The organism is Streptomyces tatrensis (assembly GCF_049310065.1).
Taxonomy (GTDB): domain Bacteria; phylum Actinomycetota; class Actinomycetes; order Streptomycetales; family Streptomycetaceae; genus Streptomyces.
The window spans coordinates 1475443-1532028 of the sequence record NZ_JBMDLB010000007.1 but is presented as its reverse complement, the minus strand read 5'-3'; the positions used below and the strand labels follow the sequence as shown (position 1 = coordinate 1532028).

Annotated in this window: 51 protein-coding genes and 1 pseudogene (2 of these 52 cut by a window edge); 32 read left to right on the top strand and 20 right to left on the bottom strand. The window is 71.1% G+C overall.

Translation table 11 applies throughout. The annotated features are described in order from the left end of the window. The 7 genes from ACODT5_RS10730 to ACODT5_RS10700 all read left to right on the top strand — a co-directional run. A protein-coding gene (locus ACODT5_RS10730; protein ID WP_422518946.1) for an MBL fold metallo-hydrolase crosses the window boundary here: on the top strand, positions 1–482 show its 3' portion. Its footprint begins 151 nt before the window's first position; the window shows 482 of its 633 coding nt (coding positions 152–633); its start codon lies beyond the left edge, outside the window; it ends in the stop codon at positions 480–482. Between the two features lie 30 nt (positions 483–512). Further along, positions 513–1292, top strand: coding sequence for an exodeoxyribonuclease III (locus ACODT5_RS10725; RefSeq protein ID WP_422518945.1), 780 nt, complete (start codon positions 513–515; stop codon positions 1290–1292). A 70-nt stretch (positions 1293–1362) separates the two neighbouring features. After that, positions 1363–1803 carry a DUF6278 family protein gene (locus ACODT5_RS10720; RefSeq protein ID WP_422518944.1) on the top strand — a complete coding sequence of 147 codons (441 nt, stop codon included), beginning with the start codon at positions 1363–1365 and terminating at the stop codon, positions 1801–1803. 145 nt (positions 1804–1948) lie between these two features. Continuing rightward, positions 1949–2692 carry an amino acid ABC transporter ATP-binding protein gene (locus ACODT5_RS10715; RefSeq protein WP_422518943.1) on the top strand — a complete coding sequence of 248 codons (744 nt, stop codon included), beginning with the start codon at positions 1949–1951 and terminating at the stop codon, positions 2690–2692. 11 nt (positions 2693–2703) lie between these two features. After that, a complete protein-coding gene (locus tag ACODT5_RS10710) occupies positions 2704–3660 on the top strand; it encodes a glutamate ABC transporter substrate-binding protein (protein WP_422518942.1) in 957 nt (318 codons plus the stop codon). A gap of 17 nt (positions 3661–3677) precedes the next feature. Next, complete coding sequence (locus ACODT5_RS10705) at positions 3678–4322, top strand: amino acid ABC transporter permease (RefSeq protein WP_422518941.1); 645 nt, start codon at positions 3678–3680, stop codon at positions 4320–4322. Further along, positions 4319–5206: an amino acid ABC transporter permease gene (locus tag ACODT5_RS10700; RefSeq protein WP_422518940.1), complete on the top strand. Its 888-nt coding sequence runs from the start codon at positions 4319–4321 to the stop codon at positions 5204–5206. The genes ACODT5_RS10705 and ACODT5_RS10700 overlap by 4 nt, the downstream gene beginning before the upstream one ends. Positions 5207–5256: 50 nt before the next feature. Here the strand turns inward: ACODT5_RS10700 and ACODT5_RS10695 are convergent, their stop codons facing one another. Both ACODT5_RS10695 and ACODT5_RS10690 read right to left on the bottom strand, forming a co-directional pair. Next, positions 5257–6855, bottom strand: coding sequence for a CocE/NonD family hydrolase (locus ACODT5_RS10695; protein WP_422518939.1), 1599 nt, complete (start codon positions 6853–6855; stop codon positions 5257–5259). A 160-nt stretch (positions 6856–7015) separates the two neighbouring features. Continuing rightward, entirely contained in the window at positions 7016–8230 is a 1215-nt protein-coding gene (locus tag ACODT5_RS10690) for a L,D-transpeptidase (RefSeq protein WP_422518938.1), read from the bottom strand. A gap of 230 nt (positions 8231–8460) precedes the next feature. Here ACODT5_RS10690 and ACODT5_RS10685 point away from each other — a divergent pair, with 230 nt between their 5' ends. From ACODT5_RS10685 to ACODT5_RS10660, 6 genes are all read left to right on the top strand, one after another. After that, positions 8461–9636, top strand: coding sequence for a lipid II:glycine glycyltransferase FemX (locus tag ACODT5_RS10685; protein WP_422518937.1), 1176 nt, complete (start codon positions 8461–8463; stop codon positions 9634–9636). Further along, the gene (murJ, locus tag ACODT5_RS10680) at positions 9633–11339 is read left to right on the top strand and encodes a murein biosynthesis integral membrane protein MurJ (protein ID WP_422518936.1); all 1707 of its coding nucleotides are present in this window, start codon (positions 9633–9635) and stop codon (positions 11337–11339) included. Before ACODT5_RS10685 ends, murJ begins: the two co-directional genes overlap by 4 nt. Before the next feature lie 104 nt (positions 11340–11443). Next, positions 11444–12127, top strand: a complete 684-nt coding sequence (locus ACODT5_RS10675) for a response regulator (RefSeq protein WP_422518935.1) — start codon at positions 11444–11446, stop codon at positions 12125–12127. 9 nt (positions 12128–12136) lie between these two features. Then, positions 12137–13585: an ATP-binding protein gene (locus ACODT5_RS10670; RefSeq protein ID WP_422518934.1), complete on the top strand. Its 1449-nt coding sequence runs from the start codon at positions 12137–12139 to the stop codon at positions 13583–13585. Further along, the gene (locus tag ACODT5_RS10665; RefSeq protein ID WP_422518933.1) at positions 13582–14121 is read left to right on the top strand and encodes a hypothetical protein; all 540 of its coding nucleotides are present in this window, start codon (positions 13582–13584) and stop codon (positions 14119–14121) included. Before ACODT5_RS10670 ends, ACODT5_RS10665 begins: the two co-directional genes overlap by 4 nt. A 94-nt stretch (positions 14122–14215) precedes the next feature. After that, positions 14216–15472, top strand: coding sequence for a cytochrome P450 (locus ACODT5_RS10660; protein ID WP_422518932.1), 1257 nt, complete (start codon positions 14216–14218; stop codon positions 15470–15472). Here the strand turns inward: ACODT5_RS10660 and ACODT5_RS10655 are convergent. Then, positions 15432–16160, bottom strand: coding sequence for a hypothetical protein (locus ACODT5_RS10655; protein WP_422518931.1), 729 nt, complete (start codon positions 16158–16160; stop codon positions 15432–15434). The two genes, ACODT5_RS10660 and ACODT5_RS10655, sit on opposite strands and share 41 nt — an antisense overlap. Before the next feature lie 101 nt (positions 16161–16261). Here ACODT5_RS10655 and ggt point away from each other — a divergent pair, with 101 nt between their 5' ends. Beyond that, complete coding sequence (ggt, locus tag ACODT5_RS10650) at positions 16262–18061, top strand: gamma-glutamyltransferase (RefSeq protein WP_422518930.1); 1800 nt, start codon at positions 16262–16264, stop codon at positions 18059–18061. Positions 18062–18085: 24 nt separating this feature from the next. Here the strand turns inward: ggt and map are convergent, their stop codons facing one another. Further along, positions 18086–18853 (bottom strand): type I methionyl aminopeptidase, encoded by a 768-nt coding sequence (gene map, locus ACODT5_RS10645; RefSeq protein ID WP_422518929.1) that lies wholly within the window; start codon positions 18851–18853, stop codon positions 18086–18088. 64 nt (positions 18854–18917) lie between these two features. Here map and ACODT5_RS10640 point away from each other — a divergent pair, with 64 nt between their 5' ends. Together ACODT5_RS10640 and ACODT5_RS10635 are read left to right on the top strand one after the other, a co-directional pair. Then, complete coding sequence (locus ACODT5_RS10640; protein WP_243339177.1) at positions 18918–19169, top strand: helix-turn-helix domain-containing protein; 252 nt, start codon at positions 18918–18920, stop codon at positions 19167–19169. Between the two features lie 143 nt (positions 19170–19312). Then, the gene (locus ACODT5_RS10635) at positions 19313–20530 is read left to right on the top strand and encodes an alginate lyase family protein (RefSeq protein ID WP_422518928.1); all 1218 of its coding nucleotides are present in this window, start codon (positions 19313–19315) and stop codon (positions 20528–20530) included. Between the two features lie 17 nt (positions 20531–20547). Here the strand turns inward: ACODT5_RS10635 and ACODT5_RS10630 are convergent, their stop codons facing one another. Further along, positions 20548–22047: an aminotransferase-like domain-containing protein gene (locus tag ACODT5_RS10630; protein WP_422518927.1), complete on the bottom strand. Its 1500-nt coding sequence runs from the start codon at positions 22045–22047 to the stop codon at positions 20548–20550. Positions 22048–22141: 94 nt separating this feature from the next. On the opposite strand from ACODT5_RS10630, the gene ACODT5_RS10625 reads away from it, so the two are divergent. Continuing rightward, positions 22142–22792, top strand: coding sequence for a LysE family translocator (locus ACODT5_RS10625; protein ID WP_422518926.1), 651 nt, complete (start codon positions 22142–22144; stop codon positions 22790–22792). Between the two features lie 211 nt (positions 22793–23003). Here ACODT5_RS10625 and ACODT5_RS10620 read toward each other — a convergent pair whose 3' ends face one another. Further along, positions 23004–23888, bottom strand: a complete 885-nt coding sequence (locus ACODT5_RS10620; RefSeq protein ID WP_422518925.1) for an MBL fold metallo-hydrolase — start codon at positions 23886–23888, stop codon at positions 23004–23006. A 134-nt stretch (positions 23889–24022) separates the two neighbouring features. Here ACODT5_RS10620 and ACODT5_RS10615 point away from each other — a divergent pair, with 134 nt between their 5' ends. The 8 genes and pseudogenes from ACODT5_RS10615 to ACODT5_RS10580 all read left to right on the top strand — a co-directional run bounded on the left by ACODT5_RS10615 (position 24023) and on the right by ACODT5_RS10580 (position 32683). Then, on the top strand, positions 24023–24451 hold the full coding sequence (locus ACODT5_RS10615; RefSeq protein WP_422518924.1) for a MarR family winged helix-turn-helix transcriptional regulator: 429 nt from the start codon (positions 24023–24025) through the stop codon (positions 24449–24451). Between the two features lie 34 nt (positions 24452–24485). Continuing rightward, positions 24486–24884 (top strand): PPOX class F420-dependent oxidoreductase, encoded by a 399-nt coding sequence (locus ACODT5_RS10610; RefSeq protein ID WP_422518923.1) that lies wholly within the window; start codon positions 24486–24488, stop codon positions 24882–24884. Positions 24885–24929: 45 nt separating this feature from the next. Then, entirely contained in the window at positions 24930–27230 is a 2301-nt protein-coding gene (locus ACODT5_RS10605; RefSeq protein ID WP_422518922.1) for a hypothetical protein, read from the top strand. Between the two features lie 174 nt (positions 27231–27404). Continuing rightward, positions 27405–28247: a nitrilase-related carbon-nitrogen hydrolase gene (locus tag ACODT5_RS10600; RefSeq protein ID WP_389687673.1), complete on the top strand. Its 843-nt coding sequence runs from the start codon at positions 27405–27407 to the stop codon at positions 28245–28247. Further along, positions 28244–29539: an aspartate aminotransferase family protein gene (locus ACODT5_RS10595; protein ID WP_422518921.1), complete on the top strand. Its 1296-nt coding sequence runs from the start codon at positions 28244–28246 to the stop codon at positions 29537–29539. Before ACODT5_RS10600 ends, ACODT5_RS10595 begins: the two co-directional genes overlap by 4 nt. 17 nt (positions 29540–29556) lie before the next feature. After that, positions 29557–30036: pseudogene (locus ACODT5_RS10590) on the top strand (amidohydrolase family protein); the annotation flags it as partial. Positions 30037–30238: 202 nt separating this feature from the next. Next, a complete protein-coding gene (hydA, locus tag ACODT5_RS10585; protein ID WP_422518920.1) occupies positions 30239–31627 on the top strand; it encodes a dihydropyrimidinase in 1389 nt (462 codons plus the stop codon). Positions 31628–31666: 39 nt separating this feature from the next. Next, positions 31667–32683 (top strand): TIGR03842 family LLM class F420-dependent oxidoreductase, encoded by a 1017-nt coding sequence (locus tag ACODT5_RS10580; RefSeq protein ID WP_422518919.1) that lies wholly within the window; start codon positions 31667–31669, stop codon positions 32681–32683. A gap of 76 nt (positions 32684–32759) precedes the next feature. Here the strand turns inward: ACODT5_RS10580 and ACODT5_RS10575 are convergent, their stop codons facing one another. The 4 genes from ACODT5_RS10575 to ACODT5_RS10560 form a co-directional block, all read right to left on the bottom strand. After that, complete coding sequence (locus tag ACODT5_RS10575; protein WP_422518918.1) at positions 32760–33263, bottom strand: hypothetical protein; 504 nt, start codon at positions 33261–33263, stop codon at positions 32760–32762. A gap of 56 nt (positions 33264–33319) precedes the next feature. Further along, positions 33320–34315 (bottom strand): hypothetical protein, encoded by a 996-nt coding sequence (locus ACODT5_RS10570; RefSeq protein WP_422518917.1) that lies wholly within the window; start codon positions 34313–34315, stop codon positions 33320–33322. A gap of 251 nt (positions 34316–34566) precedes the next feature. Further along, positions 34567–37437, bottom strand: a complete 2871-nt coding sequence (locus ACODT5_RS10565) for an ATP-binding protein (protein WP_422518916.1) — start codon at positions 37435–37437, stop codon at positions 34567–34569. Then, positions 37434–38615, bottom strand: coding sequence for a hypothetical protein (locus tag ACODT5_RS10560; protein WP_422518915.1), 1182 nt, complete (start codon positions 38613–38615; stop codon positions 37434–37436). The genes ACODT5_RS10565 and ACODT5_RS10560 overlap by 4 nt, the downstream gene beginning before the upstream one ends. Before the next feature lie 131 nt (positions 38616–38746). Between ACODT5_RS10560 and ACODT5_RS10555 the strand changes: the two genes are divergently transcribed. The 7 genes from ACODT5_RS10555 (at position 38747) to ACODT5_RS10525 (ending at position 46285) form a co-directional block, all read left to right on the top strand. Next, positions 38747–39232, top strand: coding sequence for a hypothetical protein (locus ACODT5_RS10555; RefSeq protein ID WP_422518914.1), 486 nt, complete (start codon positions 38747–38749; stop codon positions 39230–39232). Positions 39233–39258: 26 nt separating this feature from the next. Further along, positions 39259–41043 (top strand): hypothetical protein, encoded by a 1785-nt coding sequence (locus ACODT5_RS10550; RefSeq protein WP_422518913.1) that lies wholly within the window; start codon positions 39259–39261, stop codon positions 41041–41043. Next, the gene (locus ACODT5_RS10545; RefSeq protein ID WP_422518912.1) at positions 41040–41213 is read left to right on the top strand and encodes a hypothetical protein; all 174 of its coding nucleotides are present in this window, start codon (positions 41040–41042) and stop codon (positions 41211–41213) included. The genes ACODT5_RS10550 and ACODT5_RS10545 overlap by 4 nt, the downstream gene beginning before the upstream one ends. Before the next feature lie 4 nt (positions 41214–41217). Beyond that, positions 41218–41778, top strand: coding sequence for a hypothetical protein (locus ACODT5_RS10540; protein ID WP_422518911.1), 561 nt, complete (start codon positions 41218–41220; stop codon positions 41776–41778). A gap of 62 nt (positions 41779–41840) precedes the next feature. Next, the gene (locus ACODT5_RS10535; protein ID WP_422518910.1) at positions 41841–43415 is read left to right on the top strand and encodes an AAA family ATPase; all 1575 of its coding nucleotides are present in this window, start codon (positions 41841–41843) and stop codon (positions 43413–43415) included. A 422-nt stretch (positions 43416–43837) separates the two neighbouring features. Further along, on the top strand, positions 43838–45226 hold the full coding sequence (hydA, locus tag ACODT5_RS10530) for a dihydropyrimidinase (RefSeq protein ID WP_422518909.1): 1389 nt from the start codon (positions 43838–43840) through the stop codon (positions 45224–45226). Positions 45227–45268: 42 nt separating this feature from the next. Further along, positions 45269–46285, top strand: a complete 1017-nt coding sequence (locus ACODT5_RS10525; RefSeq protein WP_422518908.1) for a TIGR03842 family LLM class F420-dependent oxidoreductase — start codon at positions 45269–45271, stop codon at positions 46283–46285. A 16-nt stretch (positions 46286–46301) separates the two neighbouring features. On the opposite strand, the gene ACODT5_RS10520 is transcribed toward ACODT5_RS10525, so the two are convergent. The 10 genes from ACODT5_RS10520 to ACODT5_RS10475 all read right to left on the bottom strand — a co-directional run. Then, a complete protein-coding gene (locus ACODT5_RS10520) occupies positions 46302–46823 on the bottom strand; it encodes an SMI1/KNR4 family protein (RefSeq protein ID WP_422518907.1) in 522 nt (173 codons plus the stop codon). 13 nt (positions 46824–46836) lie between these two features. Then, positions 46837–48282, bottom strand: a complete 1446-nt coding sequence (locus ACODT5_RS10515; RefSeq protein ID WP_422518906.1) for an FAD-dependent monooxygenase — start codon at positions 48280–48282, stop codon at positions 46837–46839. Between the two features lie 91 nt (positions 48283–48373). Continuing rightward, complete coding sequence (locus ACODT5_RS10510) at positions 48374–49546, bottom strand: MAB_1171c family putative transporter (protein WP_422518905.1); 1173 nt, start codon at positions 49544–49546, stop codon at positions 48374–48376. Then, a complete protein-coding gene (locus ACODT5_RS10505; RefSeq protein WP_422518904.1) occupies positions 49543–50121 on the bottom strand; it encodes a toxin-antitoxin system, toxin component in 579 nt (192 codons plus the stop codon). The genes ACODT5_RS10510 and ACODT5_RS10505 overlap by 4 nt, the downstream gene beginning before the upstream one ends. Before the next feature lie 177 nt (positions 50122–50298). Next, positions 50299–51561, bottom strand: coding sequence for an NADH:flavin oxidoreductase/NADH oxidase family protein (locus ACODT5_RS10500; RefSeq protein WP_422518903.1), 1263 nt, complete (start codon positions 51559–51561; stop codon positions 50299–50301). 132 nt (positions 51562–51693) lie between these two features. Beyond that, complete coding sequence (locus ACODT5_RS10495; RefSeq protein WP_422518902.1) at positions 51694–52875, bottom strand: MAB_1171c family putative transporter; 1182 nt, start codon at positions 52873–52875, stop codon at positions 51694–51696. A 40-nt stretch (positions 52876–52915) separates the two neighbouring features. Next, the gene (locus ACODT5_RS10490; protein WP_422518901.1) at positions 52916–54124 is read right to left on the bottom strand and encodes an MAB_1171c family putative transporter; all 1209 of its coding nucleotides are present in this window, start codon (positions 54122–54124) and stop codon (positions 52916–52918) included. Positions 54125–54126: 2 nt separating this feature from the next. Further along, positions 54127–54792 (bottom strand): hypothetical protein, encoded by a 666-nt coding sequence (locus ACODT5_RS10485; protein ID WP_422518900.1) that lies wholly within the window; start codon positions 54790–54792, stop codon positions 54127–54129. 108 nt (positions 54793–54900) lie between these two features. Next, entirely contained in the window at positions 54901–55512 is a 612-nt protein-coding gene (locus tag ACODT5_RS10480) for a hypothetical protein (protein ID WP_422518899.1), read from the bottom strand. 250 nt (positions 55513–55762) lie between these two features. Continuing rightward, positions 55763–56586, bottom strand: partial view of a cation:proton antiporter gene (locus tag ACODT5_RS10475; protein ID WP_422518898.1) — the 3' portion only. The gene runs 457 nt beyond the window's last position; 824 of the gene's 1281 nt are visible here — the last part of the coding sequence; its start codon lies beyond the right edge, outside the window — the gene reads right to left on this strand; the stop codon is at positions 55763–55765.

Sequence of the window (56586 nt, the reverse complement as noted above, 5' to 3'; positions counted from 1 at the left end):
AGGGCCGGCTGCGCGCCGCCCTCGACGCGAACCCGGCGGCCGGGCTGTGGACCCTGCGCAGCGTCGCGGAGAAGCTCGCCCCCGCCTACCCGGGCCGCGTCCACACCGTGGGCCACGGGGACACCTTCACCGCGGCCGGCTTCGACGTGCAGGTGCACGGCGAGCTGCACGCCGTGATCCATCCGGACATTCCGCGGGTCACCAACGTCGGCTACCTGGTCGACGGCTCGCTCTTCCACCCCGGCGACGCGCTGACCGTGCCGGACGCCCCCGTGGACACGCTGATGCTCCCGGTGCACGCCCCCTGGAACAAGATCGCCGAGGTCGTCGACTACGTCCGGGCGGTCAAGCCGCGCGTGGCCATCGACATCCACGACGCCTACCTCGCGGACCTCGCCCGCCCGATCTACGACTCCGCCCTGAACGCCCTCGGCGGCTCCCCGCACACCCGACTCACCGCCGGGGACAGCGCCGAACTGTGACTGTCGGTGCCGGGCGGTAGGTTGGACGGCATGCGTATCGCCACGTTCAACGTCAACTCGATCACCGCCCGGCTGCCGCGCCTGCTGGCCTGGCTGGAGAGCTCCGGCACCGATGTCGTGTGCATCCAGGAGACCAAGTGCTCCGCGGAGCAGTTCCCGTACGAGGAGCTGCGCGCACTGGGCTACGAGTCGGCGGTCAACGCCACCGGCCGGTGGAACGGCGTGGCCCTGCTCTCCAAGGTGGGCCTGGAGGACGTGGTCGTGGGGCTGCCCGGCGGGCCCGACTACGAGGGGGTCCAGGAGCCCCGCGCGATCTCCGCCACCTGCAACGGGGTGCGCGTCTGGTCGGTGTACGTGCCCAACGGGCGCGAGGTCGAGCACGACCACTACGGCTACAAGCTGGACTGGTTCCGCGCCCTGTCCGCAGCCGTCGCCGAAGACGCGGCGGGGGAGCGCCCGTTCGCGGTGCTCGGCGACTTCAATGTGGCCCCGACCGACGAGGACGTCTACGACCCGGCGGTCTTCGAGGGACTCACCCACGTCACCCCCGCCGAGCGGGCCGCCCTGGAGCAGCTGCGCGCGGCCGGGCTCTCCGACGTCTTCCCGCGCGCGCTCAAGTACGACCGGCCGTACACCTTCTGGGACTACCGGATGCTGGCCTTCCCGAAGAACAGGGGCATGCGCATCGACCTGGTCTACGGGAACGAGGCCTTCGCCAAGGCCGTCACCGACTCCTACGTGGACCGCGAGGAGCGCAAGGGCAAGGGCGCCTCCGACCACGCGCCGGTCGTCGTCGACCTGGCGGTCTAGCTCACTCCTATCTGTCACAGTCCGCGCGCGCCCAGTCGCCCGGCCGGGATCCGGGTGTCAGGCTGGCTCTATGAACATCCCTTTCCTGGCCAACTGGATCAATCGACACGAAGCGGAACCGGGTGCGGGACTCGCCGCGGCCCTCGCGGACGATCCCGAGGGCATCAACGAGATGTTCGCGGAATGCGAGATGCTGCGCGCCCACGCGCGCTCGGCCGGGTTCGAACTCGACGAGAGCCCGCGCTCGTTGGAGAAGATCGACCAGCTGATGCCGCGCTGGCGCCGTGATCCGGAGATCACGCCGTGGCTGGGCAACGACGCGGGCTTCTACCTCGGGACCGTGATCGTCCGCTCCGTTCCCGGCGCCGCCTGGCAGGTGTGGCCCAACGGCCAGCCGATGATCCGGCTGGCCTCGGGCCGCGAACTGAACGTGGTCGAGTCGGGGGTGTCCTGGGCGATGACGGGATCCCCCGAGCTCAGCCAGGCCTACGCCGAAGCCTCGGAAGGCTGAGACGGCGCCGGAAGGCCGAGACGGCCACGTAAGGCTGACCTCGCGGGCCTTTATGCGGCTTTTAGGCGTGTCGCGGTGAAGTGCCCTTCCCCGGCTGGATAGTTTGCGCTGACCTCGACACACCGACAAGTGGGCAGGGCAGCGTATGGCCGTCGATCCGTTGATCGAGCTGCGGGACGTCAACAAGCACTTCGGACAACTGCACGTCCTCCAGGACATCAACCTCACCGTCGGCCGCGGGGAGGTGGTGGTGGTCATCGGCCCCTCCGGCTCCGGCAAATCGACCCTGTGCCGGGCGATCAACCGGCTGGAGACCATCGAGTCGGGCACGATCACGCTCGACGGCAAGCCGCTGCCGGCCGAGGGCAAGGAGCTCGCCGCGCTCCGCGCGGACGTGGGGATGGTCTTCCAGTCCTTCAACCTCTTCGCGCACAAGACGGTCCTCGCCAACGTCTCCCTCGCCCAGATCAAGGTCAGGAAGCGCAAGAAGGAGGAGGCGGACAAGCGCTCCCGCGAGCTGCTGGAGCGGGTGGGCCTCGCGGACCAGGCCGAGAAGTTCCCCGCCCAGCTCTCCGGCGGCCAGCAGCAGCGCGTGGCCATCGCCCGGGCGCTGGCCATGAACCCCAAGGCCCTCCTCTTCGACGAGCCCACCTCCGCGCTCGACCCGGAGATGATCAACGAGGTGCTGGAGGTCATGCAGCAGCTCGCCGCGGAGGGCATGACCATGGTCGTGGTCACCCACGAGATGGGCTTCGCCCGCTCCGCCGCCAACCGCGTCGTGTTCATGGCCGACGGGAGGATCGTCGAGGACCGGACCCCGGAGGCCTTCTTCACCGCCCCCGAGAGCGACCGGGCCAAGGACTTCCTCTCCAAGATCCTCAAGCACTGAGGGGCGGCCCGATGAGACAGCTTCCGACGAACGCCCCGCGCATCCGCGCGAACGCCCCGCGCGCCCGGGTCCTGCCCGCCCTCGCCGCCGCCCTCCTCCTGCTGGGCGCCCTCGCCGGCTGCGGGAAGTCCGGCAGCCCGCCGGTCAAGGGCCCGCAGCCCGAGGACCTGCCCGTCTACCAGGTCGCCACCGGCTTCCAGCTGCCGGACTCGCCGACCTGGACGAAGGCCAAGAAGCGCGGCCACCTCGTGGTCGGCGCCAAGGAGGACCAGCCGTACATGGGGGAGAAGGACCCCGCGAGCGGCCGCTACTCCGGCTTCGACATCGAGATCGCCAAGATGATGTCCGCCTCGCTCGGCTTCGACCCCAAGACGATCGAGTTCAAGACCATCGCCTCCGCCAACCGCGAGACGGCCCTGCAGAACGGCCAGATCGACTACTACGTGGGCACCTACACGATCAACGACAACCGCAAGAAGCAGGTCGGCTTCGCCGGCCCCTACTTCCTCGCCGGCCAGTCCCTGCTCGTGCGCAAGGGGGAGACGGACATCAAGGGCCCCGAGGACCTCGACGGCAAGAAGGTCTGCTCGGCCGCCGGCTCCACCCCGTACCAGCGGCTCCAGAAGGAGTTCCCGCGGGCCGTCCTCGTCGCCTACGACACGTACTCGGTCTGCGTGGACAACCTGCTGACCTACCAGGTCGACGCCGTCTCCACCGACGACTCCATCCTCCTCGGCTACGCGGCCAAGGTCCCCGAGGAGCTCAAGGTGGTCGGCAAGCCCTTCTCCGAGGAGCCCTACGGCATCGGCGTGCCGCGCTCCGACAATGCGCTGCGCTTCGCCCTGGACGACGCCCTCGCCGCGAACGAGAAGAACGGCAACTGGAAGAAGGCCTACGAGGCCACGCTCGGCCTCTCCGGCCAGCCCGCGCCCACGCCGCCCGCCATCGACCGCTACCCGGCGAGCTGAGGGGAGAGCGCACCGCCATGGACGTACTCACCGAAAACTTCTCGCTCTACGGGAAGGGCTTCCTCGGCACCGTGGAACTCACGGTCTACGCCTCCCTCCTGGCCCTGGTCCTCGGCTTCCTGATGGCCTCCTTCCGCGTCGCCCCCGTCGGCTCCTTCCGGGTCTTCGGCACCGTCTGGGTGACCATCCTGCGCAACACCCCGCTCACCCTGCTCTTCTTCGCCGTCCTGCTCGGCCTGCCGCGCTTCGGCCTGGTCCTGCCCTTCGAGCTCTTCGCGGTGCTGGCCCTGGGCTGCTACACCTCGGCCTTCATCTGCGAGGCCCTGCGCTCCGGCATCAACACCGTGCCCAAGGGCCAGGGCGAGGCGGCCCGCAGCCTCGGCATGTCCTTCGGGCAGACCCTGGGCGCGGTCGTACTGCCGCAGGCCTTCCGGTCCGTCATCCCGCCCATCGGCTCCACGCTCATCGCGCTCGCCAAGAACTCGGCGATCGCCGGGGCCTTCAGCGTCACCGAGCTGCTGGGCACGTACAAGACCCTCAACGAGCTGGGCTACAGCATCATCTGGACCTTCGTCTGGATCGCGGTGGGCTACCTGATCATCACCCTGTCCATCAGCGCGCTGTTCAACGTGCTCGAGAAGCGCTTCGGAGTCGCCCGATGACCGCGCACGCGCTCCACGGTGACCTGGAGTCCACCGCCCTCTACGACCTGCCGGGCCCGCGCGCCCAGGGCCGCCACTTCTTCTACGGGATCGCCTCGACCGCCGTCATCCTCGGGCTGCTCGGCTGGCTGCTCTACCTGCTCTTCGACACGGACCAGTTCACCGCCGCCAAGTGGAGCCCCTTCACCTACAAGGGCATCCAGGAGTTGCTGCTCAAGGGCCTGTGGAACACCCTCAAGACCTTCGCCTACGCCTCGGTGCTCTCGCTCGCGCTCGGCGCGGTGCTCGCGACGGGCCGGCTCTCGGTCCACCGGCCGGTGCGCTGGCTGTGCACGCTGTGCGTGGAGTTCTTCCGGGCCATGCCGGTGCTGGTGATGATCTTCTTCATCTTCGTCGCGCTCAAGGTCCAGCCGCTGCCCGCGCTGGTCGCCGGACTGACCCTGTACAACGGCTCGGTGCTGGCCGAGGTCTTCCGCACCGGCATCAACTCGGTGGAGAAGGGCCAGCGCGAAGCCGCGTACGCCCTGGGCATGCGCAAGACCCAGGTGATGACCTACGTCCTGGCCCCGCAGGGGGTCCGGGCGATGCTGCCCACGATCATCAGCCAGCTCGTGGTCGCGCTCAAGGACACCTCGCTCGGCTACCTGATCACCTACGAGGAGTTCCTGCACGCGGGCAAGCTGATCGCCTCCAACCTCGACTACGACCTGCCCTTCATCCCCGTCGTGATGATCATCTCGCCGATCTACATCGGGATGTGCATGCTCCTGTCCTGGTTCGCCACCTGGGTGGCCCGGCGCGAGCGGCGCAACCCCAAGACCAAGGCCGTCGACATCGACATCGACGTGGCCGATCCCTCAACGGCGCTGCCGGGCCGGATCTGACCCGGAGGGCGTACCCCCAGAGCCACACCCGGCACGGCAGCAGCCGCGGATCACTGCTCGCGCAGCGGCACCGAGACGTACGAGGGATCGGTGCGGGGCGAGGAGAAGGTCAGCTGCCCGCCGGTCGGGTTGTGCTCGATGTACAGCGGGTCGACGGTGTCGACGACGACCGCGAGGCGGTGCCCGGCCGGCACGTCGTAGGCGGTGGAGAAGAGCTCCAGGTCCACGCCGAAGGACTGCCCGGCCGGCTTTCCGTGGAAGGTGTACGGGGCGTTGCTGATCAGCTTCCCGATGCCGAGCGGGCCCACGTCGTAGAGGTACGCGACGAAGGTGCCGTCGGACTTCGAGGGCGTCACGGTGGTGTGCAGCCTGACCGTGCCGCGGACGCGGCGCTCCTCCTCGTAGCGCGGCGACTGCCAGACGGCGGCGAAGGCGCGGGGGAGCAGCGGGATGGAGGCGGTGGGGGGCGCCTGGGCGATCTGGTCGAGCAGGCTGGAGAGCATGACGATCCCGCCGTTGGCGCCGGAGTCGACGCCGGTGAAGAGGTGCTCGCTGTCGGAGAGCATCAGCTTCTCGGCGCCGCCGGAGCCGACCGACTTCCAGTCGGCGTAGCCCTCGTACCCGCCGTCGCTGCGGGGCTTGATCTGGACGGGGGGCTCGGCGTCGACTCCGTTGGCCGCGCCCTTGAGGTAGCGGTCGAACCAGCGGTGGGCGTTGGTCCAGGTGTCGTTGGGCAGTCCGAGGAGCCCGGTCAGCTCGGCGGTGGCGTGGTCGCCGGGGCGGAACTCCAGGCGCTTGGGACCGGTCAGCTTCTCGAAGAACTTCGCGTACTGGTTGGGCGGGAAGATGGTGTCGCCCCAGGCGTTGCCGAGCATGATCGCGGCGCCGTTGGCGTTGATCGCGTCCACCTTCTCGGCGGCGGAGCGCTTCTTGCCCCACTCGATCATCTGCGGCTCCCGGTCCAGCTTCGAGCCGAGGAAGTCGCCGAGGATCTGCTGGAGTTCGGGGCCGGGGCGCCCGGTGAGGAAGCCGGCGCCACCGAGCAGAGCTGCCGCCTGGAGGTGCTGGGTGCGGCCGGAGTAGATGGACTCGATGAGATCGGCCCAGCCGCTGAGCGCGACCACGGCCTTGATGCGCGGATCGCTCGCGGAGGCCAGCAGGCTGATGCCCGCGCCGTACGAGACCCCGCCCGTGCCGATGTGTGCGGCGTCGGCCTGGGTGTGGGCGAGCGCCCAGTCGATGACGGCGGAGACGTCGGCGACGTCCGCCGGCCCGGCGGTCTCGATCTCGCCGCCGGAGAGCCAGAAGCCGCGGGAGGTGTAACTGACCACCACGTAACCGGAGTCGGCGAGTTTCTTGGCCTGGGCGATGTATTCGATCTGCGGCATGCCCCAGCTGGTCGGCAGCACGATCAGCGGGTACTTCGCGCCGGCCACGGCGCCCGCCGGGGTGAAGACGTTGCCCTTGAGGGTGATGCCGCCGGAGCCGGGGATGTCGTGGAAGGTGATCGCCGACGAGGCTTCCGAGACGGCGGTGGTCGTACGGGCGGGAGCCGCCTGGGCCTGATGGGGGGCCAGGCCCAGGGCGGCTGCTGCCAGTACGGCTGCCATGGCAGTCGCGGTGCTGGTGATGCGGACGGTACGGACCATCGATCGCTCCTCGCGTGTGCCGGGGGTGTCAAAGTGACCCGACGGTAACGGGAGGGGCTTACCGGAAGTAACCCGTGAGTAAGTTACGTGCCGGTAACGATTGAATGATGGTCAACTTCACAGAAGGGGGGGTGTGGAGGGGGGTGTCGCCCTGCCGCGCTCAGCCGACCTGTGGGGTTCCGGCCGTGGCGCTCTTGGTCTGCCACTGCTCCCAGCTGAGGTTCCACTCGCCGTAGCCGTTGCCGAGGTCCGGGTTGCCCTTGGATCCCTGGCCCACGACCTCGAACGGGTCACCCACCTGGGCCGCCGTGAAGAAGGCCTTGGCGTTCTCGTCGCTCATCCCCACGCAGCCGGAACTGGTGTTGGCGCGGCCGAAGTTGGCCGTGTTCCACGGCGCGGCGTGCACGTACATGCCCGACCAGGTCAGCCGGATCGAGTAGTCGACCATCTTGTCGTAGGAGTCGCCCAGGCCCACCGTCTGGGAGTCCATCCGGATGGTGCCCTCCTTCGTCATCATCACCAGCTTCCCGTCCCAGGAGGCCTTCTTGCCGCCGGGCGTGCCCGCCGAGATCGGGATGGTGCTGACGACCTCGCCGTTCTCGGTGACCGTCGCCTTCTTCGTGTCGAGGTTCACCTTCACCTGGCGGTCCTTGCCGATCTTGAACTCGGTCGTGTAGTCCTTGACGAACATCCCGCCCCCGGGGCCGGAGTCGACCCCGTTCAGGTTCATCTGGACCTTCACGTCGGTGCCGGACTTCCAGTACTCCTTGGGCCGCCAGTCGACGCGGTCCTTGCCGGAGTAGTCCGTGATCCAGCCCCACGAGCCCTCGGTGTTGTTCGAGGTGGTGACCTTCAACTGCTTCTCGACCGCGGCCTTGTCCTTCACCGGGTTGTCGAAGACGATCGAGACCGGCATGGCCACGCCCACGGTGCTGCCCTTGGGGATGTTGATCGAGACCTTGTTCACCTTGTCGGGAGCCGAGGTCTTGAACGTCGTCGCGGCGCTCTGGCTGTCCGTGTTCTGGGCCTCGACCTTGTAGTCGGCCGAGGGCAGGGCGTTGCCCTGCGAGGTCCAGGTCTTCCCGTCGGCGGATATCTGCCCGGCCAGCTCACCGCCCTTGGCGTCGGTGACCTTCACCGTCGCGAGCTTGCCCTCGGCGATCGTCACGGTCACCGGCGCCCCCGCCTTCACCTGGCCGCCGGCGAGGTTCACCGAGACCGCCATGGCCGGCTTTTCCTTCATCTCCGCCTTGGCTCCGCCACCCGCGGCGGCGCCACCGCCACCACAAGCCGCCAGTGAGGCGGCCAGCAATGCGGTCCCGGCCGCCACGGCGGTGCGGCTGCGTACAGAGAAGACCCGGCGTGTGCGGCTCAACGAAAACCCCTCCGAAGTAATGATCGTCCGTAAAAGAAGATGCGAACGAAACGACTCTAGGTTGCGGGAGATCAGGAAAACTTCAGGAATTCCTATGTGACATGGACCGCAGCGATACGGTCATCGTCCGGTCACAATCGCCGAACACGGCGGTCACGGGCGCCTGTGAGAGTCCTGTACATCCACCGATTCTCGGACGTACTCAGGACGTACAGGAAGGCCGGTCAGCCGTGTGTGCACTGCTCGTGACCCCCACCCAGCAGCACCAGACCCGAAGCCGGGACAGGGAGCTCGCCGTGCGCCCGCTGTCCGTTGCGGAATATCAGGCATTCCTTGTCCGGCACGGCCGGGCCAGCTTTCTCCAGTACCCGTCCTGGGGCAGCGTAAAGGACCTTTGGCGCTCCGAAAGGGTCGGATGGCACTACCCCGGAGGTGAAATAGAGGGTGCCGGGCTCGTTCTGTACCGGCAATTCCCCGGCACCCGCAAATACTTCGCCTACCTCCCCGAGGGCCCCGTCGCCGACTGGGCCGACCCCGACATCGACCGCTGGCTGACCCCCCTCAAGAACCACCTCAAGGCCTCCGGCGCCTTCGCCGTGCGCATCGGCCCCACCCCCGCCTACCGCCGCTGGGACGCGGCCACCGCCAAGGCGGGCACCGGCCCGGGCCGACAGATCTCCGACGTGCTCGCCACCGAGGTGGACCCGGTCGGAGCCGCGCTCGCCGACCGGCTGCGCACCCGCGGCTGGAAGCGCTGCGGAGGCGAGGACGACGGCGACGCCCAGCCCCGCCACGTCTTCCGCGTACCGCTCGCCGGGCGCACCCTCGACGAACTGTGGTCGGGCCTGAACCAGGAGTGGCGGCGCAATGTGCGCAAGGCCACGAAGGCGGGGGTCGAGACCGTCGTCGGCACTGCCGCCGACCTGCCCGAGTTCTACCGGCTGCTGCGCATCACCGAGGAGCGCGACGGCTTCCGGCTCGGCCGCTCGCCGGCGTACTACCAGCAGCAGTACGAGGTCCTGAACGCGGAAGAGCCCGGCCGCATGCGCCTCTACCTGGGAGTTCACCAGGGCGAGATCCTCGCCGCACACACCATGATCGTGGCCGGCAGCCGGGTCTGGTACCAGACCGGCGCCTCCGCCGACCACCGCCGCGAGGTCCGCCCCAGCAACGCCCTGCAGTGGCGCATGATGTGTGACGCACATGCGCTCGGAGCGGACGAATACGACATGCGCGGGGTACCCTCCACCCTCGACCCCGACGAACGCTCCTTCGGGCTGCTGCGCTGGAAGCTCGGCACCGGCGGACAGGTCGTCGAAACCCTCGGCGAGTGGGAGACCTCCATGGACGGATACGCCAACACGGCCCTCTACAAGGCGTTCCAGGCGTACATGGCCCGCCGGTGACCCTCGCAGACCCCAGAACGGCCGACACCCCGGCCGCGACAGAGCCCGCCGCCGACCGCGCAGCACCGAAGAAGACCTCGGTGCTGCGCAGCGGCGCGCTCATGGCCGCCGGCTCGATCGTCTCCCGCGTCACCGGCTTCGTCCGCTCCGCCGTGATCGTCGCCGCGCTGGGCATCACCCTGCTCGGCGACGGCTACGCGGTCGCCAACACCGTCCCGAACATCCTGTACATCCTGCTCATCGGCGGCGCCCTCAACGCGGTCTTCGTCCCCGAGCTGGTCCGCGCCGCCAAGGAGCACGAGGACGGCGGCGCCGCCTACACCGACCGGCTGCTCACCGTCTGCACGGCCGCGCTGCTGGTCCTCACCGCCGCCGCCGTACTGGCCGCCCCGCTCATCGTCTCGGCGTACACCGGCTACAGCGGCGGCCAGGAGGCCACCACCGTGGCCCTGGCCCGCTACTGCCTCCCGCAGATCCTCTTCTACGGGCTGTTCACCCTACTCGGGCAAGTGCTCAATGCCCGCGGCCGGTTCGGCGCCATGATGTGGACCCCGGTCCTCAACAACCTCGTCGTCATCGCCGTGTTCGGGTTCTTCCTGTACCTCTCCTACGGTGCGGGCGACGGCCTCAGCGCCTCCGAGACCCGGCTGCTGGGCATCGGCACCACCGCCGGCATCGTCGTCCAGGCCCTCGGCCTGATCCCCTCGCTGCGCGCCGCCCGCTTCCGCTGGCGCCCCCGCTTCGACTGGCGCGGCAGCGGCCTGGCCCGCCCCCTGCGCAACGCGGGCTGGCTCGTCCTGCTCGTCCTGACCAACCAGATCGCGTACTGGGTCGTCACCCGGCTCTCCACCGCCACCGGCGAGCACGCCGTCGCCGAGGGCCTCGCGGGCGGCGCCGGCTACACGGCTTACAGCAACGCCTACCTGCTGTGGATGGTCCCGCAGGGCATCATCACCGTCTCCCTCGTCACCGCCCTCATGCCCCGGATGAGCTCCGCCGCCGCCGACGGCGACCTCGCGGCCGTGCGCAAGGACGTCTCCTACGCGCTGCGCTCCTCCGCCGCCCTCGTCGTCCCGGCCGCCGCGCTCCTCGCCGCCCTCGCCCCCTGGGTGATGGGCAGCGTCTTCGAGTACGGGCGCACCGGCCCCGCCGACGTCGCCGTCATGGCCGGCATGCTCGCGGCCTTCGCACCCGGCCTGATCGCCTACTCCGCGCAGTACGTGCTCTCCCGCGGCTTCTACGCCCTCTCCGACACCCGGACCCCCTTTTTCCTCAACCTCACCATCGCCGCCCTCAACGCCGGGCTCTCGGTCACCGCGTACCTGGTGCTGTCGCCGCGCTGGGCCGTCACCGGCATGGCCGCGGCCTGCTCGATCGCCTACACCGCGGGCGCGGTCGTCACCGCGTACGTCCTGTCCCGGCGGCTCGGGCCGCGCACGGGGACCCGTACCCAGCGCAAGAACACCGCCGTACGGACCCACCTGCGGCTCCTCGCCGCCTGCGCCCCGGCGGCCGCCGCCGGGTACGCGGCCGCGCGCTCGGTCGACCGGTTCGGGAACATCGAAGGGCCCCTCGGAAACTTCGCCGGGGTCGCGGCGGGAACCGCGGTGATCGTCCTCGTCGTCCTACTCCTCGCCCGCCCCCTGCGGCTCGCGGAGATCACCGACCTGCTGGACTCCGTACGCCGCAAGACCGGCCGCTAGGACAGGCCCACGGCCTGCCGTCCCGGCCGGACCCGCTGCCGGCCGCCGTACATATCGGCCGAAAGCGGGAGGGGACCGCTCGACGACCCTGGAATACTGACCCGATGCCACGCGTACTGCTGATCGAGGACGACCCTTCCATCAGGGAGGGCGTGGGGCTCGGCCTGCGCCGCAGGGGCCACGACGTGAGCGCCGCCGAGACCGGCGAGGCCGGACTCGAACTCATGGCGAGCTTCCGCCCCGAGCTCGTCCTGCTCGACCTCATGCTGCCCGGCATCAACGGCGTCCAGGTCTGCCGCCGGATCCGCGAGACCAGCCAGGTCCCGATCATCATGCTCACCGCACGCGGGGACGACTTCGACATAGTCGTCGGCCTGGAGGCCGGCGCCGACGACTACATCGTCAAACCCGCCCGCACCGAGGTCATCGAGGCCCGCATCAAGGCCGTGCTGCGCCGCCTCAGCGAGCCCGCCGGCGGCCGCCCCGACGTGGAGTTCCACGGCGAGCTGGCCGTCGACCGCGCCGGGCTCACCGTCGCCAGGAACGGCGAGCGGCTGCCCCTGGCCCCCAGCGAGATCAAACTCCTGCTGCACCTGTCGGCCTCGCCCGAGCAGGTCTTCTCCCGCCAGCAGCTCCTCGAATACGTGTGGGAGCACAGCTACCACGCCGACGCCCGGCTGGTGGACGCCTGTGTGCGCCGCCTGCGCCACAAGATCGAGGACCCCGACGGCGCCCCCCGCTACATACAGACCGTGCGCGGCTTCGGCTACCGCTTCGGCCCGCTGTAAGCGGCGCGCATGAGACGTTTCGCCCCCCTGGGCCTGCGCACCCGGCTGATCGCCGCCTTCCTGCTGGTCGCCGCCATCTGCGCGGTGAGCACGGCCGCGCTCACCTACCAGCAGGCCCGCAACGCGATCCTCAAGCAGAGCCAGGACACCGCCGTCAGCACCCTGCGCGACCTGGTCGACTCCCAGTTCACCCAACTGCCCATGGGGCAGGCGGAACTCCAGCGGCTCGTCGCGGAGCTGGGCAAGCGCGGCCAGCCGCACCCCTGGATCGTCTACGGGGAGTACGGAAAGCTCCGCGCCACCTCGAACCAGGGCGGCTCACCCATCTCCGCCTCCGTCAGCGAACAGCTCCGGGGCCAGGTGAAGGCCCACCCGCACGGGGCCTTCCAGCGCACGAAGGACCGGGGCGGCAACCTCTCCCTGGTCGTCGGCATGCCCGCCGTCTTCAAGTACGACGAGGACTACGAGCCCACCGGCGCCGTCTTCTACGCGGTCGTGCCCCTGGACACCGAGCAGACCACCGTGGAGGCCCTGGTCGCCGCCGCCAGAATGGGCGCCGTACCGGGCCTGGCGATCTCCGTGATCCCCGCCCTGCTCGCCGCGCGCAGCGTCCTGAGGCCCGTACGGGACATGCGCAAGGCCGCCCAGCGGCTGGGCCGCGGCCGGCTCGACACCCGGATCGAGGTGCGCGGAGCCGACGAACTCGCCGGACTCGCCCGCACCTTCAACGAGACGGCCCGCGCCCTCGAACAATCGGTCAGCGAACTCCGGGAGGCCGAGGCCCGCGCCCGCCGCTTCGCCGCCGACGTCTCCCACGAACTGCGCACCCCCCTCGCCGGGATGCTCGCCGTCACCGAGGTCCTCGACGAGGGCGCCGAGGAGCTCGACGCCGACACCGCCAAGGCGCTGCGCCTGATCAGCGCCGAGACCGGGAAGCTCGCGGTGCTCGTCGAGGACCTCATGGAGATCTCCCGCTTCGACGCCCGCGCCGCCGAGCTCAACCTCGACGAGGTCGACGTCGCCGAGACCGTCACCAAGACCCTGGAACGCCGCCACTGGACCGACGGCCGGGTCAGCACCGACCTGCCCCCGGGCGTCCGCGCCCGGCTCGATCCGCGCCGCTTCGACGTGGTCCTCGCCAACCTCGTGGGCAACGCCCTCAAGCACGGCGGCGCCCCCGTACGGGTGCGCGTCCGCACCGAGGCCCGGCCCGAGGGCGAGCGGCTGCTCGTCGAGGTCGCCGACAGCGGGCCCGGCATCGCCCCCGAGGTGCTGCCGCACATCTTCGACCGCTTCTTCAAGGCCGACGCCGCCCGCACCCGCTCCACCGGCAGCGGCCTGGGCCTGGCCATCACCCTGGAGAACGTCCGCCTGCACGGCGGCACCCTGCACGCCGCCAACGGCCCCGGCGGCGGCGCGCTCTTCACCCTCGACATGCCGTTGGAGGCCCGCGTATGACCCGGGTGCGCAGGGCCGTGGCCGCGGCCGCGCTGACCGTCCCCCTGCTGCTCGCCACCGGCTGCGGCATCGCCACCACCGGGGTCGTCGAGAGCGGCAGCGCCGGGACCGTGAAACTGGCCACCGCCCCCGACCCGGGCCTGGTGTACTTCATCGCGCCCGACGGCGCGCTCGTCCCGCTGCCGGTCTCCGACCGGACGCAGCGGCCGGACCTCGGCTTCTCGATCGGGATGCTGCTGGAGGGGCCGAGCGAGGCCGCGCGGGAGGCCGGTCTGACCACCGAGATCCCGGTGCCAGACGCCAAGAGCCCGTTCGGCGCGGACTACATCCGCCCCGCCGTCAAGTCCGACGGTGACGGGAAGACCCTCCGCGTCGTGCTGCCCGTCCCGGTCGGGCCGCTGTCCGGCCCGGCCCGGCGCCAGCTGGCCTGCACGGCTCTGGCTGCGGTGCGCACCACTCCGGCCCCCCAGATCCTCCTCATCGGCTCCGACGGCAAGGAGCAGAACGCCGTGTGCGAGGTCAGGCCGCAGCGCTGAGCCCCCGGCCGGGACGCTCGGGACGGCCGACCCGGGGGCCCCGCCCCCGCGGGGCATCTTGCGGGCCGGGCCGCTCCCCGCCACCGTGTGGCGCATGGACCAAGGACCGGCCCCCGACGTCTTCGACCCGCGCCTCTACGCCGAAGGCGTCCCGTACGAGCGCTACCGGCTGCTGCGCGACCACCGCCCGGTGGCCTGGCAGAGCGAGCCGGAGGTGCTCGGCTGGCCCGCCGGCCCCGGCTTCTGGGCCGTCACCCGGCACGCCGACGTGGTCCGGGTCCTGCGCGACCACCAGACGTACTCCTCGCACCTGGGCGCCACCCAGATCCGCGACCCCGACCCGGCCGACCTGCCCTTCCTGCGGCGCACCATGCTCAACCAGGATCCGCCCGAGCACGGGATCCTGCGCCGCACCGTGGCCCGCGCCTTCACGCCGGCCCGCGTCGACGCCTTCGCCGCCCGGGTCCGCGGCCGCGCCCGTACGCTGCTGCGCGCCGCCCGCGACGGCGCCGAGGACGGGGCCGCCGACCTGGTGCGCACCGTCACCGACGAGTACGCGCTGCTGAACCTCACCGACCTGCTGGGCGTCCCGGCCGCCGACCGGGGGTTGCTGTTGGAGTGGACCGTACGGATCATCGGATACCAGGATCCCGAGGATGCCCCGGCTCCGCCGCTCGGCCCGGACGGGAAGCCGCTGAACCCGCGCTCGCCGGCGCTGCTGGGGGAGATGTTCGCGTACGCCCGCGAACTGGCCGCCCACAAAAGGGCCCGCCCCGGCGACGACGTGATGACCGCCCTCGCGCTCGCCGGGCTCGAGGACGCGGAGCTGGAGATGTTCTTCTTCCTGCTCACCGTCGCGGGCAACGACACCGTGCGCAGCGCCGCGCCCGGCGGCCTGCTCGCCCTGGCCCGCGACCCGGACGCCTACGCCGAACTCGCCGACGGCAGGGCCCCGGTGGACCGGGCGGTCGAGGAACTCCTGCGCGTCCACCCGCCGGTGCTGAGCTTTCGCCGCACCGCCGCCGCCGACACCGAGCTCTCCGGACAGCGGATCCGGGCAGGGGACAAGGTGGTGGTCTTCCACGCCTCCGCCAACCACGACGAGCGCGTCTTCGACGCCCCCGGCCGCCTCGACCTCGGCCGGACCCCCAACCCGCACGTCTCCTTCGGCGACGGCCCGCACGTGTGCCTGGGCGCGCACTTCGCCCGGCTCCAGCTCCGCGTCCTCTACGAGGAGTGGGCCGCCGTCATGCCGGTACCCGAACTGGCGGGTCCACCGCGCCGGTTGGTGTCGAACTTCATCAACGGGATCACACGGCTGCCGCTGCGGGTGTCCGGGCCGCCACGGTGACGTCCGCCACCAGCTCGGTCACATCGGGCCCGTAGGCGTCTGAGTTGATCACCTTCAACAGCACGCAGAACGACTCGTGACCGTACCGGCGGGCCAGTCGGACATGGTGCTTGGCCAGGTACCGGGCGGCGGCCTGGTTGCTGTTGGCGGTCTGGCCCGACAGCAGGAACACCGGCCGCGAGCCCTGCCCGTTCGTCAGCCGCGCCAGCACCACGTACTCGACCTGTCCCTTCACCCAGCGGTACGCCTCCCCGCCGATCCGGATGGCGGCGCGGTCCGGATGGCCTGACGGGAGACCGATGTCGGTCTGCACCCCCGGCAGCATGGAGGCCAGGTGTGCGGTCGTGCGGACATTGGAGGTCGGCCCGCCCACGCAGAACTCCGCCCGTTCGCCGAAGCCCTGGCGCGCTCCGTCGTGGGTGACGATCTGGACGTTCGCCCCGCAGTCCTTGATCAGGGCGGATATCTCCAGCAGGGCGAAGGCATCGTTGCGGTGCAGCGAGGAATCGGTGCCGCCCATCTGCCGGTTGACCACGAAGAGGCAGTCGGAGCCGGTCGGGAGCCCGAAGAAGGCCTGCTTGCGTCGCAGGGCACGGTGCCACAGGTAGGTCCGGGCGAACCAGCCGATCCCGCCACTGAACGCGGTGGCCATCACCCCGAGCACGATGTTGCGGAGGTCGTCATTCATGCGGCGGATCGTAGTCGTCACGCCGCCTTCATGACGCGGTGGGTGCAGGGAAGTTACGCTGCCGCTCCAAGGTCTGACAGGCAGTCGACTGGAGGAACCGAATGCGTGGTCCCGCCGCACGTCAGTTAGCGCTCGTCGCGCTCGCCGGTGCGCTCGTCTCGACCGGGGCGGACGCCCCGCCGTCGCCGGCGGACGCGCCGGCCAAGGTCCCGGTCGCCATCGGTTACGGCGGGGCCGTCGCCAGCGTCGACGCCGACGCCAGCGCGGCCGGCATCGACGTCCTGCGCTCCGGGGGCAACGCCGTGGACGCCGCAGTGGCGACGGCCGCCGCGCTCGGGGTCACCGAGCCGTACTCCGCGGGCATCGGCGGGGGCGGCTACTTCGTGTACTACGACGCCCGGTCCGGCCGGGTGCACACCATCGACGGCCGCGAGACGGCCCCGGCGACGGCCACCGCCGCGCTGTTCCAGGAGAACGGCCTGCCGATCCCCTTCGCCGAGGGCCAGACCAGCGGCCGCGGCGTCGGCGTCCCCGGCACCCCGGCGACCTGGCAGAGCGCGCTCGGATCCTGGGGCACCCGTCCGCTGCGCCAACTCCTCAAGCCCGCCGAGAAGCTGGCCCGCGAGGGCTTCGCCGTGGACTCCACCTTCAGGGCCCAGACCGAGAGCAACCAGGCCCGCTTCCGGGACTTCCCCGACACCAGGAAGCTCTTCCTGCCCGGTGGGGCCCTCCCGGTGGTCGGCTCCACCTTCAAGAACCCCGACCTGGCCGACACGTACGCCGAGCTCGGCCGCAAGGGCGCGGGCGCGCTCTACCGGGGCCCGCTGGCCGAGGACATCGTCCGGGCCGTGCGCACGCCCCCGGTGGACCCGGCGGCCACCCGCGTGGTCCGCTCCGGCGATCTCACCACCGGGGACCTGCGCGCGTACGCGACCAAGCGGCAGGACCCGACCCGGGTCGGCTACCGGGGCCTGGACGTGTACAGCATGGCCCCGTCCTCCTCCGGCGGCACCACCGTGGGCGAGGCGCTGAACATCCTGGAGCGCAGCGACCTCGGCGAGCTCACCGAAGCCCAGTACCTGCACCGCTTCATCGAGTCCTCCCGGATCTCCTTCGCCGACCGGGGCCGCTGGGTCGGCGACCCGGCCGCCGAGGACGTGCCCACCAAGGAGCTGCTCTCGCAGCGGTACGCGGACACGCGCGGCTGCCTCATCGACCCGGCCAAGGCGCTGACCAGCCCGCTGGCTCCCGGTGATCCCCGCAATCCGGTCGCCTGCGGCGGCGGCGGGCAGGCCGCCCCGACGACGTACGAGGGGGAGAACACCACGCACCTGACCGTCGCCGACCGCTGGGGCAACGTGGTCTCCTACACGCTGACCATCGAGTCGACCGGCGGCAGCGCCATCACGGTCCCGGGGCGCGGCTTCCTGCTCAACAACGAGCTGACGGACTTCTCCTTCGCCCCGGCCGCTCCCGGCGTTCCCGACCCCAACCTGCCGGGCCCGGGCAAGCGGCCGCGCTCGTCGATGTCCCCGACCATCGTGCTGGAGCACGGACGCCCGGTGCTGGCGCTGGGCTCCCCGGGCGGGGCGACCATCATCACCACGGTGCTCCAGACCCTGACCGGGCACCTGGACCGTGGGCTGCCGCTGGTCGAGGCCATCGCCGCGCCGCGGGCCAGCCAGCGCAACCAGACCACGACGGAACTGGAGCCGGGCCTGTGGAACAGCCCGGTCCGCGCCGAGCTGGAGGCCCTCGGGCAGGGATTCCGGCAGAACCCGGAGATCGGCGCGGCCACCGGTGTCCAGCGGCTGCCCGACGGGCGGTGGCTGGCCGCGGCCGAGACGACCCGGCGGGGCGGCGGGTCGGCGATGGTGGTGTACCCGGGCGGGGAGCGGTAGCCCGGGGCTGCACCTCGGTGAGGCCTACAGGGCGGTGAGGATCCTCGGACCGGCGGCGGTGATCGCGACCGTGTGCTCGGAGTGCGCGGCGCGGCTGCCGTCGACGGTCCGCAGGGTCCAGCCGTCGGCGTCGCAGGCGTAGTCGTCCGTACCTCCGGCGATCAGCATGGGCTCGATCGCGATCACCATGCCGGCGCGCAGCTTCGTACCCTGCCCGGCCGGTCCTTCGTTGGGGACGCCCGGCTCCTCGTGCATGGAGCGTCCGACGCCGTGGCCGCCGAAGCCGTCGGGGATGCCGTACCCGGCGGCGCGGCAGACGCTGCCGATGGCGTGGGCGATGTCGCCGACGCGGTTGCCGGGCCGGGCGGCGGCGATGCCCGCCGCGAGGGCCGCCTCGGAGGTCGCGATGAGCCGCAGGTCGTCGGGGCGGGCCCGGCCCACGGTGAAGCTGACGGCGGCGTCGCCGACCCAGCCGCCCAGCTTCGCGCCGCAGTCGATGCTGACGAGGTCGCCGTCGCGCAGCCGGTAATCGTCCGGGATGCCGTGCACGATCGCGTCGTTGACCGAGGCGCAGATGACGGCAGGGAAGGGGACCGGCGCGAACCGCGGCCGGTAGCCGAGGAAGGGCGAGCTCGCGCCGGCCTCACGGAGCACCTCGCGCGCGACCAGGTCGAGCTCCAGGAGGGAGACCCCCACGGCGGCCCGGTCCCGGACGGCGGCGAGGGCGTGTGCGACGACGCGGCCGGCGGCGCGCATCTGGTCGATCGATCGTTCTGTCTTGAGTTCCACCATGCCAATAACTATACCGGTATAACTGTAACGGGATACTTATTGGGCTCCGGGGTAGGATGAGGTCATGGTCCGAACCCCCCTCACCCCCGAAGAGCGCGAGCGCGGCGAGCGGCTGGGCGCCCTGTTGCGCACGGCCCGCGGTGGCCGCAGCATGGTCGAGGTCGCGGCCAGCGCCGGACTCTCCGCCGAGACCCTCCGCAAGATCGAGACCGGCCGGGCCCCGACCCCGGCCTTCTTCACCGTCGCCGCCCTCGCCGGGGCCCTGGGGCTGTCCCTGGACGAAGTGATGCGGCGCTGCGCCCTCGTGCCCGTGTGAGGTCCGGGGGAGCGGGCGGGTCGCGGCCGTTCGGCCGACGGGCCCGCCCTTCGGCGTGCCGTTAGGGCGGGCCCGGCGGGCCGAACGGCCCAATCGGCGGTGAGAGGGCCGGGGCGCGGGGCAAGCGTGATGGCGTGTCAGACATGAACGCATCCACATCCAAGCGACTCGGCCTCGGACTCGTGGGCGCCCTCCTCGCGGGCGGCCTGCTGCTCGCGGCGTGCGCCGCCCCCGAGGGCCGGGCCCACGCCGGGGACCCGGGCGACGTGGTCTTCCGTCACCCGGGCGTCGTCGTCAGCCACACCCGGCTCCAGCACGCGAAGCAGATGGTCGCGGCCGGCAAGGAGCCGTGGAACTCCGCGTACCGGGCGCTCCTGAAGAGCCGCTACGCCTCCCTCGACTACCGGGCGCACCCGGAGGACGTGGTGCCCTGCCCCTTCAACTCGGGGCCGCAGTCCTGCCTCGACGAACGGCAGGACGCGATCGCCGCGTACACCCACGCCCTGCTCTGGTCGGTGAACGGCAAGGCCTCCCACGCGCGCAAGGCCGTGGAGATCATGGACGGCTGGTCGGCCGTGATGAAGCGTCACGCCGAGGACAACGCCGGCCTCCAGGCCGCCTGGTCCGGTTCCACCTGGGCGCGCGCCGCCGAGATCGTCCACGCCGACTACCCGCACTGGGGGGCCGGGCGCGTCGACCGCTTCAAGGAGATGCTGCGCACCGCCTACCTCCCGGCCGTCCGCGCGCAGGTGCCGGCGTACAACGGCAACTGGGAGCTGGCCATGATCGACGCCGCCCTCGGCATCTCCGTCTTCCTGGAGGACCGGGACGTCTTCCGGGAGTCCCTGGAGCGGTTCCGGGAGCGCGTCCCGGCGTACTTCTACCTCAAGCGGGACGGCGCGCACCCGCTGGCCCCGCCGCGCACGGGCATCGACTCGCCGGACAAGGTCGCCTCGTACTGGTTCGGCCAGGGCACGTACGTCGACGGCATCGCCCAGGAGACCTGCCGCAACCTCATGCACGTCGGCTACGCGCTCGCGGCCTCCGCGCACATCGCGGAGACGGCCTGGCACCAGGGCGTCGACCTGTACGGGGAGCAGGGCGAGCGGCTCAAGGCGGCACTGGAGTTCCACGCGAAGTACCAGCTCGGGGAAGAGGCCCCCGGGTGGCTGTGCGGCGGCAGGCTGGAGCGCACGATGGGCCCCGACCTCGAAGTGGCGCTCCAGCACTACGCGGTGCGGACGGGCGCGAAACTCCCGTACACCCGCGAGCTGGTCGAGAAGACGCGGCCGGCCGGGACGGACGACCTGTTCGTGGCGTGGGAGACCCTCACCCACGGGGAGGCGGTGCCGGCCGCCTGAGGCGCGGCCGTTCTTGTTTACCGCTGCCTGTCGTCCCTGCCGACTGGTGCGGCAAGGGGGTGGCCACTGCTCCGAGACAGTGCGGCCCAGGCTGCCGAGAGGCGGTCGACCAGTGCTGCCACGGTCTCCGGGGCGAAGGAGTAGGGGATGCGGATGTAGTCGTCGTGGGCTCCTGTCGGGTCCATCGTGGCGCCGGGGATGACCTCCGCGCCGTGGCGCAGTGCCACCCGTGCGTAGAGCCGGGCGTCCGTGCCCGCGGGCAGTTGGACCCACAGAACGGAGCCGCCCTGCGGTGCCTGCCAGCGCCAGTTCGGAAGCTGCTCGGCAAGCAGCCGGGTGATGGTGGCGAGCCGCTCGCGGAGGATGCGGGCCCGTTCGGGCGCGAGGGCCGGGAGTGCGGGGAGGAGCCGGGCGGCGAGGGCCTGGTCGAGGAGCGGGCTGCCGAGGTCGTTGAGTGCTTTGAGCCGGGCCAGGCGGGCCACCGTGTCCTGTGGCGCGCGGATCCATCCGATCCGGAGGCCGCCCCAAACGGCCTTTGCCAGCGAACCCACCGTCAGCACGGTTGCCCCGGCGGGGGCTGCCGCGATCGGCGGCGGAGCCTGGCCGGGGGCGAGCCCCGCCGCGTGGGCGCTGTCCTCCAGGATGGTGACGCCGTGTTCGGCGGCGAGCTCGGCCACCCGGCGACGACGTCCGGTGGACATCAGGGTGCCGGTGGGGTTGTGGTAGGTCGGCATGAGGTAGAGCAGCGCGGGCCGGTGTTCGGCGAGCGCGGTGGCGAGCCGGTCGATCCGGACCCCGTCGGAGTCGAGCGGGACGCCGACGAGCCGGGAGCCGGCCGCCCTGAGGACGTCCAGGCATCCCGGCCACCCGGGGGATTCCACGAGGGCGGTGGACCCGCGCCCGAGGTACAGCTGGGCGCTCAGGGCGACGGCCTGCGTGGCACCCGTGGTCACCACGACCTGGTCGGGCACGGTCGGCAGGCCGTGAGCGGTGTGGTGGGCGGCGATCGCAGCTCGCAGCGCGGGGAGCCCGGCCGGGTGGTAGCCCGCGTCACTGATCAGCCCGGGCAGGTCCTCGCGGACCAGGTGGAGCAGCGCTTGGGCCAGGTCCGGACCGCCGGCCTCGGCCGCGCACCCCAGCGAGATGAGGTCCGGCGGTGGTGTGATCAGCCGTTGGACCACTGCGGTGGCCTGTCCGCCGCGTACCCGCCCGTCCACCGGAACCCAGTGTGCTGCCGCCCCTCCCGATACCTGCGTGCCGCTGCCCCGCCGGGTCTCGGCCAGGCCCGACCCGCGCAGTGCTTCGTACGCGGAGACAACCGTCGCCCGGCTGACCGAGAGGGCGTCGGCGAGCCGACGCTCGGACGGGAGGCGGTCCCCGGTGCGCAGGTCCCCGGACCGGATGGCCCGGCTGACCGCGTCAGTGAGGAGCCGGTACAGCGGCCCCTCGCCCGAACTCCAGTCGCCCAGCAGGTCGATCAGCTCGTCCAGCTCGGGCGTCTGGCGATTCCGGTCCACTTTCTCCTCCATTGGCACGGGAGCACGAGCCGCCGCGAGGAGAGGCTAACGGCATGACACCCAGCTCACCCATTTCACCCCTCTCGGAACGCGGATGACCTCACTCGCCGCCTTCGTCCTCGCCTCCCTGATCCTGGTGGCCGTGCCCGGACCCAACCTGATCTACATCATCACGCGCAGCGTGCGGGACGGACGGAGGGCCGGCATCGTTTCGGCCCTCGGCGTGGAGACCGGCACGCTCCTCCACGTCATCGCCGCCGTCTGCGGACTGGCGACGCTCATCGAGGGCCACCCACTCGCCTTCGCCGTCCTTCGCTATACGGGCGCCGGCTACCTCGCCTACCTGGGCATACGCGCGCTGCGCCGCCGCCCGCCCTCTACTGCCGACGCCGACGCCGACGCCGACGACTCCGCCGAAGCCGTCGGCCGTTCCCCGCGACGCCGACTGCTCCGGCTCTATCTCGACGGCGTCCTCGTCAACCTGCTCAACCCCAAGGTCGTCCTCTTCTTCCTGGCCTTCCTGCCGCAATTCCTGACCACCGGCCTGACCCCGGCGGAGACCCGGACCCATATGCTCCTACTCGGCGCGGTCTTCCTGACCGTCGCCCTCACCCTCGACCTCTGCTACGCACTCGTCGGCGCCGCACTCACCGGTCGACTCCGCGGAGCCCCGCGCCGCGACCGCGGTCTGTCCCGCCTGACCGGTGGCATCTACTTCGGCCTGGCCGCCCTGGTGTTCGTCTGAAGCCCGCATGCCCGGGCGTGCGGCAGCACGGCAGAGGACCGGTCGGACGTCGGCGTTGCGGGCCATTGTGCACGCGGGCCGCGTCCGTGCAGGACCGGGCCGGAGGCCGCGCCGTCCTGGCCCGGCTCGCCGCTGGCTTCCGCACGATCGGTCGGGTGTGGGCCGACGGCGGGTACGCCAACTCTGTTGATTCCACGCCGCTTTCAGGTTCTCAGGCGTCCACGGGGTGCCAGGCCGGGCCGTTGCCGTCCTGGCGGACGTGCCCGAAGACCACGTCGGCGAAGTGGACGCCGAAGCCGATGGTGTCCGGCTCCGCCAGTTCTTCGACCAGCCGGTGGCGGTGGACGGCCGTCCGGGCGAGGTCGTGGTCGAAGGCCGAGGACCAGTCGGGGTGGTCGATCTGGATCGGCGAGTGCACGGCGTCGCCGAAGGCGATCAGGCGCCGGCCGCCCCCGGTGATGACGTACTCGGCGTGCCCGACGGTGTGGCCGGGGGCGATCCGCACCCGCACCCCGGGGAAGATCTCCTGCCCGTCGTCAAGGGTGCGCACGCGCGGCGCGAGGGCGGCGACCCGCTCGGTCGTGCCCTCGGCCGCCAGGAGGTCGAGGCGGTCCCACTCGGGCTTGGCGATCAGGTACTCGGCGCGGGGGAAGAGGGGCAGCCCGTCGGCGGGGGACGGGTGGACGGCCCAGCCGATGTGGTCGGAGTGGAGGTGGGTGAACGCCACCGCTTCGATGTCCCCGGGGGCGCGGCCGAGGGCGGCCAGACCGTCGGGGAGCGCGCCTCCGTGGATCACGCCGACGGGGCCTTCCGGGGAGCTGAGCGTCTGCGGGCCGAAGCCCGCGTCGATCAGCAGCGCCCGGCCGCCGTGCTCCACCAGCAGGGCGCCGACGCTCGCCACGAGGTGGCCCGCGGCATCCAGGTATTCGGGGTGGGCGGTCCACACCTCGTCGGTGGTGTCCGGGAGCAGCGGCAGCGGGCGGAGCCGTACGTCGCCGTCCGGGACGTAGGAGACCTTCGTGTCGCCCAGCCACAGCGAGCGGATACCCGCGGGCCGGTGCAGTCGTTCGTCGTGCGCCGTCTTCAAGTCGGGCATGGGGGCTCCCTTGTGAATGGTCGTCAGGCCGCCGCCGGCCGGTCCGCCGGGGTGGCGAGGCCAACCATAAGCATCAAGTTTGAATCATTCAAGTTGTAAATATTCCGGCTTGAGCCATTTGCTAAACTGGCGCCATGACCACGCCTCCCGAGCTCCAGGCCATCGCCGAGCGCCAGCTGTGCGGGCTGGTGGACGGACTGGCCCACCGGATCGCCGAGCACGTGCGGGAGCGCGCCACCACCCTGGGCCTCACCGCCTCCCAGGCGACCGCGCTGCGCGAGATGAGCGGTCCGATGACCATGCGGGACCTCGCCGAGCGCATGAGCTGCGAACCCTCCAACGCCACCTTCGTCGTCGACAAGCTGGAGAAGCAGGGCCTGATCGAGCGGCACCCGCACCCCACCGACCGCCGCGCCAAGCAGCTCGTCCTCACGCCCGGGGGCACCGCCCTGCGTGCCCGGCTCCTCGACCTCCTCTCCGTGGACTCGCCGGTGTCCGGGCTCGCCCCGGAGGAACAGAGCGTGCTGCGGAGCCTGCTGGAGCGGGCCGCGACCTCTCGTTGAGGGCCGCTTCGGCGGGCCGCGTAGGGTCGTGCGCATGACGATCGAGGAACTGGGCCGAGCGAGGTACGTCAGTCTCACCACCTTCCGCAAGGACGGCACGGCGGTCGCCACGCCGGTGTGGGCGGTGGCGGACGGCGGCGAGTTGTACGTGTGGACGCGCAACGACGCGTGGAAGGTGAAGCGGATCCGCAACAACGGGCGCGTCACCGCCGTGGCCTGCGACGTACGCGGACGGGTGGCCGACGGGGCCGCGGTGGCCGAGGGCGAGGCGCGGCTGCTGGACGAGGCGGGGCTGAAGCGGGTGCGGAAGCTCATGGGGCGCAAGTACACCTGGCAGTTCTGGATGCTGGACGTGCCGGCCGCCATCGTCCGGCGCGGGCGGCCGCACACCGCGATCGCGGTCACGCTTGCCCCGCCCGCCGTCAAGCTTTGAGACTCCTGTAGCCCGCCCGTAACACGGGTGGGGTCCAATGCGGGGATGGAGACCGCGACTTCGCAGGTGATCGGCCAACTCTCCGGGTACATGCGGGGATTGACGCAGCGACTGGATCCCGGGACAGGTTGGTACGGGGAGTTCCTGCGGCGGGACCCGGAGGGGATGCGGGCCTGTCTGGACGGAGCCGCGATGCCTCCGTGGGACGTACTGGAGTCACTGCTCGGGGACTTGGCGGCATCATCGGCCCCCGGGGCGCTCGTCCGGGAGACGCAGTACGCGGCCGGACTGCGGGCCGCGGCCGTCGGCGTCTGGGACCGGCTGCCGGGCGGGGTCGAGGAGTTGCACACACTGATCGCTTCGGCCGCCGAGCAGCGGGCCCGGGCCCGGGCGGCCCTGCGCGTGCTGTCGGCACGGCTGGCGGAAACAGCGGACCCGGCGCAGGCGCAGGCCCTGGCCCGGGAACTCTCCTGGACCCGGGACGACGACGCCCGCGCAACGGCCCGCCACGAGGACCTGACGGCCCGCCTGGAGGCGGTGGCCCCGGGCGCCGGCCGCCCGTCGCCGACGCAGCAGGACCCCCTGAACGGCGTGCCCGCGCAGCGTGCGGCGACGTCACCGGGCGCGGTGCCTGCCGGGGCGTGGCCGGGTCCGCGGGAGGGAATGCGGACGGGGTCCCCGGACACGGCGTGGGCCGGGGGACCGGCGGATGCGCGGGGCACGGCTCCGGCCACGACGCCGGGCGGGGTTTCGGCGGCGCCGGACTGGGCGTCGGGCCCGATGCCGGACGCGGCATCGAGCGTTGCGCCGGGCCGGGCGGCGGCCGCGGCACCGGACCGGCTGGCGGGCGCGCCCTCTGATCCGACGTCGGCCCCGACGTCGGGCCACCCGGCGCCGGAGGGCGTGGAGGAGCCGGTCCGGCGGGCCGAGGGGCGGTGGCTGCGCAGTGGGCGGCGCAGCGGCGGAGCCCGGTACGCGGGCGCGGCGACGCCCGAAGACCAGGCCGTCACCATGCCCCCGGGGCAGCCGTCATCCGCCACACCCCTGCGCGGCGCCCGCTTCGGGCGTCCCGCCCGCCCAGCGGCCGAGCCCGCCCCGGCGGGGGCTCCGACGCCGGACCAGGACGCTCCGACAGGCGCCGCCGGACAGGCGGACCCGCCCCACGGAACCCGGCACGAGCCCACCCGCGCGAACTCCGCAGCACAGGGCCCCGAGCAGGCCCCCACCGCTTCGGGCCGGGGCGACTACGTCGGGTCCGGGGGTGCGGGCGGGTACGGCGGGTCCGGGCGCTCGGGTGAGTACGCCGGATCCGGGAGTACGGGCGACTACGTCGCGTCCGGCCCGGCGGACCGGCATCCCGGGTCCGGCGGCGCGGGCGACTACGTCGGGTCCGGGGGGACGGGCGACTACGCCGGGTCCGGACCGGCCGGCGACTACGCCGGGTCCGGACCGGCCGGCGACTACGTCGCGTCCGGCCCGGCGGGCGGGTACCCCGGGGCCGGGCGTACGGGCGGGCAGCCCGGGGCCGGGCCCGCGGGTGGCCACCCGGGGAGCCGGGCGGCGGCCGAGGCGGCCTGGAGTCCGGCCTCCGGCCGGCCGGGTGGGGGTTCCGGCTCGGCGGGCCAGGGTGGACGCCCGCCCGGTACCCCGGCCTGGAGCACGGGGTACACCCCCGCCGCCGACCCGGGGCCCCGGCCCCACCCGCAGGGCGAGCCCACCCCGTGGCCCGACCAGGACCGCGCCGGCGGCCCGCCCGCAGACTCCGCCCAGTGGCCCGGCTCCGCACCCGGCTCCACCCCCGGAGGGTCCCCGCACGGCGCGTCCGCCCCTTCGGCCGGTGCTTCCGGTGGCTTCGTGGAGGGGCTCGTGGCCCTGCGCGGGCAGGGACGGAGCGGCGAGGCGCACGTGCTGCTCTGTGAGGCCGCCGCAGGCCCCGCCGAGCGGCTGGTCCTGCTGGGGGAGGAGCTGCGGCGGGCCGGTCTGGCCGCCGACTGGGCCACCCTGCTCTGGGAGGCGGCCTCGCTGCCGCCCGTGCGGTTCGCCGCGGCCGCCGCCGCGCTCGGGCCGGCCGACCGTGACGCCCTGCTGCGCCAGGGCGCCGCCCGCCCGGCGGCGGAGATCGCCGAGACCGCCCTCGTGCTGGGGGCGGCCGGCCACACCCAGGAGGCCGACGCGCTGCTCGCCGCCTTCGTCCGGGTCCGCACCGCCGAGGAGTCGGCCCGGCTCGCCCGCCGGGACCCCCGGTGGTTCGCGCCCCGGCTGCTCCGCGCCGCCGAAGCCCTCTCGGGGGCTCATCACCGTGACCTGTTGCACGCACTTCGAGTCGCGAATCTGCCCGTCGCCTGACCGGAAACGACCACGTGTCGACGTAACTCCTGCGTTTGCTGATCGACTACTCCAACCGCGCAAGGCGGTCTTGCCCCGGGCCTGGCCGAGGCCTACCTTCAACTCCCTACGCGCAGCCGTCGTACACCCTCTACGTGCGTAGAAGCCGGCGTACCCCGTCGCGAGGAGCAGCTCATGGCCCAAGTCGTCCGCGCCGCACTCGTCCAGGCCACCTGGACCGGAGACACCGAGTCGATGATCGCCAAACACGAGGAGCACGCCCGCCGGGCCGCCGCCCAGGGTGCGCAGATCATCGGCTTCCAGGAAGTCTTCAACGCCCCCTACTTCTGCCAGGTCCAGGAGCCCGAGCACTACCGCTGGGCCGAGGCCGTCCCCGACGGCCCCACCGTCCAGCGCATGCAGGCCCTCGCCCGCGAGACCGGCATGGTGATCGTCGTACCGGTCTTCGAGCTGGAGTCCGAGGGCTTCTACTACAACACCGCCGCGGTCATCGACGCCGACGGCAGCTACCTCGGCAAGTACCGCAAGCACCACATCCCCCAGGTCAGGGGCTTCTGGGAGAAGTACTATTTCCGCCCGGGCAACCTCGGCTTCCCCGTCTTCGACACCGCGGTCGGCCGGATCGGCGTCTACATCTGCTACGACCGGCACTTCCCGGAAGGCTGGCGCGAACTGGGCCTAAACGGAGCCCAGTTGGTCTACAACCCGTCCGCCACCTCCCGCGGCCTGTCCGGGTACCTGTGGCAGCTGGAGCAGCCCGCCTCCGCCGTGGCCAACGAGTACTTCGTCGCCGCCATCAACCGCGTCGGCCAGGAGGAGTACGGGGACAACGACTTCTACGGCACCAGCTACTTCGTCGACCCGCGCGGTCAGTTCGTCGGGGAGGTCGCCAGCGACAAGGAAGAGGAACTCCTCGTCCGCGACCTCGACTTCGACCTCATCAAGGAGGTCCGCGACCAGTGGGCCTTCTACCGCGACCGCCGCCCCGACGCCTACGGAGGACTCGTACAGCCGTGACCGACCCGATCCCCCTGCACAGCCGGCACCGCTCCGTCCTGCCCGACTGGCTCGCGCTCTACTACGACCGCCCCCTCGAACTCACCCACGGCGAGGGCCGCCACGTCTGGGACGCGGACGGCAACCGCTACCTGGACTTCTTCGGCGGCATCCTCACCACGATGACCGCCCACGCCCTGCCCGAGGTCACCAAGGCCGTCTCCGAACAGGCCGCGCGGATCATCCACTCCTCCACCCTGTACCTCAACCGCCCGATGATCGAACTGGCCGAGCGGGTCTCGGCGTTGTCCGGCATCCCCGACGCCCGGGTCTTCTTCACGACCTCCGGCACCGAGGCCAACGACACCGCCCTGCTGCTCGCGACGACGTACCGCCGCTCCAACCAGATCCTGGCGATGCGCAACAGCTACCACGGCCGGTCCTTCTCCACCGTCTCGATCACCGGCAACCGGGGCTGGTCCCCGACCAGTCTCTCGCCGCTCCAGACGTACTACGTCCACGGCGCGGTCCGCACCCGCGGCCCCTTCGCCCACCTCGACGACACCGCCTTCACCGCCGCGTCCGTCGCCGACCTGGAAGACGTGCTCGGCCAGGCGCGCGGCGGGGTCGCCGCGCTCATCGCCGAACCGGTGCAGGGCGTGGGCGGGTTCACCTCGCCGCCCGACGGGCTCTACGGGTCCTTCCGCAAGGTCCTCGACCGGCACGGCATCCTCTGGATCAGCGACGAGGTGCAGACCGGCTGGGGCCGTACCGGCGAACACTTCTGGGGCTGGCAGGCCCACGCCCAGAACGGCCCGCCGGACATCCTCACCTTCGCCAAGGGCATCGGCAACGGCATGTCCATCGGCGGAGTCGTGGCCCGCGCCGAGGTGATGAACTGCCTCGACTCCAACTCCATCTCCACCTTCGGCGGTTCCCCGGTCACCATGGCCGCCGGCGTCGCCAACCTCGCCTACCTCCTCGAACACGACCTCCAGGGCAACGCCCGCCGCGTCGGCGGCCTGCTGCTGGAGCGGCTGCGGGCCATCGCCGCGACCGTGCCCGCCGTACGGGAGGTGCGCGGCCGGGGCCTGATGGCCGGCCTGGAGCTGACGAAACCCGGCACCGACCAGGCCGACCCGGACGCGGCCGCCGCCGTACTGGAGGCCGCCCGGGCCGGCGGCCTGCTGCTCGGCAAGGGCGGCGGCCACAACACCAGCGTGCTGCGCATCGCGCCGCCGCTCTCCCTCACCGTCGCCGAGGCGGAAGAGGGCGCCGAGATCCTCGCCGAGGCCCTCCGCAGCCTCAACTAGCACCGGGGGAGACGTACATGAGCAGCAACCGCACCCTCATCCGCGGCGGGCTCGTCATCACCGCATCCGACGAGCTCCACGCCGACGTCCTGATCGAGGACGGCCGGGTCGCCGCCCTCGCGGCACACGGCACGGCGGCCGCCGAGACCTGGACGGCCGACCGGACGATCGACGCGAGCGGGAAGTACGTCATCCCCGGCGGGGTCGACGCCCACACCCACATGGAGCTGCCCTTCGGCGGCACGGCGGCCTCGGACACCTTCGAGACCGGCACCCGGGCCGCCGCCTGGGGCGGCACCACCACCATCGTGGACTTCGCCGTGCAGACGCCGGGCCACGCCCTGCGCGAGGGCCTGGACACCTGGTACGACAAGGCCGACGGCAAGTGCGCCGTCGACTACGCCTTCCACATGATCCTCTCGGACGTCAACGAGCGGACCCTGAAGGAAATGGACCACCTGGTGGGGGAGGGGGTCACCTCCTTCAAGAGTTTCATTGGCTCGCGTGACCAGGAATCTTCACGGCGGCTCGGCGACGTAGTGGGTGCGGGCGCCTCGTGCTGAACGACGCGGGGCCCGGCGGCGTGGGCTGCCGGCGTCGCAACGGCTTGTGCCGCCGACCGGACCATCGCATTCCTTGCGGTGTTCCGGTCGGCGCCCCTCTTGGTTCGGAATTGCAAGGCGAAGGGGATTCTCGGGTATGACTAGAACTCTCATTACCGGTGGCCTTGTAATTACGGCTTCCGACGAGTTGCATGCGGATGTTCTGATCGAGGACGGCCGTGTCGTGGCGATGGCGACAGCGGGCAGCCAGCAGTGGCCCGCTGACCGGGTGATCGACGCCTCGCGGAAGTACGTGATCCCGGGCGGGGTCGATGCGCACACGCATATGGAGCTGCCATTCGGTGGCACCTTCGCGTCGGACACGTTCGAGACCGGAACCCGAGCCGCGGCCTGGGGCGGGACGACGACGATCGTCGACTTCGCGGTGCAGACGCCCGGGCATTCCCTCCGAGAGGGCTTGGACGCCTGGTACGCGAAGGCTGACGGGCAATGTGCGATCGACTACGCATTCCATATGATCGTGTCCGACGTCAATGAGCACTCCCTGAAGGAAATGGATGGACTCGTCGAGGAAGGCGTAAGTTCGTTCAAATTGTTTATGGCATATCCGGGCGTGTTTTATTCGGATGACGGGCAGATCCTGCGGGCGATGCAGCGGGCCTCCGGTAACGGCGGGCTGATCATGATGCACGCGGAGAACGGCATCGCGATCGACGTGCTCGTGGAACAGGCCCTGGCCCGTGGAGAGACCGACCCGCGCCACCACGGCGAGGTCCGCAAGGTCCTCCTGGAGGCGGAGGCCACCCACCGGGCCATCCAGCTCGCCCGGGTCGCGGGCGCGCCCCTCTACGTCGTGCACGTCTCGGCGGAGGAGGCGGTGGCGGAGCTGGCCCTGGCCCGGGATAAGGGTCTGCCGGTCTTCGGCGAGACCTGTCCGCAGTACCTGTTCCTCTCCACGGAAAACCTGGCCGAGCCGGACTTCCAGGGCGCCAAATACGTCTGCTCCACCCCCCTCCGTCCGCGCGAGCACCAGGCGGCGCTGTGGCGGGGCCTGCGGACGAACGACCTCCAGGTGGTTTCCACCGACCACTGTCCGTTCTGTTTCCGCGGTCAGAAGGAGCTGGGCCGCGGGGACTTCTCGAAGATCCCGAATGGGCTGCCGGGGGTGGAGAACCGTATGGACCTCCTCCACCAGGCTGTCGTGGACGGGCACATCAGCCGGCGTCGGTGGATCGAGATCGCGTGCGCGAGCCCGGCCCGGATGTTCGGTCTCTATCCGCAGAAGGGCACGATCGCGCCGGGGTCCGACGCCGACATCGTTCTCTACGATCCGCATGCCGAGCAGGTCATCTCCGCCGAGACGCACCACATGAACGTGGACTACTCGGCGTACGAGGGCAAGCGGATCACCGGACGCGTCGACACCGTGCTCTCGCGCGGCGAGGTGGTCATCGACCGCCGGGATTACACCGGGCGGGCCGGTCACGGGGCGTTCGTTCACCGCTCCACCTGTCAGTACCTGTAAAGCCGCACGCCCGCACACAGCAGCAGCAAGGAGCCATGCATGGACTTCGGCCTCGTCCTGCAAACCGACCCGCCGGCCTCCCAGGTCGTGAGCCTTATGAAGCGCGCGGAGCGCAATGGCTTCCGCTACGGCTGGACCTTCGACTCCGCCGTGCTGTGGCAGGAGCCGTTCGTTATCTACAGCCAGATCCTGGCCAACACCCAGAAGCTCCACGTCGGACCCATGGTGACGAACCCCGGTACCCGCACCTGGGAGGTGACGGCCTCCACCTTCGCCACCCTCAACGACATGTACGGCAACCGCACCGTCTGCGGGATCGGCCGCGGCGACTCGGCGATGCGGGTCGCCGGCCGGGCGCCGAACACCCTGGCCCGCCTCGGCGAGGCCATCGACGTCATCCGTGACCTTGCGGAGGGGCGTGAGGCCGAGGTCGACGGGAAGCCGCTGCAGATTCCGTGGATCCGGGACGGGAAGCTGCCCGTGTGGATGGCGGCGTACGGGCCGAAGGCCTTGGCCTTGGCGGGGCAGAAGGCGGACGGGTTCATCCTGCAGCTCGCCGACCTTTACCTCACCGAGTGGATGGTCAAGGCGGTCCGTCAGGCTGCTGTGGAGGCCGGTCGCGATCCCGACTCGATCACCATCTGCGTGGCGGCCCCGGCGTACGTCACGGCCGACGACTCGGCGCAGGCCCTGGCTCACGCCCGGGACCAGTGCCGGTGGTTCGGCGGGATGGTCGGCAACCACGTGGCCGACCTGGTCTCCCGTTACGGGGAGCACTCCTCGATGGTCCCGGAGGAACTCACCGAGTACGTCAAGTCCCGCCAGGGCTACGACTACAGCCACCACGGCCGGGCCGGGAACCCCTCCGCCGACTTCGTCCCGGACGAGATCGTCGACCGCTTCTGCCTCCTGGGCACCACCGAGGCCCACATCGAGAAGCTCCGCGCCCTGCAGGCCCTCGGCGTCGACCAGTTCGCCGTCTACGCCATGCACGACGCCCGGGAGGCCGTGATCGACGCCTACGGGTCCGACGTCATCCCGGCTGTCAACGGCTGACGTCACCGGTCTTTGAACCTGGACGCCGCACCGGGCCCGGCCCCGGTGCGGCGGGTTCGGGGCGATCAGGCAGCGCTCACTTGCCGAGGCCCTTTCCCAAGCCCGGGCCCTGCTCGGGGCCCCGCTCGCGGCCCATGTCCTGCTGAGGCGCATCGGGCTGCCGCGCCCCGCGGGTGCCGGCCGCAGGGCTGCGGACCCGCAGGGCGGGTCCGAGCCCAAGCGCGGCGGCAGGCCCGCGCCGGCGCCCCCTCTCCAGCTCGGCCTCACGGTCCCTCACCTCTGCCTCGTGGATCTCCGCAGCGGCGTCGGCCTCATTCGGGCCGGGGTCCGGCTCCGACCGTTCCGGATTCGGGCCGGGGTCCGACTCCGACCGATACGGTGTCAGCGCCAGCTCGCGCCCCGTGTCGTCGTTCTTCGGAGGCTCAGGCTTCACGGGCGCTTCCACGTAGTTTCGGAAGGCGTCCGGGTCGTCCGCCGGCACCTCGTGCGTGTAAGTGTTCTTCGCCGTCTCCGCCTCGATGGCCTCGTCGGACGGAGCCTCCCCACCTTCGCGCCTGTCCTCTGCGCCCTCACCACTCATGACGTTCCCTCCTTCTGGTTGCGGTCCCGGGGGTTGCCCTGTTCACGACCCCGTTCCTACCGAGGCGCATCAGGCTGCCCCTCGTCGCCGGTGCCGGCCTCGCGGGCACGCACGGCCAACTGGACGGGCAGGAGCCCCCGGGCCGCGGCCGCCGACTCCCGGCGCAGCCTCGCCTCCTCTTCCTCACGGGTCTCCGGAGTGGCGTTGGCCTCGTACAGAGCGGGGTCCGGCGCTTCCACGTAGTTCCGGAAGGCGTCCGGGTCGTCCACAGGCACCTCGTGCGTGTAAGTGTTCTCTGCCGTCTCCGCAGCCTCGATACCGACGTCGGGCGAGGCCTCCCCGCCTTCGCCGCCGCCTTCGCCGCCGCCCTCACCACTCATGGCTTCCCTTCCTTCAGGGTCTTGGCCCTGTCCGTAGCCCTGTTCGCGTTCCTTCTGGCTGACAATCGTCTCGGCACCCGGCGGAGCTGTCGCGGAGCGGGTATACGTCGCTTGCTTGTTCTGGAGGTCCCATATTTCGTCCATCTCCTCCTCTTTCGTGGGGTCGAGTTTTCGCTGCTTCTGGTAGATGGGGTGGGTCGCCTGCTTGGCACGGAAGCTGAACGGGGTGTGGAACTGGACCTCGAAGTTCAGTTCTGACGCGTGGTCCCGCCAGGAGGTGTTCACGCCCCTGTACACCTTGTCGTCCCAGGAGTTCTTCACCTCCAGCTGTTCGTGTCCCCTTGCGATCAGAGCGTCGATGGCCTTCCACGCGCCGGCCGAGTACTGGTCGTCGGGGAGCTGGATGGTGTAGCGGAGGACGTCCTTGATGCGGGCCGTCACGTCCACGCCGATGCGGGCCGTCACATCCACGCCGCTCTCCTTGACGGCCTCGTGACGGGAGAACTTGGGGCGGAGCGAGTCCACGTCCTTCACGGCGTGTTCGAGACCGACCAAGTGGACACGGTGCCAGTCCTCCAGTCTCTCCTGCCCGGTGCGGCTGTCCCGGCTCTTCTTGGGCCGTTCCTCCTCGTGGCCTGGGATCCCACCGGCGGCCACGACGACTTGTTTCATTTCCTCGCGCAGCGTGGACTCGCGACCAAGTGCCTTTTGGTGGAACGCTTTGACCCGCTCGTCGAACGTCAGCCTTGGCTCGCCGGTCTCGGGCCCGTCAGGCTGGTCCCGTCCTTCGGTCAGGGCCAGATGGCGACCGAAGCCTTCCTGGCCGCCCGTTCCCTCGGACGGCTGCTCGTCAGGTTCGGCGGATTCGTCTGCCTCCCGGGCGCCGGATCCTTCCGATCGTCTCGACATCGCTCCTCCTGTGCCTAGGTCTTCATGTACGTCAGCAGGGCGGACTCGAAGCCGTACTCCGCCGCCACGTGCACCCCGAGGCAGTAACCCACGGCTCTGGCGGTGTGGGCCGGATGCCGGACGGTGAGCTCTGCCTGGCAGGCCGTCATCGCGTTGGTCGTCGCGTCCAGCGCGGCCTTGGTGCCGCCGGCGCGCGCGGCCAGGGTGCGGGCGCGTTGCAGTAGCGGCAGGGCGCCCGTGGCGACGGCTGCCCGTACCCGGCAGGGGGCCATGCAGCGTTCGCAGGCTTGGAAAGGACGGGCAGCGGGTTCCGTGGCGGGCTCCGCCGCGGGGTGGGGCGGTAGCGGGGTGCGGGTGACCATCGCGTGCCACAACGCCGCCTCGTACTCGCGGCCGGTCGTCCCGGGAAGCTGCCCGAGCCGGCGCAGGGTACGGACGTGGCGGCGGATCCCCGTCCCGACCAGGCAGCTGGTCCGGCTGCCGGCGTGTGCCGCGGTGAGGGGGCGCACCAGATCCACCACGTCCGCACCCCCGGCCGCGGCCGTCCACAGGGCCACGGCGAGTTCCGCCTGCGCTCCCGCCCCCTCACTGACATGGTGGTGCAGGGCGTCCTCGGGGCGGTGGCAGCGGGCCCCGTATGGCTGTGGCGTCGGCGCGGGCGGTCCCCCCGGGCTGCGCGGGGTCAGGTCGGGGGCGATGACCTGGACGGACTGGGGGCGGACCAGCTCGCGCGAGGACAGCAGGCAGCGCCCCACGGTCAGCGAGCCGAGCATCGAGGTCTCCGTGTCGGACAGGCCGAGGGCGCCGCCCAGCGACCGCTGGTCGTCGGTGTCGACGATCCGGTGGGCGAGTTTGAGGTTGGTGTTGCGCAGCACCTCGCGGGCCACGGCGGCCGGGCTCTGGTCCACAACGACCAGCGCCTCGCCGTACGCACGCACCTCCGCCAGCAGTTGGGTCATCAGACGGGAGGCCACGCCGGCCGCGTCGCCGTCCTCGGCGCCGGTCGGGCGCGGCTCCGGCATCAGGCGGTGGGCCTCCTCGATGACCGTCACGTGGGTCACACGGGCCGACTCCCCCCGGGACCGGGCCGCGTCGGAGATGTAGAGGACCAGCAGGGCGGCGAGGAAGGCCCGTTCCTCCTCGTCGCCCAGGTCGCTCAGCCGTACCAGGGTGGGCCGCTCGGTCAGCCAGCTCGGCGGGCCGCTGCCCGCCACCCGTTCCGCGCGTCCGGGCTGGAGGAGCAGCCGCAGGCGCAGCCCCAGCGAGGCCCGGATGTTGCTCTCCACCTCGCCCTGGTAGCGGAGTTCGGCGACGAGGGAGTCGAGCCGGGCGGCGGCGTCGTGCAGGGTGACCTCGGAGCCGGCGGCCGCGTCGGCGGCCAGCTCCTCCAGGATCAGCGCGGCCACGTACGGTATCGGTACGGGCATGCCGAACGCGGCGCGGAAAGCGGTGCCGACCTGGGCGATGTGCCGGTCGGCGGGCTGTCCGGGCCAGGGCGCGAGTACGTTCATCCGCAGTTCGGCCCCGGAGACGACGGTGAGGCCGCCCTCCAGAGCGCCGGAGAGCCGCGCGTAGTCGCCCTTGGCGGGGTCGATCACCAGGAAGGGCACCCGGTGCTCGTTCCACAGCTGGAGCAGCAGGCTGCTGGTGGTGGTGCTCTTCCCGGATCCGGTGATGCCCGCGACGAAGGCGTGTCCGGCGAGGTCGTCGACGTCGATCTGGGCGGGCAGGTCCGTGCCGAGCCAGTGGCCGAGGTCGAGGGCGCGCCAGGGCCGGGAGGAGCGCCGCCCGGCCGGCAGGGCGCGTCTGACCTGGAGGTCCCCCACGGCGTCGGCGGGCGGTACGAGCAGGGAGCCGAGATCGCGGGAGCTGAGCCAGCCCACCGCGGGTGCGGCCCCGGCCCGGCACCGGGCGGTGTCCCAGTCCTGGGCGCGTCCCTCGGGCGCCGCGGCGGTCTCTGCCCGCAGGGCGCGGCAGAACGCGGACCGGACCACGGCAGCCGTCTCGGGGGTCCGGGCGCAAACGTGGACGCCGACGCTCCAGCCGCCGGTGCGCAGGCAGTCGTCGACGAGGGCCTGCCAGGCGCCGAGCGTGGCGGTGACGGCTTCGGCACGGGGGTCGACCACGGAGTTCTGGCGGTGTTCGGTGATCCCTTCGGAGACCGTGACCCGGCGGGCCGCCTGGGCCCGCAGATGCGCCAGCCGATCGCCGGCCGCGGTCAGTTCGCGGGTGTCCAGGGGCAGCAGGGTCAGGACCACGCACCAGCCGGCCAGGGGGAGTCCGAGCAGCCCAGTGAGATGGGGCAGCCGCTGGTCCTCGGCGAGGCCTCCGCCCGCCGGGGGGTCGGCGGACCGGGACCGGCAGACGAGGGCCTCCTCGGTGTGCGCCGGATCCGCGACCACCGACCATCCGGGCGGGGTGCCCGGCTCCCAGATCAGGTCCGGGGCCTGGTCGGAGAGCCACTGGCGGATGCCGTCCGGCCCGGTGTTCGCGCCTGTGTCCAGTCCGATGGCCACCCCCGCGCGGCCGGTCTCGTCGGAGCCGACGATCAGGGCCGCGGGCCGGCGGAGGGCGGCGAGGGAGCTCCATGCGGCCGTGGCCCGGGCGGCGGCGAGCCGGGGTTCCTGGTCGGCGGCCGCCTCGCGCAGGCAGAGCCAGCTGAACCGGTCGGGGGTGACGCCGAGCTCGTGGAGCGGGGCCGCCGGCGCACCGGGGCCGGGCCCGCGCGAGAGCAACTGCTCCGCCGCCGCGAGGGCCTGTTCGTCGGGGGCCCATTCGCGGGAGGACTCCAGGAGCGCCGCGACCTGTTCGAGCAGGGGTGGCAGGGTCCCGTACGCCTGCGGACCGGAGGGTGCGCGGGCGGGTCCGGCCTTCGCCCAGGTCATGCGAAGACCGCCGTGACCTGGGCGAAGAGGTTCAGGGCGAGCAAGGCGGCGAGCGCCCAGGCAATCCCGTCGGCCCAGACGCCGAGCCGGAAGCGGCGGGCGGTGCGGGTGGTGACGACGCTGGAGACGGGACCGCCCGGGGCGGCCAGCACCTCGGCGCGGCGGATCCGGACGTGGCCGGTGCGCAGGCCGCGCCGGCTGACCCGGATCAGGTCGCCCTGCCGCACCTCGGGCCCCAGGAGCTCACCGACGAGGGTGCAGGCGGTGATGTCGCCGCCCATGTCGCGGATCCGGAACCGGCGTACGGCCTGGTGGAGTTCGCCCTGCCCTGCGGACTGGGCGGTCCGGGTACTGTTCCTGAAGCCCTGCAGGAGGCCGGTGACGACCAGGCGCAGGGCCGTGGTGATCAGGGTGAGGCAGCCGCGGACCAGGGAGAGCGCTAGCGAGAAGATCCCGCCTCCGGCACGTCCTCCGCCGGAGGTGGGCGGGCGGAACATCATGCTGATGCCGAGGCCCGTCACGGCGAGGAACACCAGGAAGAAGAGGAGTTCGTCCAGCACCGTCGCGAACGACCCGCCCCCGCCCATCGAGGCGATCAGCCGGATCAGCGCGAACAGGAGGTGCAGCAGCCCGAGGGCGACCAGTACGCCCACACCGAACAGCCGGTGGCGCATGGTGTCGAGGACCACGGGTCCGTCGACCAGCCCTTCCAGGTGCGCGCCGGTTCGCTGCCGGGAGGAAGCGGGGGAGTGCGGGGAGTGCGGGGCGGAGGACGCCGGGTTCGGCGGAGGAGAGGCGGTGGCGGGTGGCGCCGGCGGCGGCATCCGTCCGGGTGGCGGGGTCCCGGCGGGGCCGGCGGCCGGGGGCAGGGGGCCGCGGTGCGCGGGGGCGTCCGGGGGGCTTCCCGCGACGTGGACGATCCGGCGCGGCGCCGTCCGGCCCGGTCGCTCGTCACCCGCCTCGGGGGCCGGGCGGGTGCGCCGCAACGGTGGCACCGGGGGAAAGAGCGGCGCGTCGGCGTCGCCCGGGCGGCAGGCGGGAGTCGGGAACAGCGGAGCGTCCGAGGAGTTCGGGACGACGCCGGAATCCGGGGCGGCCATGCGGACGGGCATGCCGCAGTGGGGACAGGAGTCGGAGCCGGGCGCCTCGTCCAGGCCGCAGTTCCAGCAAGTCCTCATCGCTCCCCCGGAATTGGTGATCGTAGATGGCTCAAGTTTCTATGACTTCGACTCAGAAGCGCGTAGGTTTAAGTAAATTGACGACGCATCATGACCGGATCGGGTTGATGCATGTACACGGGGGGGACCGGATGGAATTCGGGCGGCGGCTGCGCCGTGTTCTGGGCCCGTTCGCCCGCGAGGCCGAGACCCGCACAGCGGCCCGGAACGAGAGCGCGACAGCCCCGAGTGTCACCGGAGGGCAACTGGCCGCCGGACTGGCCAGGCCCCGCCACGCCGGACTCTTCGAAGCGCTCCACCGGCTGGACGCCGGCCTGGGCCCCGAGGCGCTGCGCGAGCTGACCGAGTGGATCCGCGAGGAGTACCAGAGCGAGTACGGCGACTTCCCGGTGGGCTGGGTCGCCGTGTGCGGCCTGGGCCCGCCGTATGTCGACCACCGGCTCGACCTGACCATGGCCATCCTCCAGCACTATACGCCGGGCGACGTGCTCCCCGAGCCCTACGCGCGAGCTCGGATACTCATCCGCACCGGCGCCTACCCACTCGTCGAGGTGTACGCCAGCGGAGCCCTCGTCCCGGTCCCGCCCGACGGAGTCGTCTACACCCGCGGCATGTAAGCCCACGAATAGGAGCAGAAGGCTTCATGGCAGACATCGACTACCATCTGCGCAGCCAGGTCTCACAGCTCACCAACCTGGTGAACCAGCTCGACCAGGGCCTGGCGGCGGTCTCCTCCCAGGTGGCCGGGGTGGACGCGACGCAACGTGACACCCGGGACTCGCTGCAGAAACTCCGCGACGACTTCCAGGCGTTCGTCCGCTCCTCGCAACTCGCCGATGCGCTCCAGCGGGCCGAGACCAGGATCGGTGTGATCCAGGACCGCATCGAGCACGATTTCGGCCACCACAAGGTGGTGCGCCGTACCACGGTGGGTCTCCTCCAGGCCTTCGACACCGGCCTGGTGTCCGAGGAGTCGGTGCGGTCCGTCAGTGACGAGCTGATGATCCAGACCCCCCGCTACTGGCTGGCTCCCGCCCTCGTCGCGCTGGCCGCCTGGTCCTCCGACGACCGCGAGCTGTGCGAACGGGCCGTCACCGAGGCCTTCCGTCGCTCGCCCGGCCGCACCTCGCTTCTCTTCGCCCTGATCCTGCGCCGCCAGAACCGGCAGGCCGCCGCCGTGCGCTGGCTCCTGCACTACCTGCGGGCCCAGGACCCGACCGCCCTGGGCCGGGAGTTCGCGGTCATCCTGGAATCGATCGCCCAGGGTGCCTTCGGCCCCGCCGGCCGGGAGCTGCTGCGCACCGTGCTCGACGAATGGCTGGAGGTGCTGCTGGAGGGCGACCAGGCCGTCACGGTCCAGGTTCAGCGCTGGCGCGCCGAGGTCGAGGGGCACCGGGCGAAGTCCGCGAAGGCGGACTTCCCGATGCTGGCCGCCGTGTCACCGCAGTGGCCCGCGCTGGAGTCCGTACTCGGCGCGGCCGAGGCGCACCGGGCGCTGCTGGAGAAGTACACCCGGTTGATGGGCCAGGAGATACGGGTCACCCACCGGGTGGAGGACCTGGTGGACGACATCCTCGACCGGCTGGTGTCCGAGTACGACAACGAGGAACTTCCCCTGCGCCGGGACCTGGCTTACAACGAGGCCGTCCTCGCGCACGACGGCGACACCTCGGCGGCCCGCACGGCGGCGGACGCCGACGCCACCTCGCTGGAGGAGAAGCTCGACTACCTGACCGTCCAGTCGGCCGCCGCCCTCAACCCGGCCGCCATCGGTGTCTCCGCGGCCACCCAGCGGCTGGCCGTCGGCGCCTGCCACAGCTGGTTCCGCCAGGCGCACGCCGAGTTCAGCCGGGACTACCGGTGGCACATCCCCACCACTGTCGAGGCCGTCTTCGTGTCCAGCCACAATCTCGGGGCGCAGACCTTCGGACTGCCGCGCTGGACCGGCGCGTTCACCACCCCCATGGAACAGCTGGAACGGTCGCTGAGCGACCACTGGGACAACCATGTGCGCCCGTTCGTCGCCGGCCTCGTGCCCGCATGGCGCACCGTGGTGGTTCCCCCGGCCGTGGTGCTGCTGATCCTGCTGATCGTCTCCATGGGCATCCACCCGGGCGCGGGCCTGATCATCACCCTGCTGGCGGGCGGGATCTGGGCGCTGGTGATCGCGCATGGCCGCCGCGGGGCTTTGGAGCGGCAGCGGTACGCGCAGAGCGTGCTGGACCGGTCGAAGGCGGACTCGCTGCTTCAACTGCGCGCGGCTGGAGCCGAACTCGTCGACTACGAAGCCCGGTTCCGAAGCGCCGACGCCGAGGAGTCGGCCGTACGGGAGATGATCGACAGCCTGGCCGGTGCGGGTGAGGGGAACTCCCCCTTCGAGGCCCGTGTCGTACGTCCGGCCGGGAACCCGACAGGAGAGACGTCATGAGCAGCAGCCAGCAGGACGAGAGCCGGCCGGAGGCCCTCAGATGGGCCCGGCAGTCGACCGCCGCCGAGGAAGCGGCGACCGCGCGGCTGCGTCGGATCGTGGAAGGCCTGCCTGACTGGGAGCCGCTCCCGCCCGGGGAGATCGTGGTCCGCCGGGGCGGGAACGGCTGAGCCGGTGCTGTGGACCTCGGGAGGCCCCTATCGCGCCTGGGCCGACCACCTCGACGCCTGGGCGGACGAGCGGGTGCCGGTGGACCTGACGCTGCCCGGGCTCGCACCGGCCGATTTCGCCGCCGATACCTGGACCCGACTGGTCGAGCGGATCCGGCAGGCCCTCGACCGGCAGCTGAAACGCTGGAGCCGACTGCTGACCGCCGCGATGACCGAGGCCTCCGACGAGTTCTCGGTCGGCCGCGCCCTCGTCCAGGCCCGCGCCGGACTGGGGGAGATCCGGGCCATGGCAGGGCACCCAGGCCTGCCCGCAGACCTCCGCGACCGGCTCCGGGACGCGATCGACGAGCAGATCCGCGACGCCCAGCACTCCCTGGAGCAACAGGTGGAGGACATGCGGAGAGATGGCGCCGACCCGCGCTTGATCGAGGCGCGTCTGCGCGCCGTACGGGACAGCTCCCTCGTCGCCGCACTCGACGGTCCGCCCCCCGCCGCCGGGCCCGATCCCGACCCCTGGCGGCTGGACCCGGCGGCCCGTCCCCGCCGCCGGGTCATCACCGACTGACGCCACCCCGAGGCACCCGTTCGCCTCTCCCACTGGAACCACACGACCGACAGAAGGTCTCCATGCCCCTCTTCGCCGAGGCCCGCCGTGATCTGGACAGCTACATCGCGGCCCGTATCCCGGTCGTAGGCCTGCGCACCATCGAGCAGCCGCGAGCAATGAGGCTGGTCAGGGAGGCCGCAGGCAGCCCGGCCCGTGCCGGTCTGCCCTTCTGGGTGTACACCCGGGCCACCGGACTGCGCGATCTGCGGACCAACGCGCCGGTCAACGAGGACCGCTCCCTGACCGGCGCGATGGAGTTCGCAGCGGCTCAGTTCACCGGCCGGGCCCAGGCCACGGTCGTCTTCGTGGACCCCGACGACCTCAGCGCCGACAGTCCCTTCACGCGCCACCTCTCCGAGCTGGCGCGGCTCGCCGACAGCAACTCCGGCTGCCTGATGCTGATCACGGACACGCCCATCTGGACGGGACTGCTGCGGCTGGGCATGACCTTGCGGCTGGACCTCCCCGACGCGGAGGAGATGTACACACAGATCACGAGCTTCCTGGGCGACCATCACGGCGTCGTGCCGATCGAATGGACCGAACAGGACACCCGGCGGGCCGCAGAGTTCCTGGTGGGCGTAACCGAGGCGGAGGCCGTGAACCTGCTCGCCACCATCGTGGCGAAGGGCTCGGTGAAACGGGAGGACATCCATCTGCTGGCCCGCGCCAAGGACCGGATCTTCGGCGATCTGGCCGGGCTGGAGCGCGTCCAGGTCAAGGAGGCCGACCGGCAGATCGGCGGTCTGGCCACCCTGCGGGCCTGGCTGCGGAACAAGCGGGAGCTCCTGGAGTCGGATCTGCGTGGCACCGGTCTGCGTCCCCCGCGCGGCGTGCTGCTGGTGGGCGTGCCGGGATGCGGGAAGTCGCTCTCCGCCAAGGCCATCTCCGCGGAGTGGCAGCTGCCGCTGTACCGGCTGGACCTCGCCTCGATCCTGGGCAAGTACGTCGGCGAGTCCGAGGGCAGACTCAAGGACGCGCTGGAGACCGTGGACCGGATCTCCCCCTGCGTCCTGTGGATCGACGAGATCGAGAAGGGGCTGGCCGGGCAGAACGACTCCACCGGAGTCAACCGGCGGCTGGTGGGGCAGTTCCTGTTCTGGCTGCAGGAGAGCGACTCACGGTCCTTCGTCGTGGCCACCGCCAACGACGTGCGCAGTCTGCCCCCGGAGCTGTTCCGCAAGGGCCGCTTCGACGAGCTGTTCTTCGTCGACCTGCCGGATGAGGCGGACCGGCGGGAGATCATCGCCATGTACTACCAGCGCTATGTGAAGGTCGCCCCGCCGCAGGATCTACTCGACGCCTTGGTGTCGATGTCGGAAGGCTTTGCCGGCGCCGACCTCGAATCGGCCCTGCACGACGTCGGCGCCATGCGGCACATCCGGGGCGAGGCGGCGGTGACTCCGGCGTTCGTCAGGGACACCTTCGCCAACACGATGCCGCTGAGCCGGACCAACCCTGAACAGATCGAGGACATCAGGGCGTGGGGCCGGGACCGCGCGGTCCCGGCGGGCACCCCTGCCCCGGCGCCGGAACCAGGTGGGCGGGGCGGCCGCCGGATCCTCCCGCAGCCGGAGGTGAGCGGCGGACTCTGAGTGGGGGATGCCGCAGCCAACGGCGCTGCGCTGTTGGCGTTGTTCCTTGCGTGCGCGAAGCGGGAGCGGTGGGGAGTCACGACGCTGGCGTCGCGGCTGTATGGGCTCCCCATTCTCGGCATCGGTGAGCTCGGTCCTCTCTTTTCGGGAGCAGGTCTCCTGTTCAGGGGCGGTGGCTACGCGACACTGGAGGGAGCCAGCCGGGGTCAAGAGTCTCGTTGGCTCGCGTGACCAGGAATCTTCACGGCGGCTCGGCGACGTAGTGGGTGCGGGCGCCTCGTGCTGAACGACGCGGGGCCCAGCGGCGTGGGCTGCCGGCGTCGCAACGGCTTGTGCCGCCGACCGGACCATCGCATTCCTTGCGGTGTTCCGGTCGGCGCCCCTCTTGGTTCGAAATTGCAAGGCGAAGGGGATTCTCGGGTATGACTAGAACTCTCATTACCGGTGGCCTTGTAATTACGGCTTCCGACGAGTTGCATGCGGATGTTCTGATCGAGGACGGCCGTGTCGTGGCGATGGCGACAGCGGGCAGCCAGCAGTGGCCCGCTGACCGGGTGATCGACGCCTCGCGGAAGTACGTGATCCCGGGCGGGGTCGATGCGCACACGCATATGGAGCTGCCATTCGGTGGCACCTTCGCGTCGGACACGTTCGAGACCGGAACCCGAGCCGCGGCCTGGGGCGGGACGACGACGATCGTCGACTTCGCGGTGCAGACGCCCGGGCATTCCCTCCGAGAGGGCTTGGACACCTGGTACGCGAAGGCCGACGGACAATGCGCGATCGACTACGCCTTCCACATGATCGTGTCCGACGTCAATGAGCACTCCTTGAAGGAAATGGACGGACTCGTCGAAGAAGGCGTAAGTTCGTTCAAATTGTTTATGGCATACCCGGGCGTGTTCTATTCGGATGACGGCCAGATTCTGCGCGCGATGCAGCGGGCCTCGGGCAACGGCGGGCTGATCATGATGCACGCCGAGAACGGCATCGCGATCGACGTGCTCGTCGAACAGGCCCTGGCGCGCGGGGAGACGGACCCGCGCCACCACGGCGAGGTCCGCAAGGTGCTCCTAGAAGCCGAGGCCACCCACCGGGCCATCCAGCTCGCCCGGGTCGCCGGCGCACCCCTCTACGTGGTCCACGTCTCGGCGGAAGAGGCGGTCGCGGAACTCGCGCTGGCCCGGGATAAGGGCCTGCCGGTCTTCGGTGAGACCTGCCCGCAGTACCTCTTCCTGTCCACGGACAACCTGGAGGAGCCGGACTTCCAGGGCGCGAAGTACGTCTGTTCCACACCGCTGCGTCCGCGCGAGCACCAGGCGGCGCTGTGGCGGGGTCTGCGGACGAACGACCTCCAGGTGGTCTCGACCGACCACTGTCCGTTCTGCTTCCGTGGCCAGAAGGAGCTGGGCCGCGGGGACTTCTCGAAGATCCCGAACGGGTTGCCGGGGGTGGAGAACCGTATGGACCTCCTCCACCAGGCCGTCCTGGATGGGCACATCAGCCGCCGTCGCTGGATCGAGATCGCGTGCGCGAGCCCGGCCCGGATGTTCGGCCTCTATCCGCAGAAGGGCACGATCACGCCGGGTTCCGACGCCGACATCGTCCTCTACGATCCGCACGCCGAGCAGGTCATCTCCGCCGAGACGCACCACATGAACGTGGACTACTCGGCGTACGAGGGCAAGCGGATCACCGGACGAGTCGACACGGTTCTCTCGCGCGGCGAACTCGTCATCGACCGGCGCGAGTTCACCGGCCGCGCCGGTCACGGGGCGTTCATCCCCCGCTCCACCTGTCAGTACCTGTAAGCCGCAAGCCCGCACGCACGCAGCAGCAGCAAGGAGCCATGCATGGACTTCGGCCTCGTCCTGCAAACCGACCCGCCGGCCTCCCAGGTCGTCAGCCTCATGAAGCGCGGCGAGCGCAACGGCTTCCGCTACGGCTGGACCTTCGACTCGGCGGTCCTCTGGCAGGAACCCTTCGTCATCTACAGCCAGATCCTGGCCAACACGCAGCGCATGCACGTGGGTCCGATGGTCACCAACCCGGGCACCCGCACCTGGGAGGTCACCGCCTCCACCTTCGCGACGCTGAACGACATGTACGGCAACCGCACGGTGTGCGGGATCGGGCGCGGGGACTCGGCGATGCGGGTCGCCGGGCGCGCGCCCAACACCCTGGCCCGGCTCGGCGAGGCCATCGACGTGATCCGCGACCTGGCGGAGGGCCGTGAGGCGCAGGTCGACGGCAACCCGATCCGGATCCCCTGGATCACGGACGGGAAGCTGCCCGTCTGGATGGCCGCGTACGGGCCCAAGGCCCTCGCGCTCGCCGGCCAGAAGGCCGACGGGTTCATCCTCCAGCTCGCGGACCTCTACCTCACCGAGTGGATGGTCAAGGCGGTCCGCCAGGCCGCCGTGGAGGCCGGCCGCGACCCCGACTCGATCACCATCTGCGTGGCCGCCCCGGCGTACGTCACGGCCGACGACTCGGCGCAGGCCCTGGCCCACGCCCGTGACCAGTGCCGCTGGTTCGGCGGCATGGTCGGCAACCACGTTGCCGATCTCGTCTCCCGCTACGGCGAGCACTCCTCGATGGTTCCCGAGGAGCTCACCGAGTACATCAAATCCCGGCACGGCTACGACTACAGCCACCACGGCCGCGCCGGGAACCCGTCCACCGACTTCGTCCCCGACGAGATCGTCGACCGCTTCTGCCTGCTCGGCCCGGCCGAGGCGCACATCGAGAAGCTGCGTGCCCTGCAAGCCCTCGGCGTCGATCAGTTCGCCCTCTACGACATGCACGACGCCAGGGAGGCGACGATCGACGCGTACGGCCAGCACGTCATTCCGGTGCTGCGCGACTGACGAACCGGGCCGGTCTTCAGGGCAGGAACTCCCAGAACGGCCGGTCGGGCGCAAGGGTGTGAGAGCACAACGTCACGTCTCCGCCCCCGAGATAGGCCAGCAGCCACTCGCTGAAGGTCATCTGGTGGAGAGTCCACGACGGAGAGTCCATCTCCTGAACCAGGACGCGCCAGGGCGACGACGGTTCACGGGGAACACGGAGGAAGACCATTTCCCCCGTCGTGGCCGTCGCCACCGGCATCAGCTCACCGGGGTTCGCCCCGGCCGGACTCGGCAGGAACTCGGCCATGTCCTCCTCGCGCCAGAGTTCGAGGTCCAGCCTGATGTCCTTTCCCAGGTTGTGCAGCAGATGGCCGGCGGGGTGCTTCAGATACAGCTGTCCGTTGATCGAGATCGAACCGTAGGCGTCCACGATCTCGCGGAAGTCCGCGGGGAATTCGATGCCGAGTTCCTGCTCGAGTCCGGTCCACGGTGCGGGGTCCGACCAGTTGAACCCCGGTTCGCCCAACAGGGCTTGTATCTCCGAAAGCGCTGCCACTTCCAGGTCCCTTCTAGTCGGAGGTCTTGATCTTCTCCGCTCGGCGGAGCGGCTCCCGGTCCAGGATGCTCTGCTCTCTCGTGGTGAGCGCGGGACCGTCGAGCAGGGGTTTGCGCAGGCCGCGTGCCGCGGCGACCAGGACGTCGGGGGCGCCGAGTACGGAGGCGGGCTTCTGCATCGTCATGACGTCCGTGAGTGCCTTGACGACGAGGAAGTTCCCGATGGCGGTGTGGCTCAGTCGGTGGACGTAGCGTGCTGCGAGCTTGTCGGCCAGGTTGGGCGTCTTGCCGACGGCACCCGGATAGAAGCGGTCCTGGCCGACGGCGAGCAGCCAGGCCGCGGCAGCGGGGCGGGCCATCGCCTTCTGGGCCCGGGCGGCGAACCCGGGCGCCGTCACGGGCGTCTTCGCCGCGGTGTCGCGCAGGGCCAGCGCGCCGAGGGCGGCCGCGGACATCCCGTGGCCGTAGACGGGGTTGAGGCTGGTGGCGGCGTCGCCGAGGACGATGAAACCGGCGGGCATGGAGGCCTTCTCGAAGCGCCGCTGCCGGTTGGCGGTCCGGCCGTAGACGACGACGTCGCTGATCGGCTCCGCACGGGCGAGGAATTCGGCGGCCAGCGGGTGGCGGACTCCTCTGGCGAACTCCTCGAACAGGTCCTCGTCGGCGCTCGGTTCGCCGCCGCGGGTGCCGGAGATGCTGACGTGCCACTGACCGTCTTCAATGGGGATGATCGAGACGACCTGGCCGGGCCTGCCCTGCCGCGGGTCGGCCTGGATGTGGATGACGGGCCAGTCGGATTCGGCGCCCCGAGGGGCGCGGTAGCGGCGGCTGGCGTACCGTACGCCGGCGTCCACGACGGTCTCGCTCACCGCGGGGGCGCCGATCTGCTCGAGCCACTCCAGGACCTTGGAGCCACGACCGGTGGCGTCGATGACGAGGTCGGCGTCGATCGTGCTTTCCTCGCCGCTCTCGCTCCGCACGTGCACGCCGCACACTCTCGAGGCGCTGCCCGCCAGCGCGGTGACGGTCGTGCCCGTGCGCACGCCGACGTTGGGGATCTCCAGGGCCGCGGCGCGTATGCCCCAGTCGACGAGGTCACGGCTGGCGCCGATGAGGTAGTGGGTCTCGGTCCACCGCCGGAACCAGCCCGCGGCCGAGTAGGAGACCATGCCGTTGGGGATCGGCACCCGGTGGGCTCCGGCCCCCAGCCACCGGTCGGTCGTACCGGGAAGCAGGGCTTCGATCGCGTCGGCGCCGCCCGACCACAGCATGTGGGCGTGGGCCGCCTGGGGAAGTCTGGGCCGGGGCTCTGCGGTATCGGGCAGCTTTTTGTCGCGTTCGAGGATGAGGACGTCCGCGAAGTGGGGTGCGAGTGCGGCGGCCGCGAGTGTACCGGCAAGGCTGCCGCCGAGGATGACGGCGCGGGTGGTGCCGGTAGTGCCGTGGGGCTGCTGGGTCATCGTGTGTTGCTCTCTAGGACTGCCGCTTCGCGGGTGGCTCGGACGACGGGGAGTATCGACAGAGGCTGGGAAAGGATCAAAGGCCGACCGTTCACGGGGAACGCCGTCCTGGCGGGACTTCCGCGGTCCGGCGGTGAAGGGCTCCGTACTGGCGGGAGATGCGGGCGATGCCCCTGGTGCCGGTGCCGAGCACGGCGCTGAGTGCGGCCGTGCCTGGTTCCGGGTACTCCACGCCGCTCTCCGCAGCGGATTCCTTGGACTCGATGGCGGCCGCGATCATCACGGCCGCGGCCGCTGCCCATGCCTCTTTGGGGCAGACCCCCTCGTCGAGCGCCCTGTCGTGATGTGCCGTCATGATCTCAAGGTCGCAGTACGGGGCCAAAGCCAGTAGATCATCGTAGATATCCGTTTCGCGATCGAAGAGCCGGGATCCGAGCGATGGCCACCAGCCGGCCGACGCCGGCAGGCCCATCAGGGTGCGCAGCCTGCGCCACAGCGGCCCCATCCACCGGTAGGTCTGCCAGGTCTCCCAGGCCTCGGCCAGGCGGCGGCCCTGGGGCAGCAGGAAGCCGGAGGTGGTCAGGACGGCTCCGACACTGGCCAGGGGCGGGGCGACGTCGGTGCTGAGGAAGTCCCAGTCGCCGCCGGCCCAGCGGGCGACGACGGCCGCGGCCTTGGCGAGCCCGAAACCGGTGCTGAAGACGAAGCCGGCCACGAGGGTCAGCAAGCCGGCCCGGAGCCACCCGCCGACCACGCGCGACCACCGCCAGCACATGACCGGTACGACCATGCCGACGACGATGTGCCAGGAGAGGTAGATGACGATCATTTCGCGGATCCAGGGCGTGGACGCGTAATGGGTGTCGAGGTCCCGGAGGCGTTCCTCCGGGGCATCGCCCAGGACGAAGCACAGGGCGATCAGGGCGACCACCGCGCCGCAGACGGTGAACCACCGGCGCACGACGCGTTGAACCTCGGCGCCGAATCCCTCGCGCCAGTAGGCGAGGAGCACGATGCAGCACGTGTTGAACACGCTGAGGATGGCGTAGACCAGCGGCGCTGAGACGTTCGGCAGCCCCACCCATCGGTTGACCACGGTGATCGTGGGGGGCGCGGCGAAGGCGAATCCGGCGCTGGCCATGAGGAGCAGTCCCGCGACGGCCCGGGCCATGGGGTTGCTCCACTGCCGGATCAGTCCGGGGAGTTTGGAGAGGAAGGCGATGCCCAGGGCGGCAGTCGGGATGTAGTAGTCCGAGCCGTTCACCAGCCGTTGCCGAGAGAGGCCTGGATGCGGGCAGCCGGGCCGTGGAGGACCCGCTGCGCGGAGTCGGCTTCGACCAAGTGGCGGAACCGCCGGCCGAGCATGCGGCCGTACTGCTCGGCCTCGGCCTCGTCGCCCCCCGCGGCGTGCGTCCGCGCGGCGACGAGACGTACGGCTTCGTCGAGGTCCGCCGGGGTGAGGACGTCGTCACCGATCAGGCGCGTGGCGACCTGCGCACCCAGGACGTACGTACCGCAGTGGCCCTTGATCATGTGCCAGATCTCGTGCCCCAGGATGACCAGGGCATGGAAGGGACTGGTGCTCTTCGCGACGACGATGACGTCTTCGGTCTCGCGGTCGAGCCAGAGCCCCGAAACGGTACCGAGGCCCTGCGGGAAGTCCCGGCGCACGATGCGCACGGGCCGTCCGGGATCGCCGCGGTGGTCGGTGAGATGCACGGCTATTCGGTCGATCAGCTCGGTGATGTCGCGGGGTGCGGGCTCACCCAGGCCGGCGTACAGCTCGTCGCACAGCCGTACCATCTCCTGCTCCAGCCGCCGGTTCCTCACGATTCTCATCCCTGACTCCTCACCTGCGCATTCCATGCCGTTCGGCGTTGATCCGTGTTCCCCTGCGGGTCCGGCGTGGGCGTGCGCCCACTTCGGACCCGGCTGCACGTCCAAGATTAGGCTCAGGAGGAGCCGCATCGAGGCCGGGGTTTCGGAGAAACCCCGGACGGCGATGAACCGATGAGGTCAGCCGCTGAGCGGCATGGTCGCCTCCGGCGCCGGGTTCTGGGAAAGCCACTGCCCGTAGGTCCGGGTCATCCCCCGGTTCCGCAGCGTGTCGCGGATGAGGGCGAAGCGCGCGGAGGTCCGGGCACGAGGGGGCAGGCCGCGGGAGATGCGGCTCATGTGCGCCCGTACGACGGCCAGTACGCCCGCGCTGGCGATGTCCTTGTCCCGCCAGTCGAGGCGCGGTGCTGCGACCTCGATGTCATCGCCCTCCTGCCAGCGCGTGGGCAGGTCGGGGTGGAGGGCGAGGGCGGTGGCCAGCCCGACCATCGCGAATCCGCTCGTCAGGACCCGCTCGGCGGAGGCGCGCCGGCCGATTCCCCCCGTCAGCATGAGCGGCACGGGCGCGGACGCGACGAGCCGCTCGGCGATCGCGAGGAAGTAGGCCTCGCGGCCGAGCTTCCTGTCATCGGCCGTGCGGCCCATGGTCGCCGCGCTCTCCATGCTTCCGCCGGAGAGTTCCACCAGGTCCACGCCGAGGCCTTCGAGGGACGCGAGGACCTGTTCCACCTCGTCGACGTCGAAGCCGCCGCGCTGGAAGTCCGCAGTGTTGATCTTGATGCTGACGGCGAAGTCCGGGGACACGACCGCGCGAACGGCCCGCACCACCTCCACGAGCATCCTCGCCCGGTTCTCCAGGCTGCCGCCCCACTGGTCGGTACGGCGGTTGACCAGGGGGGAGAGGAACTGGCTGAGGAGGTAGCCGTGGGCCGCGTGGATCTGGACGCCGTGGAAGCCGCTCTCCTGCGCGAGACGTGCCGTTGTGGCGAACCGGCCGATCGTGGCCCGGACGTCCTCCTCGGTCATCGCCGTCGGGCGGGCGAAGACGCTCGTGTGCTTCCCCATGCTGACGCCGATGTCGGACGGCCCCCACGCGACACCGCCCAGGTCGGAGCGGACCTGCCGGCCCGGGTGGTTGATCTGCATCCACACCTGGCCGCCCTCCGAGCCGGCCGCCGCGGACCAGCGACGGAAGGGCTCCAGGTCGGTTTCGGCGTCGAGCACGATCGTTCCCGGAGACGTGAGGGCCCGCCGGTCGATCATCACGTTGCCGGTGATGATCAATCCGCTCCCGCCGCGGGCCCAACTGCGGTACAGCTCCTCGATCTCCGGCCCGGGCAGCTGGCCGGGCTGGCGGGCGAGGCTCTCCTCCATGGCGGCCTTGGCTATCCGGTTGGCAATGCGGGCGCCGCTCTGCAATACGAGAGGTGTGGACAGGTGCATAGAAGATTCCCCTCTGGTTTTCGTCACGTGACGTCCGGCTGTGGCGCGCGTGTACGGTGCCATTCTCGGTCCATGTCCGGCCCGGGCCGGGACGGGTCCCGGCTCAGCGGGCTCGCGGACCGTGCGCCGAGGTCATGCGCCGTGCTCTGCCCTTGCCGTGGACCGCCGCGCCGCTTCGACCTGCGGGGAGCGCAGCATGGCCGCGGACATGTCCACGAGGTCTTCGGAATCCTCGATGGAGCTGACCGTCCATCGATGCTCGGGAGCGAGGGCGGGCACGGCGCAACCCTTCTGGACGACCGCGCGGGCGATCACGGAGGCATCGGCTTCGCCGCGGGCACGGCGGACCTCGGAGTGCTCGGCCAGGGCCAGCGCGTAGACCTCCGTGCCGGCCGACCGGTCGAACCAGGGCGTCAGCCGCAGTATCGCGTCGAAGATGTCCCTCTCGCGCTGCATGAGCCGGCGCTCCACGGGCTGCCACCACGGCATCGGCGGTGGACTCGCGGGCGGTATCTCCGGGCGGATCTCCAGCCAGAGGGGCTGCAGCCGGCGGAAGCGGCGAAGGGCCCGCCACCGGGAGCCCACGCCTTGTCCGATGGGCGGGAGCATGAACCCTGCGAAAATGAGCGCGGCGCTGAAACCGGCCAGGGAGAAGGCGGCGTTGGTGCTCAGCGAGTCCCAGTCGTGGCCGAGCCAGCGGGCGACGATGGCCGTGAACTTCAAGAGGTCGTAGCCGAACATGCACACCGCCCCGGCGGTGATGAGCAGCAGCCCGGCCTTCAGCGTGCCGGGGACCTGCCTCGACCAGCGCAGGCAGAGGAGCACCATGGTGACGGCCGCGACGCTGTGCGCCGCCAGGTAGAGAAGGATCATTTCGCGGATCCAGGGCGTGCTGGAGTAGTAGGTGTCCAGGTCCCGGAGCCGCTCGACCGGTGCGTCGCCCAGCGCGAACAGGGTCCATATGGCGACGATCACCGCGGCGTAGGTGGTCAGGCACAGCCGTGTCTGCCGCAGGGTGACGCGCGCGTCCTCGTTTCCCCGCCAGTGGATCAGCAGCACGATGCTGATGCCGTCGAACGCGCTCAGGATCGAGTACACGATGGGCGCCGCGACGTTCGGTATGCCGAGCATCTCGTTGATGACCGCGAGGTTCGGGGGAGCGGCGGTGACGAACAGGAACGCGGCGACGAAGAGGGTCGCCGCGACGGCCCTCAGGAGCGGGTCTCCGGGGTTCTTCCGCAGCGCCCAGAGTTTGACGGCGGTGGCGACGATGAAGCCGGCGGCCACGGACAGATACGCCGTTCCCGCGTTCACCAGCGGCTCCCACGAGTCCCGTGGGGGAGGGCGGACATGTTCAGTTGCCCTCGGAACGGACGCCGCCGCCGACGGTCAGGTCGGAGCGGCGGATCTTGGAGAACTGGATGCTCAGCCGGGCGAGACCGTTCGTTCCCGACACACGGGTGTCGATGGTGGCGCCCGCTTCGGCGGCGATGGCGGCCGCCCCGGACGACGCCTTCCCGGCGGCCTCCGCAGCGGCCAGGGCGGCGTGGATCGTAGCCGCTTCGGCGAAGATGAGCGCCGCCTCCGGCTCGCAGCCCTGCGAGGAGGCGTAGCGCTCGGCCGCCTCGCGGTGGCTGCCGTCCAGGTGGGGCGCGAGATTGAGCAGGCGATCGGAAATGTCGGTGGACCTGGCCATCGCCCGGATCTCCGGCGACGAGGTGAAGCGGACCCAGGTGGGTTTCCCGGGTCCCGCGAAGGGCTCGAGCGCACGCCAGAGGGGTTCCATCGCCCGGTAGGCCCGCCAGGACCCCCACATCGATCCCAGCCGCGGCCCGACGACGGGGACCAGGAAGCCGATCGTCGTCATGCCGGCGCCCAGTCCCGCGAGGGGCGGGGCGACGTCGGTGCTGAGCGAGTCCCATCTGTCCGTACCGGCCCAGCGGGCACCGACGGCCAGGAATTTGAGCAGTGCGAACGACAAGCCGATGCTGAACGCGGCTACGAGGATGAGCAGGCCCCAGTGGGTCCACGCCGCCTGGAGGTCCCGGAGCTCACGGGCCCACCGCCAGCATTTCGCCGCCACCACGAGACTCATGGCGATGTGCGAGGTCAGATAGAGCACGATCATCTCCCGCACGTACGGGGTGTTCGCGTAGAAGGTGTCGAAGTCGCGCTGCTGCTCGATGGGCACGCTGCTGAGGTAGAAGAGGACGCAGAACGTCGCGATCATCACGGCGGTCGCCGCGATCCACATCCTGGTGTGCCTGCGGAGGATCTCCTCGGGCCCCCCTCGCCAGTGGATGAGGAGCACGATCGAGCCGCACGACAGGCACGACAGGATGCAGTAGACGATGAGCGCCGAGATGTTCGGGACACCGGTGAGCCGGTTGACCCGCTCGATCGTCGGCGGAGCACCGAACACGAAGCCTCCCGCCGAGGCCGCGAGGATCACGAAGATCGACTTCGACATCGGCGAGTTCCAGCCGCGCCAGAACGAGGGGGACTTCACCACCAGGGCGATCGCCAGGACGCCGGCGGGAATGTAGTAGTCCGATCCGGTCATGCTCAGTAGCCTCTGCCTATGCTGGACTGGATCCGGCCTGCCAAACCGGTTGTCGGCACGGCGCCGCACCCTTTCAGACACTCTCGCAGCCGGGCTCCCATCTGCAGCCCGAACTCCTCCGCGTCGATTTCCTCCTGGGTCTCGACGTGGCTCCTCGCCGCCAGGGCGACCAGGTCCTCGCCCGCCAGTTCGCCACCGAGCGACCTGGCGGCAGCCGCGGCGACGTCGGGGTGGGACCCGTGGGACAGGCACTCTCCCATCAAGGCGTGCCACATCTCGTGCGCAAAGATCACGAACTGGTGAAGCGTGGTCGTCTGACTCTCGACGATGATGACGATCCGGTCGTCGAACTTCGCCGTGAGGCCGCTGGCCGTCTCCTCGGGGAACTCGCGGAAGTACAGGAGGACCGGATGGAACGGGAGCGCGCGGTCCTCGTTGAAGCGCCGCTCGACATCGGCCCTCAGCACCGCGAACAGGCTGTCCGGATCCGAGGGGATCGGCTTGTCGAGACCCGCGAGCACCGCGTCGCAGAACTTCGCGACCCTCCGCACGGTGGAACGCCGCGCCAAGTGGGCCCTGGGTGCGGCGAGCAGGCCCTGATGGGACGGCAGCCTGTCGAGAGTCGCGAGTACCCCCTTGTGAAAGCCCGCCATCTTCCCCTCGTTCATCCGAATGCCCCCACTGTGAGTTCCCCTCCGACGGGCGGTGAAGCCGCGGCCCGCCCTGCTGCTAACGGTGACTGAGGGTCAGGTCAGTCGCTGCGCCCGCACCAGACCCTAGGGTCCGGAGTCTTCTCGTGTGATCGCGTCCATGAAGGCCATCAAGGCCGTCTCCAGGCTCGGGGACAGCTCCTTGTCGCCGAGGCGGAGCTGGACCTGCATGGCGTGGCGATTCCTCACGGCCGCGGAAGGGTTCCTGAGGAACGCCGTGAGGTTCGGGATGACCTTGCTGTCCAGAACCCGTTTCACGGCCTCCGGCGGCGTCTGGGTGAAGTACTCCATGGGGACGTCGAAGAACTTGGCGAGGCCGGCGCCGTGCCAGATGTTGGGCGTGCTGTGGTTCAGCAACTTGCCGTGCCACTGCGGGGTCATCCCACTGCCCGCGGCGATCTCGGCGGTCGTGTACGGACGCCGGCAGCCCGTGTTCTTGTCCACGGTCAGCCGGGTTTCCCTGAGGAACACGATGCGGCGGGCCAGCTCGGCCGCGGCGCTCCCCGGCGCTTCGACGGGCTCGCCGTCGAGCAGGCGCCGGATGTCCGCCTCCGGAAGGGAGCTGTGGAAGGAGAGGTCCCGCAGGTTGAAGACCGACGCCCGGTCGAGTCCCGCCTCCGACTGGAGCTCCTCGACCTCTCTCACGGTCCTGGCGAGGTGCTCGTACCCGTCGCTCACAGACCCTCCCGGTGGGTTGGAAGGGGAACTTGTGGTTGAGACGAGCCCGCAGCCCCCGCTGTCACTAGATCACGGAACGGTCGGGTCCGCAATGAAATGATCGTTTCACGCGCAGGGTAGCAGGTGCCTTCCTGAGGGCACCGGGGGAGTGCCCATCGGCTGGGTCCGATGATGTCCGATGTGCGCCAACACCCCTGGGGGGAGAGGGGTTTCGCGGGTGAGAGGAAGGTCCCGCGCGCGCCGTCCTCGCTCACGCACGGCCGGCCGGGTCCTGGGCCGGGTCCTGCGCCTGGTCCCGGGCCTGCTCCTGGGGGTCCTGCGGGGGTCCCGGCTGCGCGGGCACCGCGGCCAGGGTGGCTGCGGCGGCCGGCCGGCTGCGGCGGCTGCCGGCCCAGGCGGCCACGGGTTCGGTGTAGCGGGCCGTGAGGGGCCCGATCACCACGAGGATCAGTACGTACGCGGTGGCGAGCGGGCCCAAGGCGGGTTCGATGCCGGCGGTGACGGCGAGGCCCGCGATGACGATGGAGAACTCCCCGCGGGCCACGAGCGTGCCGCCGGCCCGCCAGCGCCCCTCGACCCCGATCCCGGCGCGCCTCGCCGCCCAGTACCCGGTGGCGATCTTCGTACCCGCCGTGACCAGGGCGAGCGCCAGCGCGGGCAGCAGCACGGGCGGGATGCTCGCGGGGTCGGTGTGCAGGCCGAAGAAGACGAAGAACACGGCCGCGAACAGGTCCCGTAGCGGGCTGAGCAGCGTGTGGGTGCCCTCCGCGACCTCCCCGGAGAGGGCGATGCCGACGAGGAACGCGCCCACCGCTGCCGAGACTTGGAGCTGCTGGGCGATGCCCGCGACGAGCAGGGTCAGGCCGAGGACCACGAGGAGGAGCTTTTCCGGGTCGTCGCTGGAGACGAAGCGGGAGATGTGGCGTCCGTAGCGGACCGCGACGAACAGGACCGCACCGGCGACACCGAGGGCGATGGCCAGCGTCGCGCTGCCCGCGGCGAGGCTCACGCCCGCGAGGAGGGCGGTGATGATCGGCAGGTAGACCGCCATCGCGAGGTCTTCGAGGACCAGGA

Excerpts from the sequence above, each read along its gene's own strand:
- ACODT5_RS10525 (WP_422518908.1), top strand. The coding sequence starts at position 45,269 with ATGGACTTCGGCCTCGTCCTGCAAACCGACCCGCCGGCCTCCCAGGTC.
- ACODT5_RS10635 (WP_422518928.1), top strand. The coding sequence starts at position 19,313 with ATGAACGCATCCACATCCAAGCGACTCGGCCTCGGACTCGTGGGCGCC.
- ACODT5_RS10725 (WP_422518945.1), top strand. The coding sequence starts at position 513 with ATGCGTATCGCCACGTTCAACGTCAACTCGATCACCGCCCGGCTGCCG.
- ACODT5_RS10695 (WP_422518939.1), bottom strand. The coding sequence starts at position 6,855 with ATGGTCCGTACCGTCCGCATCACCAGCACCGCGACTGCCATGGCAGCC.
- hydA (WP_422518920.1), top strand. The coding sequence starts at position 30,239 with ATGACTAGAACTCTCATTACCGGTGGCCTTGTAATTACGGCTTCCGAC.
- ACODT5_RS10670 (WP_422518934.1), top strand. The coding sequence starts at position 12,137 with ATGAGACGTTTCGCCCCCCTGGGCCTGCGCACCCGGCTGATCGCCGCC.
- ACODT5_RS10675 (WP_422518935.1), top strand. The coding sequence starts at position 11,444 with ATGCCACGCGTACTGCTGATCGAGGACGACCCTTCCATCAGGGAGGGC.
- ACODT5_RS10610 (WP_422518923.1), top strand. The coding sequence starts at position 24,486 with ATGACGATCGAGGAACTGGGCCGAGCGAGGTACGTCAGTCTCACCACC.
- ACODT5_RS10505 (WP_422518904.1), bottom strand. The coding sequence starts at position 50,121 with ATGAGAATCGTGAGGAACCGGCGGCTGGAGCAGGAGATGGTACGGCTG.
- ACODT5_RS10705 (WP_422518941.1), top strand. The coding sequence starts at position 3,678 with ATGGACGTACTCACCGAAAACTTCTCGCTCTACGGGAAGGGCTTCCTC.
- ACODT5_RS10485 (WP_422518900.1), bottom strand. The coding sequence starts at position 54,792 with ATGAACGAGGGGAAGATGGCGGGCTTTCACAAGGGGGTACTCGCGACT.
- ACODT5_RS10620 (WP_422518925.1), bottom strand. The coding sequence starts at position 23,888 with ATGCCCGACTTGAAGACGGCGCACGACGAACGACTGCACCGGCCCGCG.
- ACODT5_RS10560 (WP_422518915.1), bottom strand. The coding sequence starts at position 38,615 with ATGAGGACTTGCTGGAACTGCGGCCTGGACGAGGCGCCCGGCTCCGAC.
- hydA (WP_422518909.1), top strand. The coding sequence starts at position 43,838 with ATGACTAGAACTCTCATTACCGGTGGCCTTGTAATTACGGCTTCCGAC.
- ACODT5_RS10565 (WP_422518916.1), bottom strand. The coding sequence starts at position 37,437 with ATGACCTGGGCGAAGGCCGGACCCGCCCGCGCACCCTCCGGTCCGCAG.
- ACODT5_RS10570 (WP_422518917.1), bottom strand. The coding sequence starts at position 34,315 with ATGAAACAAGTCGTCGTGGCCGCCGGTGGGATCCCAGGCCACGAGGAG.
- ACODT5_RS10545 (WP_422518912.1), top strand. The coding sequence starts at position 41,040 with ATGAGCAGCAGCCAGCAGGACGAGAGCCGGCCGGAGGCCCTCAGATGG.
- ACODT5_RS10605 (WP_422518922.1), top strand. The coding sequence starts at position 24,930 with ATGGAGACCGCGACTTCGCAGGTGATCGGCCAACTCTCCGGGTACATG.
- ACODT5_RS10700 (WP_422518940.1), top strand. The coding sequence starts at position 4,319 with ATGACCGCGCACGCGCTCCACGGTGACCTGGAGTCCACCGCCCTCTAC.
- ACODT5_RS10665 (WP_422518933.1), top strand. The coding sequence starts at position 13,582 with ATGACCCGGGTGCGCAGGGCCGTGGCCGCGGCCGCGCTGACCGTCCCC.
- ACODT5_RS10500 (WP_422518903.1), bottom strand. The coding sequence starts at position 51,561 with ATGCACCTGTCCACACCTCTCGTATTGCAGAGCGGCGCCCGCATTGCC.
- ACODT5_RS10575 (WP_422518918.1), bottom strand. The coding sequence starts at position 33,263 with ATGAGTGGTGAGGGCGCAGAGGACAGGCGCGAAGGTGGGGAGGCTCCG.
- ACODT5_RS10580 (WP_422518919.1), top strand. The coding sequence starts at position 31,667 with ATGGACTTCGGCCTCGTCCTGCAAACCGACCCGCCGGCCTCCCAGGTC.
- ACODT5_RS10720 (WP_422518944.1), top strand. The coding sequence starts at position 1,363 with ATGAACATCCCTTTCCTGGCCAACTGGATCAATCGACACGAAGCGGAA.
- ACODT5_RS10625 (WP_422518926.1), top strand. The coding sequence starts at position 22,142 with ATGACCTCACTCGCCGCCTTCGTCCTCGCCTCCCTGATCCTGGTGGCC.
- ACODT5_RS10615 (WP_422518924.1), top strand. The coding sequence starts at position 24,023 with ATGACCACGCCTCCCGAGCTCCAGGCCATCGCCGAGCGCCAGCTGTGC.
- ACODT5_RS10555 (WP_422518914.1), top strand. The coding sequence starts at position 38,747 with ATGGAATTCGGGCGGCGGCTGCGCCGTGTTCTGGGCCCGTTCGCCCGC.
- ACODT5_RS10640 (WP_243339177.1), top strand. The coding sequence starts at position 18,918 with ATGGTCCGAACCCCCCTCACCCCCGAAGAGCGCGAGCGCGGCGAGCGG.
- ACODT5_RS10600 (WP_389687673.1), top strand. The coding sequence starts at position 27,405 with ATGGCCCAAGTCGTCCGCGCCGCACTCGTCCAGGCCACCTGGACCGGA.
- ggt (WP_422518930.1), top strand. The coding sequence starts at position 16,262 with ATGCGTGGTCCCGCCGCACGTCAGTTAGCGCTCGTCGCGCTCGCCGGT.
- ACODT5_RS10655 (WP_422518931.1), bottom strand. The coding sequence starts at position 16,160 with ATGAATGACGACCTCCGCAACATCGTGCTCGGGGTGATGGCCACCGCG.
- ACODT5_RS10710 (WP_422518942.1), top strand. The coding sequence starts at position 2,704 with ATGAGACAGCTTCCGACGAACGCCCCGCGCATCCGCGCGAACGCCCCG.
- map (WP_422518929.1), bottom strand. The coding sequence starts at position 18,853 with ATGGTGGAACTCAAGACAGAACGATCGATCGACCAGATGCGCGCCGCC.
- ACODT5_RS10535 (WP_422518910.1), top strand. The coding sequence starts at position 41,841 with ATGCCCCTCTTCGCCGAGGCCCGCCGTGATCTGGACAGCTACATCGCG.
- ACODT5_RS10515 (WP_422518906.1), bottom strand. The coding sequence starts at position 48,282 with ATGACCCAGCAGCCCCACGGCACTACCGGCACCACCCGCGCCGTCATC.
- ACODT5_RS10550 (WP_422518913.1), top strand. The coding sequence starts at position 39,259 with ATGGCAGACATCGACTACCATCTGCGCAGCCAGGTCTCACAGCTCACC.
- ACODT5_RS10490 (WP_422518901.1), bottom strand. The coding sequence starts at position 54,124 with ATGACCGGATCGGACTACTACATTCCCGCCGGCGTCCTGGCGATCGCC.
- ACODT5_RS10660 (WP_422518932.1), top strand. The coding sequence starts at position 14,216 with ATGGACCAAGGACCGGCCCCCGACGTCTTCGACCCGCGCCTCTACGCC.
- ACODT5_RS10715 (WP_422518943.1), top strand. The coding sequence starts at position 1,949 with ATGGCCGTCGATCCGTTGATCGAGCTGCGGGACGTCAACAAGCACTTC.